This is a genomic window from Paenibacillus sp. J2TS4 (assembly GCF_018403245.1).
In the GTDB taxonomy this organism is placed as follows: domain Bacteria; phylum Bacillota; class Bacilli; order Paenibacillales; family NBRC-103111; genus Paenibacillus_L.
In genome coordinates, this window is the sequence record NZ_BOSH01000024.1 from 1 (window position 1) to 45851 (window position 45851).

General features: G+C 42.4%; 45 protein-coding genes and 1 pseudogene. 17 read left to right on the forward strand and 29 right to left on the reverse strand.

Annotated elements, in window-relative coordinates:
- Positions 1–109: 109 nt before the first annotated feature.
- From KJS69_RS28115 to KJS69_RS28135, 6 genes and pseudogenes are all read right to left on the reverse strand, one after another.
- Complete coding sequence (locus KJS69_RS28115; RefSeq protein ID WP_213587392.1) at positions 110–517, reverse strand: SRPBCC family protein; 408 nt, start codon at positions 515–517, stop codon at positions 110–112.
- A gap of 125 nt (positions 518–642) precedes the next feature.
- Positions 643–768, reverse strand: a pseudogene (locus tag KJS69_RS29870) (NUDIX hydrolase); the annotation flags it as partial.
- A gap of 159 nt (positions 769–927) precedes the next feature.
- A complete protein-coding gene (locus KJS69_RS28120) occupies positions 928–1704 on the reverse strand; it encodes a type II CAAX endopeptidase family protein (protein WP_249730745.1) in 777 nt (258 codons plus the stop codon).
- A gap of 137 nt (positions 1705–1841) precedes the next feature.
- On the reverse strand, positions 1842–2654 hold the full coding sequence (locus KJS69_RS28125) for a MerR family transcriptional regulator (RefSeq protein WP_213587396.1): 813 nt from the start codon (positions 2652–2654) through the stop codon (positions 1842–1844).
- A gap of 33 nt (positions 2655–2687) precedes the next feature.
- Complete coding sequence (locus tag KJS69_RS28130; protein WP_306434438.1) at positions 2688–3110, reverse strand: CPBP family intramembrane glutamic endopeptidase; 423 nt, start codon at positions 3108–3110, stop codon at positions 2688–2690.
- Between the two features lie 269 nt (positions 3111–3379).
- Entirely contained in the window at positions 3380–4195 is an 816-nt protein-coding gene (locus KJS69_RS28135) for a protein kinase family protein (protein WP_213587398.1), read from the reverse strand.
- Between the two features lie 255 nt (positions 4196–4450).
- On the opposite strand from KJS69_RS28135, the gene KJS69_RS28140 reads away from it, so the two are divergent.
- Both KJS69_RS28140 and KJS69_RS28145 read left to right on the forward strand, forming a co-directional pair.
- A complete protein-coding gene (locus KJS69_RS28140; RefSeq protein ID WP_249730742.1) occupies positions 4451–5485 on the forward strand; it encodes an ROK family protein in 1035 nt (344 codons plus the stop codon).
- A 26-nt stretch (positions 5486–5511) separates the two neighbouring features.
- The gene (locus KJS69_RS28145) at positions 5512–6732 is read left to right on the forward strand and encodes an MFS transporter (RefSeq protein WP_213587400.1); all 1221 of its coding nucleotides are present in this window, start codon (positions 5512–5514) and stop codon (positions 6730–6732) included.
- 366 nt (positions 6733–7098) lie between these two features.
- On the opposite strand, the gene KJS69_RS28150 is transcribed toward KJS69_RS28145, so the two are convergent.
- The 3 genes from KJS69_RS28150 to KJS69_RS28160 form a co-directional block, all read right to left on the reverse strand.
- Positions 7099–7359 carry an NUDIX hydrolase gene (locus KJS69_RS28150; protein ID WP_249730743.1) on the reverse strand — a complete coding sequence of 87 codons (261 nt, stop codon included), beginning with the start codon at positions 7357–7359 and terminating at the stop codon, positions 7099–7101.
- Positions 7360–7435: 76 nt separating this feature from the next.
- A complete protein-coding gene (locus tag KJS69_RS28155; RefSeq protein ID WP_213587404.1) occupies positions 7436–8758 on the reverse strand; it encodes a sensor histidine kinase in 1323 nt (440 codons plus the stop codon).
- 1 nt (position 8759) lies between these two features.
- Positions 8760–9446: a response regulator transcription factor gene (locus KJS69_RS28160; protein WP_213587406.1), complete on the reverse strand. Its 687-nt coding sequence runs from the start codon at positions 9444–9446 to the stop codon at positions 8760–8762.
- Between the two features lie 263 nt (positions 9447–9709).
- Here KJS69_RS28160 and KJS69_RS28165 point away from each other — a divergent pair, with 263 nt between their 5' ends.
- Positions 9710–10714: a DJ-1/PfpI family protein gene (locus tag KJS69_RS28165; RefSeq protein ID WP_213587408.1), complete on the forward strand. Its 1005-nt coding sequence runs from the start codon at positions 9710–9712 to the stop codon at positions 10712–10714.
- A 189-nt stretch (positions 10715–10903) separates the two neighbouring features.
- Positions 10904–11368, forward strand: a complete 465-nt coding sequence (locus KJS69_RS28170) for a DUF2306 domain-containing protein (protein WP_249730747.1) — start codon at positions 10904–10906, stop codon at positions 11366–11368.
- Between the two features lie 647 nt (positions 11369–12015).
- On the opposite strand, the gene KJS69_RS28175 is transcribed toward KJS69_RS28170, so the two are convergent.
- On the reverse strand, positions 12016–12264 hold the full coding sequence (locus KJS69_RS28175; RefSeq protein ID WP_213587412.1) for a hypothetical protein: 249 nt from the start codon (positions 12262–12264) through the stop codon (positions 12016–12018).
- 581 nt (positions 12265–12845) lie between these two features.
- The gene (locus tag KJS69_RS30130) at positions 12846–13868 is read right to left on the reverse strand and encodes a nucleoside-triphosphatase (RefSeq protein WP_213587414.1); all 1023 of its coding nucleotides are present in this window, start codon (positions 13866–13868) and stop codon (positions 12846–12848) included.
- 1414 nt (positions 13869–15282) lie between these two features.
- Between KJS69_RS30130 and KJS69_RS28185 the strand changes: the two genes are divergently transcribed.
- A complete protein-coding gene (locus tag KJS69_RS28185) occupies positions 15283–15525 on the forward strand; it encodes a hypothetical protein (protein WP_213587416.1) in 243 nt (80 codons plus the stop codon).
- A gap of 25 nt (positions 15526–15550) precedes the next feature.
- Complete coding sequence (locus tag KJS69_RS28190; protein WP_213587423.1) at positions 15551–16153, forward strand: TetR/AcrR family transcriptional regulator; 603 nt, start codon at positions 15551–15553, stop codon at positions 16151–16153.
- Positions 16154–16332: 179 nt separating this feature from the next.
- Here KJS69_RS28190 and KJS69_RS28195 read toward each other — a convergent pair whose 3' ends face one another.
- Positions 16333–16548: a hypothetical protein gene (locus KJS69_RS28195; protein ID WP_213587425.1), complete on the reverse strand. Its 216-nt coding sequence runs from the start codon at positions 16546–16548 to the stop codon at positions 16333–16335.
- 450 nt (positions 16549–16998) lie between these two features.
- Here KJS69_RS28195 and KJS69_RS28200 point away from each other — a divergent pair, with 450 nt between their 5' ends.
- Positions 16999–17523 carry a dihydrofolate reductase family protein gene (locus tag KJS69_RS28200; protein ID WP_213587427.1) on the forward strand — a complete coding sequence of 175 codons (525 nt, stop codon included), beginning with the start codon at positions 16999–17001 and terminating at the stop codon, positions 17521–17523.
- A gap of 146 nt (positions 17524–17669) precedes the next feature.
- Here the strand turns inward: KJS69_RS28200 and KJS69_RS28205 are convergent, their stop codons facing one another.
- Entirely contained in the window at positions 17670–19097 is a 1428-nt protein-coding gene (locus KJS69_RS28205) for an MDR family MFS transporter (protein WP_213587429.1), read from the reverse strand.
- 165 nt (positions 19098–19262) lie between these two features.
- On the opposite strand from KJS69_RS28205, the gene KJS69_RS28210 reads away from it, so the two are divergent.
- Positions 19263–19826 carry a TetR/AcrR family transcriptional regulator gene (locus KJS69_RS28210; RefSeq protein ID WP_213587431.1) on the forward strand — a complete coding sequence of 188 codons (564 nt, stop codon included), beginning with the start codon at positions 19263–19265 and terminating at the stop codon, positions 19824–19826.
- 213 nt (positions 19827–20039) lie between these two features.
- On the opposite strand, the gene KJS69_RS28215 is transcribed toward KJS69_RS28210, so the two are convergent.
- From KJS69_RS28215 to KJS69_RS28225, 3 genes are all read right to left on the reverse strand, one after another.
- Complete coding sequence (locus KJS69_RS28215; protein ID WP_213587433.1) at positions 20040–20615, reverse strand: GNAT family N-acetyltransferase; 576 nt, start codon at positions 20613–20615, stop codon at positions 20040–20042.
- Positions 20616–20728: 113 nt separating this feature from the next.
- Positions 20729–21748: a leucine-rich repeat domain-containing protein gene (locus KJS69_RS28220; RefSeq protein ID WP_213587435.1), complete on the reverse strand. Its 1020-nt coding sequence runs from the start codon at positions 21746–21748 to the stop codon at positions 20729–20731.
- Positions 21749–21760: 12 nt separating this feature from the next.
- Positions 21761–22378, reverse strand: coding sequence for a hypothetical protein (locus tag KJS69_RS28225; protein ID WP_213587437.1), 618 nt, complete (start codon positions 22376–22378; stop codon positions 21761–21763).
- Positions 22379–22785: 407 nt separating this feature from the next.
- On the opposite strand from KJS69_RS28225, the gene KJS69_RS28230 reads away from it, so the two are divergent.
- From KJS69_RS28230 to KJS69_RS28250, 5 genes are all read left to right on the forward strand, one after another.
- Positions 22786–23661: a MurR/RpiR family transcriptional regulator gene (locus KJS69_RS28230; protein WP_213587439.1), complete on the forward strand. Its 876-nt coding sequence runs from the start codon at positions 22786–22788 to the stop codon at positions 23659–23661.
- 161 nt (positions 23662–23822) lie between these two features.
- Positions 23823–24716, forward strand: coding sequence for an N-acetylmuramic acid 6-phosphate etherase (gene murQ / locus KJS69_RS28235; protein WP_213587446.1), 894 nt, complete (start codon positions 23823–23825; stop codon positions 24714–24716).
- A gap of 89 nt (positions 24717–24805) precedes the next feature.
- Positions 24806–25834 (forward strand): ABC transporter substrate-binding protein, encoded by a 1029-nt coding sequence (locus tag KJS69_RS28240; protein WP_213587448.1) that lies wholly within the window; start codon positions 24806–24808, stop codon positions 25832–25834.
- A gap of 88 nt (positions 25835–25922) precedes the next feature.
- Positions 25923–27020 (forward strand): ABC transporter ATP-binding protein, encoded by a 1098-nt coding sequence (locus tag KJS69_RS28245; protein WP_213587449.1) that lies wholly within the window; start codon positions 25923–25925, stop codon positions 27018–27020.
- Positions 27017–28675 carry an ABC transporter permease gene (locus KJS69_RS28250; protein WP_213587451.1) on the forward strand — a complete coding sequence of 553 codons (1659 nt, stop codon included), beginning with the start codon at positions 27017–27019 and terminating at the stop codon, positions 28673–28675. The genes KJS69_RS28245 and KJS69_RS28250 overlap by 4 nt, the downstream gene beginning before the upstream one ends.
- Before the next feature lie 415 nt (positions 28676–29090).
- Here KJS69_RS28250 and KJS69_RS28255 read toward each other — a convergent pair whose 3' ends face one another.
- The 4 genes from KJS69_RS28255 to KJS69_RS28270 all read right to left on the reverse strand — a co-directional run bounded on the left by KJS69_RS28255 (position 29091) and on the right by KJS69_RS28270 (position 30718).
- Positions 29091–29387: a hypothetical protein gene (locus KJS69_RS28255; RefSeq protein WP_213587453.1), complete on the reverse strand. Its 297-nt coding sequence runs from the start codon at positions 29385–29387 to the stop codon at positions 29091–29093.
- A gap of 204 nt (positions 29388–29591) precedes the next feature.
- Positions 29592–29987: a VOC family protein gene (locus tag KJS69_RS28260; protein ID WP_213587455.1), complete on the reverse strand. Its 396-nt coding sequence runs from the start codon at positions 29985–29987 to the stop codon at positions 29592–29594.
- Positions 29988–30031: 44 nt separating this feature from the next.
- Entirely contained in the window at positions 30032–30361 is a 330-nt protein-coding gene (locus tag KJS69_RS30385; RefSeq protein WP_374706751.1) for a helix-turn-helix domain-containing protein, read from the reverse strand.
- A 153-nt stretch (positions 30362–30514) separates the two neighbouring features.
- Entirely contained in the window at positions 30515–30718 is a 204-nt protein-coding gene (locus KJS69_RS28270; RefSeq protein WP_213587459.1) for a hypothetical protein, read from the reverse strand.
- 143 nt (positions 30719–30861) lie between these two features.
- Between KJS69_RS28270 and KJS69_RS28275 the strand changes: the two genes are divergently transcribed.
- Positions 30862–31452: a TetR/AcrR family transcriptional regulator gene (locus tag KJS69_RS28275; RefSeq protein WP_213587461.1), complete on the forward strand. Its 591-nt coding sequence runs from the start codon at positions 30862–30864 to the stop codon at positions 31450–31452.
- A 665-nt stretch (positions 31453–32117) separates the two neighbouring features.
- Here KJS69_RS28275 and KJS69_RS28280 read toward each other — a convergent pair.
- The 7 genes from KJS69_RS28280 to KJS69_RS30395 all read right to left on the reverse strand — a co-directional run bounded on the left by KJS69_RS28280 (position 32118) and on the right by KJS69_RS30395 (position 38825).
- Complete coding sequence (locus KJS69_RS28280; protein WP_213587463.1) at positions 32118–33899, reverse strand: RNA polymerase sigma factor; 1782 nt, start codon at positions 33897–33899, stop codon at positions 32118–32120.
- Positions 33900–34408: 509 nt separating this feature from the next.
- Entirely contained in the window at positions 34409–34630 is a 222-nt protein-coding gene (locus tag KJS69_RS30390) for a VOC family protein (RefSeq protein WP_213587485.1), read from the reverse strand.
- A gap of 133 nt (positions 34631–34763) precedes the next feature.
- Positions 34764–35339 (reverse strand): GNAT family N-acetyltransferase, encoded by a 576-nt coding sequence (locus tag KJS69_RS28290; RefSeq protein WP_213587465.1) that lies wholly within the window; start codon positions 35337–35339, stop codon positions 34764–34766.
- An 89-nt stretch (positions 35340–35428) separates the two neighbouring features.
- Complete coding sequence (locus tag KJS69_RS28295; protein WP_213587467.1) at positions 35429–36406, reverse strand: phosphotransferase enzyme family protein; 978 nt, start codon at positions 36404–36406, stop codon at positions 35429–35431.
- Positions 36407–36610: 204 nt separating this feature from the next.
- Positions 36611–37267, reverse strand: coding sequence for an isochorismatase family protein (locus KJS69_RS28300; RefSeq protein ID WP_213587469.1), 657 nt, complete (start codon positions 37265–37267; stop codon positions 36611–36613).
- Positions 37268–37375: 108 nt separating this feature from the next.
- The gene (locus KJS69_RS28305; protein WP_213587471.1) at positions 37376–38353 is read right to left on the reverse strand and encodes a phosphotransferase enzyme family protein; all 978 of its coding nucleotides are present in this window, start codon (positions 38351–38353) and stop codon (positions 37376–37378) included.
- Positions 38354–38537: 184 nt separating this feature from the next.
- A complete protein-coding gene (locus KJS69_RS30395; protein ID WP_213587487.1) occupies positions 38538–38825 on the reverse strand; it encodes a GNAT family N-acetyltransferase in 288 nt (95 codons plus the stop codon).
- A gap of 1054 nt (positions 38826–39879) precedes the next feature.
- On the opposite strand from KJS69_RS30395, the gene KJS69_RS28315 reads away from it, so the two are divergent.
- A complete protein-coding gene (locus tag KJS69_RS28315; protein WP_213587473.1) occupies positions 39880–40485 on the forward strand; it encodes a DUF2087 domain-containing protein in 606 nt (201 codons plus the stop codon).
- Positions 40486–40547: 62 nt separating this feature from the next.
- On the forward strand, positions 40548–41195 hold the full coding sequence (locus KJS69_RS28320; protein WP_213587475.1) for a histidine phosphatase family protein: 648 nt from the start codon (positions 40548–40550) through the stop codon (positions 41193–41195).
- Between the two features lie 682 nt (positions 41196–41877).
- Here KJS69_RS28320 and KJS69_RS28325 read toward each other — a convergent pair.
- Positions 41878–42768: a GNAT family N-acetyltransferase gene (locus KJS69_RS28325; protein ID WP_213587477.1), complete on the reverse strand. Its 891-nt coding sequence runs from the start codon at positions 42766–42768 to the stop codon at positions 41878–41880.
- An 817-nt stretch (positions 42769–43585) separates the two neighbouring features.
- On the opposite strand from KJS69_RS28325, the gene KJS69_RS28330 reads away from it, so the two are divergent.
- The gene (locus KJS69_RS28330) at positions 43586–44902 is read left to right on the forward strand and encodes an IS110 family RNA-guided transposase (protein ID WP_249730744.1); all 1317 of its coding nucleotides are present in this window, start codon (positions 43586–43588) and stop codon (positions 44900–44902) included.
- Between the two features lie 250 nt (positions 44903–45152).
- Here the strand turns inward: KJS69_RS28330 and KJS69_RS28340 are convergent, their stop codons facing one another.
- The gene (locus KJS69_RS28340; RefSeq protein ID WP_213587479.1) at positions 45153–45578 is read right to left on the reverse strand and encodes an NUDIX hydrolase; all 426 of its coding nucleotides are present in this window, start codon (positions 45576–45578) and stop codon (positions 45153–45155) included.
- Positions 45579–45851: the final 273 nt, after the last annotated feature.

The window sequence follows — 45851 nt, forward strand, 5'->3', positions numbered from 1 at the left end:
AAATTCGCAAAAACGTGCACGCATTCATGGATAAGATCAAGGGAGATCCCCTAAAGATCATTGACCGTCTTTGCATCAGGATGGAATCAGGCGAGCTTCAGGAAATTATTTAGTTCAACTTATATAGAATCGCCTGCCAGCCTGCTTCTTGCATCTCAATGGAATTGGTGGTTTCTGCTTCAAAAGCTTCAATGACCTTAGTGTCGTTTTCTTGACTAATAAAAGTGATCGCAACTTTTCTTCCATCTTCCATAGTGTAAGAAATAAACTCGTTTAATCTAACTTCATCATAAACTCCACCAAAATCAAATCCAAAGCTGCCGTCCTTAGCTTCCATTCTTGTTAGGAATCTCCCGCCAACCCTTAAATCATTTTCGGCATTCGGCGCGTGCCAGTCATCAGAAGCATTACACCATTTGGTTATATGCTGTGGCTCTGTCCAATATTCCCACACTTCTCCAACGGATGCATGAACTGTAGTTTCTACCGTTATTGTTACGTTATTACTTGTTCCCATTTTAATTACCACCTCACTATAAAAAATTTAAATTTTTTGTTAATTATATACGGTAAAAACATCCTCTTCAATACACACCATTTACAATAAAAACTTAATCTTTCCGATATATCCTTACTATGCAATTAATCAAAATTCAACATAAATGGATGCTGTTCTTCATTTAAACAAAGCTCAATTCTTTCCCTAAAATTTCTAAAGGTTACCATCTCTAATGCTTCTTCAATGGGAAAAAATCCTACTTCTAAAGACTAGCCACCTCATCGTCCTCCCATTCTAGAATCCATATAACTATATTACCACTATTTCCCTGATGGTGATAGTTTCGTCCATGATCTTAGTACAAAACGGCTCGGTCCCGCCAATCCTGTAAGCTTCGCAAACAATATGATACGGTTCTCCGGCCCCATTCATTTACCTGTATATAAGCACTTTTTATAGTTGACCAAAACCAAAACCACTGCCACTATAAAATAGAATAGAGCAGTAACTATCAGAATCTGTAGTAGCCTATCTCCAATTTGAATAGCCATAAAATAATTGAACAGCTGGTGGACCATAATGGGGATCAAGAGATTATGATTCAAGTTATAAAATACGGTTATCATTACTTGTACTGAAACGATGGAAATCAAGAAGAAAAAACTATACAGTATCAATGCCATTCCTGAATACCCTGACATAAGCCATAACGGGGCATGCCAGAATCCCCAAGTCACTCCAACGATCATGGCTGATTTTAATGGACTGAAGCTTTTTTGCAATTCAATTAATACAAATCCGCTCCACCCTAGTTCTTCCCCAAGCGGTCCTAAAAATAAATTATAGAAAAATACTATAAGCAGTGTAGTCCATGAAGCCGTTAATTGTTCGTATATGGGCACATTCCATACCGTTTGTGTAATGAAAAGACTTCCTGCCAAAATAAAAAATTGAAGCAGAAAAACGCACAATACCGTGGATAGGCTTATCCTTTCACGAAATTGGCTTTTTATAAAGTCCCACAGATTTCCTTGCGGATAGATTTTACGAAACATCGCTACGAAAACAAATGTAGCCGTCCATGCGGATAACACTTTTAATATTTCCACTGTCGGTTGAGACTTTAAAACAAATAGGACCAGCCCTATAACCAGAAGAAAAACATAAAACATCCCATATGTCCATAGAATATATCTTCTTATCATTCCATTCAATTTAATCGCCCGCCTATAATTTGTTTTCAAATGAATAAAAACCAACAGAACAATTGGTACCTGTTCCATTGGTTTAAAAATATAAACTATGGGGTTACCCCCAGGTCAATAGATCCCTGGAAAGTAATTTACTTTTCTTCAACTGGAATAAATAATTCCAAGAATACCCGCTCCTTGTTGTCCAGATAAGTAATCAGACGAGTATTAGCAAAAGCAACCCCCTTAGGCTTTAGTCCCTGTTCCTTTCCCCAAACTAAAGTAGGTTCAAAAACTTTATATTTAATATCATCATTTCCATTTTGATACCTGCCATCCTCAACAATCGTATAAATGCATTTAGAATACTCCAAATAACATCTGTTTTTTTCCTTATGTTTCGTTTCAGGCTTTTCGACAATATACATCTTGGAATCCAGAAACCCGTTTTCGTCAAAAGTAAATGTTCTCATGATTTTACTTAGAATATCTTCCTTCAACAAATCCATATTTTCCAAGATGGCCGGATACTCCAGAAAAGCATTAAAATCAGAAATCTCCCCTATGACTTCGTATGTTGGGAGCTCCCTGATGGAATATTGGTTTAAGTTCTTTTTGACTTCTTCACAAAATGCTTTGGTTTCTTTTATTTTTTGAAGCATATATGTTTTAATCCGTATGGTTTCTTCTAATTCTTTGGCTTTTTTCTCTAATAAAGTTCCCAGCTCATCGATTTCGCTTCCTACCTGTAATTTCTTAACTTCCTTCATCGATAAATTTCTCTTTTTATAAAAATCGGCCACCATTAATGTGTAAATATCATAAAAATCATACTGCCTGTAATTATTTGCTTCTTCCTGTTTTGGTTTTACAATACCCTTTTCCTCATAATATCTCAGCGCATCTCTTGTTACTCCTAAGATTTCCGATAATTGGCTTGTTCTATATGTTTTGCTATCCCCCATTTCAAGTCAACCTCCTAATGAATGTGTCACACTTCACGATATTTTTCTTCTACTAAAATAAACACTTAGTGCATTAAACTCGATATGTAAGATTATAGGTAATAATATCGACTTTGTTTGATCAGCAATGATTCCAAAAAAGATACCTCCAGAGAATGCAAACATCATAAACCTGATACTCATTCGTGACAATTTATAATACTGAAGATGGCAGATTGCAAATAGGAAAGCGGTAATCAGTACAGTATACTTAACGGGTAAGCCCACGATGGTTAGTGGTAAAACAGAGGTCGTGCTATTGCTTAAAATGGGGAGCATCAAACCTCGAAAAACTGCTTCTTCAATTAAAGGGTATGAAATAACAAAATGAATCGTATCGTGCCTTCCCATTGGGTTATATCCCGACGATCGAGCGATTAGTAAATTAACCAATGCAACAATGAGAAATAACGCCATTACTGACCATAGGCTATCTGGAATATTGTATATATAATTATGCTTTGAAAATATAGATACTACAATTACGATGATTCCCCAAAAATAGATGGTGTATTTCTTTAGATCAATCCTTGTTATTATCTCTACCCCTTTTTGAACGAATATGAAAGAAAATGTAAGCAAAAGAGATACCCCGAGTGCGATAAACAAATATCTTCACACCTTTTAAATATTTTTACATTAGAACTATCCATTAGCCAAGGGGATCCAACCTATCAGGAGCGCACCTAAGCCTTATTCCATGCTTGATAATATTCATCAATTGTTTGATAGCGATCGCCTTTGTCAGCATTGACAGCTTTTAGAGCTGTAAAATATTGCTTCTCTGTACCTTGCCATTTTTCAAATGAACGATCCATTCCGCCTCCAAACAGTTGAAATGCGGTAGCCCCCATTAAAAAAACATTTGACCTTTCATCAATCTCTGCACCTAGTTGAAATTCTTCAGGCGACATGTACCTGCTTGAGCCCCACATTCGTCCCATCGTATTTACTACGGGCTTTTTTCGATAAAATTCAATGTCGCAGATCATAGTCCGTTTTCTACTAAAGTCGTACATTATACATCCATCGTAAAAATCAATAGCGATATAACCACGCTTGTTTGCATGTATGTGAAATAATAATATGTCCTTGTAAATATCCAATTTTTCTTCGAGCGGCAAAGATATGAATTTACCCAAAGAATTATATTGTTTGCCCATACATTCGCCTTCAAACCACTCAAAGACAGTAAGATATCCCCCTTTTATCTCCTTATGTTCAATCATATCAATGAGCTTGGGATGACGTAAATCTTCGTAGACAGATACGGTTGTTTGAAGTCGACTTATTGCTTCATCAATACTTACATTGCTTTCTAAAGTTGCTGCGCCCGCCATTTTCAAGAACAGCTTTTGATTTTCGTTTTGAACTCCAAAGCACAAATAGCCGGAATCCTGTTTATCGAACACAGTAAAGACCTTACCGTATTCGGATAAAAAATAAAAATCAAAATCTTCTTTCAATTCAAATGATACCCCATCGATTAGTTTAGTTATCATTCTACTTCCCCACATTTGATATTTTTTTGTCCTGCCCGGCAGTTCAATTCTGTTCCGTTTATATTTTCTGATACATAACATATTCGTAGTCTAGTACCAAGATCCCTTTTAGGGGGGGGGGGGCCATCTTCATCTCAGGAAGCCTTTGGACAATCAGTTTGTTTTGCCGCGTTAACCCCGTGAATTGCGCGTTGTCCAGCTCCTTTATGTATGTTAGAATAGCTACTTATTAAAGAACTTTAATAAGTTGTGGTGATGAATATACTAAAGCAGCCTTTTGTTAATCCGAAAATGATGGGCGAAATGATTCGTCAACAGATTCGTGCGGCGCTCTACCGCGATATTGAATCGACCAAGGCTGAGCTTGCGCAGAGCACGGGCATCAGCTTCCCTACCATCAGTAAAGCGCTCGATGAAATGAATGATTCCGGAGAGGTACTGTTAATGGGGTTGGGCTTATCCAGCGGCGGCAGACGACCAAAAACCTATAAGTTGAATCCCGACTATATGACAGGGCTTGCCGTATGTCTGGAGAAAGATTTCTCCTTCTACTTGATACTTAACTACGAGGGGGACATCATCGGCCGGGAGACACTTTCCGGCGTGCTGCAAGCCGGTCCGGAGCTCTTGACCGAACAAATCGGGACATTTCTGGCGCGGTTCCCCTCCATGCATGTTCTTACGTTGGGCATCCCCGGCGCGGTGAATAACGGCCGCGTGTCCCACATGCCAGGTTACGAGAGGTTTAAGGATTTCAACTTCGGAGCCTTTTACGAAGAGCGGTTTTCCCTCCGGGTCCAAGTCGAAAATGACATGAACACCACGGTTATCGGTTATTACGACCGCATAGGCAGCGATGATTCGCTCTCTCTTGTGTACTTGTACTTAGGCAAGAACGGACCGGGTGCCGGTATTATTGTAAATGGGCACGTTGTGAGAGGCGGAACCTTTTTCTCGGGTGAGGTTTCCTACGTGCCGCTGTCCGATACGCAGAACTTCATGCAAATGCTTGATGCTGCTTTTGCCATACAGGACAGCAATGAGAGCCGTTCGAAGCTTATGGAAGCTATAAGTCGTCTTGTCGCTGTCTTCACAGCCACTATCAATCCGCATATCATCATTTTCTGCAGCTCGGAAATAACCAAACTTGATCTGGTGCAAATCCGAAATAGGAGCGCTTCGTTCGTTCCGGAAGAGAATCTGCCGAATCTTGTTGTTAGCGACTGGGAGCAGGATTATTTTCACGGACTGCATCAATTAACAGTAAGTAGTATGCTGGCAGCGGATTGAGGACTGGCCGGCTTAGGAGGACATACATGAATCATTCATTAGACCGCAAACAAATTCATTTATGGCGTATCGCCATTTATTTCATTTTTGCACTGCCCGGGTTCACTATAGCATCATGGGTATCGCGTACGCCAGCGATTCGGGATACACTAGGGGCAACAACGGCGCAAATGGGCTGGATTATTTTTGGAATGGCCGTAGGCTCCATCATCGGTCTATTGATCGCCAGTCATCTTATTGCTCATAAGGGCGGACGCTTCGTCATGGTAGCTGGCCTGATGGTCAGCTGCGTTGGACTTGTAGTCATAGGTCTGGGCGGCTCATGGCTGGCTAACGGCATCACGGTGTTCTTGGGGTTGGCGGTCTTCGGATTCGGGAACGGAATATGTGATGTGGCGATGAACGTGGAGGGAACGGCGGTTGAGAGAGCCGCTCATAAGTCGCTCCTAACCGGTTTTCATGCCGCCTTCAGCGTAGGCACACTGCTTGGCGCAATGGCCGGATCGGCTGCGATTAAGATCGGTCTATCGGTCTCTTTCCACATGGCGCTTGCCGTGGCGGTTATCATCCTGTCTATTTTATGCCTATACCGTCTCGTACCTGCAGGCACCGGGAAGGAGACTGTCGGCGATTCGATGGCTCCGCCAATGAGCGCCAAAGAACGCATGTCCGTATGGAAAGAGCGGCGTACGGTTCTGATCGGGATCATTGTATTTGGAATGGCTTTTGCGGAAGGCTCTGCCAATGACTGGCTGCCGCTTATTATGGTGGACGGCTACAAGGCTACCCCTGCCATGGGATCATTCGCTTTCGGCCTATTTGTGGCCGCGATGACAATTGGCCGGGCGGCAGGCGGCAGGCTGCTCGACCGGTTCGGCAGGGTTGTCGTTCTGCGGGCATCCGCGCTTTTAGCGATTGCGGGACTGCTTATCGTTATATTGGGGCAGAGTTACGCAGTCGCCATTGTCGGAATTGTGCTTTGGGGACTTGGCGCGGCAGTCGGCTTTCCGGTGGGGTTGTCCGCTGCGGGAGACGATCCACGCGGAGTTGCGGCCAGGGTAAGCGCAGTAGCGACGGTTGGTTACCTCGCATCCCTTGTCGGGCCGCCTTTTTTGGGGATTATAGGAGAATCGGTCGGCCTGCTTCGTGCCCTGTTTGTCGTGCTTATCGCGGTAACCGTCGCCGGCTTGCTGTCACAAGCAGCGAAGCCCACGGAATCGGATGCGTCCGATTCCATGATGATGTAGCCCGAAAATGGTTGATCATTTACATTATTTCATATAATGAGTCCTATCCACTTCTTGAGTTAGCTGGTTCGGTTCCTCCTGCACCTCGCCTCGAGCCGCCTGGCCGGAGGAATGGGGATTTCAAAAGACGAATAATCGGTTTCTATTTTTTAAACCGGTTGCATGACAAACTGGAACGGCAAGTTAAAAAGAGCCTCCTTTAACGGTAACGGGATGGCTCTTACTTACATTGGCAAGTAATCAAACTCTGTTCCTAACAAAAAAACTATTTCTCAATTTTGCCCTCTTCTTGAAGGCTGTAAAGAAGGAGAAGCTCTTCACGGTCAACAGTTACTTGTATACACTGAAGGATCGGTTTAATAATCATTATTGTTCAGGTTCCCATCCAACTTGTTTTGTTGTATTCATATAAACACCTGTTATATCAATTGGCTTAATAACGATACCCGTCTCCTCAAGAAACTCTCGGCAAATTGCTTTATCCAGGGGTTCCCCCAATTCAACATTTCCACCTGGCATTTCCCATGTATCTGAGCGCCAATGTGTTCTAAGCAACAATACCTCACCACTCTCATTGGTGACTAGAGCTGAAACCGAAATACATTGTTTAGGAACTTGATACTCCAATCTAACCCCCTCCTTCATCTCTTACCTTTATACGCTTCCATCGATAGGAAAATTCCTTTAAACTTCCCTACCCTTTTTAGAATCCATTAGCAGAGAGCATCCAGCCTTTCAGGAGCGCACCCCCGTCTGAATGGTTGCCTGCAACAAGGTCACCTCCGTGTCGCCTGATGATTTTGTGGGAAATAGTCAATCCTAGACCGACACCTCCGGTTGAACGATTTCTCGATGCTTCCCCACGATATAGGGGTTCAAATACTCGTTGAAGCTCCTCCGGGGAGAAGCCTTCCCCTGTATCCTGAACAGTAAAGGTCACTTGGCCGCCCTCCTTAAAGCATTGGACAAAAATTTTACCATAGCAAGGTGTATGCCTGACCGCATTATCCAATAGGTTGTTCATGGCCCGCTCCAATAAGTGAGAATCGCCCACGACTACGCAATCTTCCCCAAAATGCTCGACGATAATAGAGATATGCTTTTGCCGGGCTAGAGGATTCAGGCTGTCTATAGACTTCTGTAATACAACTGGAAGATCAACCTTGCTTTCTTTGAGTTCCATCTCTAAATATTCTGTCTTCGCAAATGTAAAAAGTTCCTCTGCCAAGCGGTCCAATTGGGCCGACTTTTCCTTACAAACCGCCACATACTTTGCGATTTTATCCGGTGAATGGGCAATGCCTTGCTCCAGACCATCCAAATAGCCTCGTAAAGCGAATAAGGGTGTCCGTAAATCATGGGCAACCGCAGCAATGACAAATCGACGTTCTTCTTCCAATTCCACTTGTTTCTGAATGGATTCTTGGAGACCCTCTACCATCCCTTTAAATCCGTCACGTACTTCAGTAATTTCTGTGATCCGGAACAAAGGTAAGTGGACGTCCAAATCTCCCTCTGCGATTTGTCGAACCCCCAGACTCATTTGCTCAAGAGGTTTGAGAATGAACCTTCGCATGGCATATCCGACAATAATAAAGGCCAGCAGTAGTCCAACGAATGCCGCAATCATCTGAATCACCCTAGAATTCGGCTGGTAAATGATTACCCTTCCGAGTACGCGTCCGTCCTGAAGGACCGAAAACTGTTCCGTTCGAAGCAATGAACGATTCCGTTCAAGGGTGAATCGAAAAATTTCCTGATTGGAGTCGGATAAAATAGCCACGCCCATGCTGGTTTCCTGTAACTGTCCTTTCAATTGGTTTTGCCAAACAGGGTTGGCCCAGTTTTCCGTATTGGTCTCTATGAGGTGGATCGTCTCGGCTAAGTCTCTTTTTTGAGAATCATTCATGTCGAAGCTGAGCGTTTTTGTTTCAATGAAGTGTGCGGTTACGTAAAATAACCATGGCAACAGGAGGATAAAAAACAAGCTGAGAATGGTAAACGTACGAATGCGAATAGTCCTCATATCATTCTCCTTTGAAGCGGTAGCCTATACCCCATACGTTGACTATATATTGGGGATGGTCCGGGTCGGGTTCCATTTTCTCACGAAGTCTACTAATGTGAACTCGAACGGTATGTTTGTCGCCAACTCCATCCCAGAATTTGTCTAGTAATTGGTCGTAAGAAAAAACATATTGTGGATGTTCGGCAAATAATCGCAGCAATTCATATTCTTTCGGCGTAAGTGAGATGCTTTGCCCTGCCAAAAATACTTCTCTCGTGGATAAATCCAGAGTGAGGCGTCCATAATCCAAGACCCTCCTATGGAATTCCTTCTGAGAACCGGAGCGTCGTAAAACAGCCTTCACCCTGGCCACAATCTCACCCGGCGAAGCGGTTTTAACTATATAATCATCTCCCCCAAGGGCGAGACCACGAATCTTGTCTACATCATCGCTGCGAGCACTTAAGAAAAGGATAGGTACGTTGCTTTCCGTACGAATCTCCCGACATAACTCGAAACCGTTTTTTCCCGGCAACATGAGGTCCAGAACGATGCAATGAATGGTACCTTGCTTAAACACAGCCAGTGCCTGAGTGGCATCATAAGCAGTTTCTACACGAAAACCGTCATTCTCCAAGAAGTCCCTCAATAGTTCGGCAATGCTTGTGTCATCGTCGACGACTAGAACCGTCTGTAATTCCTTCATGAAAATCCCACCTTTTCCTCCGATGACTCTCCCCGGATACTAACTATCCATCCAAGTCCATGTTTAGTTTATCATTTTTTCAATAAGGAATACGCAAAGTTCAAGTTTCAGGATGGATTGTGATGGTTTTGTGATGGTTTTGGACCATCGTTTGAGACACTTAAAGGTTATTCTTTCATTGTGAAACGATCGGCGAATATCCGCTGCGAATCGAGTGCAATGTTTCGCCACACTCTTTAACTGCTTGAAGGGAGAGAATAGCTATGAATGTTCAAATTGTTTTGTTTGATGGATTTGATTTATTAGATGCCATTGCACCCTATGAAGTATTTACTGCTGCTGCCATGTACTCCAATGAGGAGATAACCGTTGAGCTGGTATCCGCCGAAGGTGCACGAATGGTAACAAGCGGAGTCAATCCGTTAAAGCTTCAAGCAAGTAGTAAACTTGATTTATCCCGTAAAGGGATCATTCTTGTTCCGGGAGCCTCTGGCCCTGTTAATGATAATGGCCCCGATTCCATCCCGGTAAAATTAAAAAAAGCCTCTGAGACTGAACTAAGTAATCTACTTCAAGAAGCCATTAAGAAATCTGATCTCTTACTGTCCACAGTTTGTGGCGGTTCGCTCATTTTAGCAATGAATGGTTTATTAGAGGGCCGTCATGCCGTTACGCATCATATGGGAATGGACCTTTTGAGTGCTGCTAACGCTATTCCAGTCAATGCCCGTATTGTAGATGATGGCGATCTCGTCACGGGTGGCGGCGTTACTTCAGGGCTCGATGTTGCCCTTTACTTGGTTGAACGAGAATTAGGCCCGCGTATAGCACTCGCTGTGGAGCAATTATTTGAGTATGAACGCAGGGGGACGGTTTGGAAAGCTGAAGGAAGTGCACCTAAAGAAAGCCAACAAAAAAATCCAATTGAAGCGACAAGGGAGCCTTCCTCTGTCCAAGCTAATAAGAACGTTAATGTTCAAGGGAAATGGGATACCACCATTTCCACTCCTATTGGAAAGCTTTCCGTTATATTAGATATAACTTCTGAAGATGGACAAATAGCAGGAATGGCACAGCAAGGAGAAGAGATTGTCCCCTTGGACAATCCTATACTAGAAGGGAATCAATTAAAGTGGTCCATGAAAGTTACTAAGCCCATGCGTCTTACGTTAAAATTTATCGTGTCTATAGATGGGAACAAGATGTATGGTGAAGCAAAAGCTGGAGTCCTTCCCTCATCCAAATTAACTGGACATCGTATTTCTTAAGATGAAGCTTCCTTAGCATTCAACGGAGGAATGGACCTAATGAAAAAGACCATTGGAATAATCCTTTTAATCATCCCGATCCTGTGGGTATTTCATACATTTTCCAAAAATTTTATGGTTGATCCTGCTTTCGAAAAATTTATTTCCAATAAGGATCTAATTCTAACAGATACATCCCTATGGATATTCATGATTCGTATTCATATTTTGCTGGCTATTATTTCGCTTCTAACGGGCCCCTTAGGAGTCATTAAAAGAATACGGGCTAAATCAACCAAGTTCCACCGTTGGAATGGCCGATTATACGTCTTGTCTATCCTTTTAAATTTCATTCCCGGAGTCTATGTCTCTTTCTTTGCCACCGGGGGATGGCCAAGCACAATAGGGTTTCTTATCCTAAATACATTATGGCTTGGAACCACTATCCTTGGTTACTGGTATATCAAGAGACGAAAAGTCATCTTGCATAGTCAATGGATCACCCGAAGTTTCTTTCTTTCCTTTGCCAATATGACGATTTATATCATTGTAGCCATTGCTCATAACGCAATGAATTTTTCCTATGGAAATGCCTACACGATAGCGGTGTGGCTATGTTGGATTCTTAATCTGCTTATAGCCGAATTCCTAATTAGACAAAAAATATTTGAATAACAATCGGGCCCAACATTGAATCAGTGCTTGAATTTCTTTACCGCCATTCTAACTGGATTTTAGGGCAGGCAAGTTTTTCGGGACAGCCTGACTTAGTGGAGTGATGATCGGTTTTCCTCCCTTATTTGATTGGACGAACCTAAATTGCTGCGATACTACATCAATTATGAAGCGGATGGAGATGTTCGAAAGAAAAGCCTGCGAAAATACATGAATTCTCTTTCCAAATGGCTGAATCCCTGCTTCAACAAGCAAAAAGATGTACTATTGCAGGCTTTAATCCAACTACTCAAGTGTTCTCTCAAAAAGATGCACTTCTGCAGTCTTTTGCATAGCTGCACTCTGCCAATCTTATAGCCTGAAAAGCCTGAAATGAATAATGATTCCCTAAAATCGTTTCATCGGACAGACTCCGAGTCGGCTAGCGACGATCTGTCAATGGCTGCCTGACAAAGTCAAGGACTGATTATCGTTTTGAGCCAAAAATCGACTACGTAATTTTCGTTGGAGATTTACAACGGGGTTCCGTTCTATTTGTATATATACATTTCACATGAGATAAGAGGCTTAAAGGTCGTCGAAGTAATCGGCGACCCTGCTGTTGATTTAACTATCGTTCCCGTTAGCAGAAAGCCTTAGATCTTTAATTATTGCAAGAAAGCTATGGCCTTATCAATGATTGAATCCACCGCTTCAACAGTATCGACTACTAGCTCGCCATCGAACGGTTTAGTGCTTAAATCAGTATAGTATTTTTTCAACTCGTCAAAATCAGTGATCATTTGGTTTGGAAGGGGATCAATCTTTCTAATATTGAGACGATCAGCCCAAGTTTTCTCATCACTACAAATACAAAGAATAGATTTAAAACTATATTTCTGGTTTTCTAACCACATTATAAAATTTCTCATCTCCTCTTCTTTGTTGAAAGAGAAATCTAGAATAAATCGCATATGGGTAAATGCATTGGTCTGTAGTAATCGAAATAAGATACCATACGATATTTTATTTCTTTGTTCGTGATCCCCAGTATAACTGGCAACAACGTCATAAAAATCATCTTTCCGAATAATGGGAATATTCAGTTTGGCACTAAGTTGATCAGATTTTTCCCGACTCCTGGGCGTCCTCTTAATAGAATAACCTCGGCCATTGTAATTCCTCCTCATAATTCTGTTGTATGTTCAGCCATGACATGAACATGCCTAAATATGGAAATCGGGCAACTACGCTATCCAGCCTATAGTTCCATTCCGATAAATGATATCCCTTTGTTTTGTTCCCTGATGAGGTCGATCGATGCCCGAAACAACATGACAAAATGGACATTCGTATCCGTCGGGCTTATGTGAATATGCTTTCATCATCCCCGTTCAATCCCCTCTCATATTTACTCAGTTAGATCGAAAGATTGCCTGGTAGCTCTTAATGAGGCTGCACTGTTTATCTAACGGCAGATGCACCTTCTGCGAATATTCTACAATGTACTTGAATCTATAGCATTCAAAATATCCTTTACCAAAAATGCTGATATAACTTCACGATTGAATTCATTTAAACTTATTATCTTTACTTCCTTTAAATATTTAATTTTGTCGATTTCAGGATGACTGTCTAAAGGGATCGTCCCAACAACAATATGATTATCGGAAACAATCTCCTGTACTATTTTTTGAAAAGAGGCAGATAGCATCTGCATAAATCCAATTTCATCGATTATAATTATTTTCTTTGTACTCAAGCTATCCTGTAATATTTTAATAGCAAAATGTTCGAACTTTTCTACATCAACACCGTACCTTCCAATTCGAGTTTTGCTGGGATTTTCTACATTCGCGATTTCTACACTTTCTCCACTAACAACGGACACACATCTGAAACCTATTCGATCATTTGAATTGATTATTTCCTCCGTATAGAAACCACCACATATATCTGTTCCAATTTCATTTATGAGTTTTTTTATCAACGTCGTCTTGCCCATTCGAGGCTTTCCCGTAAGTAAAAATACGTTTTTGGAATGGTTAGGTTCTCCGTCTAACCTCGACAACAGCTTATAATTCGGCGCGTTCAAATCCCATGTCTCATATGGGACTGAATTTACTGCATGTAGCGCATCCAGTATGCGCGACTTTAGTTGAGGTCTTTTTATGTATTCGTCAATGTTTGTTTCGTCCATCTCTAAATATCTGGCCTCTAGAATCTCTTCTGGCTGAATTCTTATTTCACCACTAACATATTCCGCGTTAAAAACGACAGACAAAACGTGAATCCGTTCATTGTAGTAAACTCCGGACACTCCTAGGGGACGTATAAAAATTCCTGTTTCCTCCAGAAATTCTCGACACACCGCTATATCTAACGGCTCGCCGGCCTCAACAAATCCTCCGGGTATTTCCCAAGTGTCCGAACGCAAATGGGTTCGAACCATTAAAACATGCCCATTCTCATTCTTAACAACTGCTGAAACAGCAATCATATGCTTTGGCTGATCATACATTGTTAAACACCCACCAATTTGATTTGTATAATTCGATGTCCGACTGAAGGACATAGTATCCGAAACCAACTACCTATTCCTCATCATACCACGACATGGAAAATAGTGGTCGATTTTCTAGTCGGGAAGAACTAAAAACCCCTGAAACCCAAGGTCTCAGAGGCTCTGCAATTCCTTTATTCCACAAGCTCACCAACATTCCCCCACAATACCTCTCGGAACTTTCCCACAACAAAATTTTTCTCCGTCACTATTGAAAATAGGGCTCCTTACTGTATTCCTCAACCCTTCTGGCATAGTTTTTGCTAAAGGGATAGAGTATCGTGTGATATCGTATGACTCCTCATCACCAATTGAAACAAAACGTACTTTGTCGTCCTCCAAATTTATAGGGCGAATTTTTAAGGAAATGTAGTCATAGCCTTTGGTGAAAGTAAACCATTCCTGTATTCCATCATCCAATATTCTTTTATAGCCACCTTCGAACTTAAAGCTTTCAGGAATATCTTTTGGTATCAGTTCAGAGAACTCAGCTTCATTGAAGAAGTTACTATTATCGTAAGATATCTGTTCACCAACCTGTTTCTTCCTATCGATTACGTTAGACTCTACTAGATATTTGTTTTTGGCTACCTATCATTCTCTGGGAAGGTTGTTAAGGACAATTATTGTTAAACAATCCTGTCCGTTAGCTTAACAAGAAATTCAAACGTGGTATTATGATTGTATACGAGGGGCTCATAAAGCTGATGGAATAGATAAGATTATTTTCATAACAAACAAAATCACCAATTCCCTTTACGGTTTTGGTGAATTTTTATTGCATGCGCTGCCTATCTCTTAGCATCGATCGCTTTAAATATGTTTCGGCGTACGAACTCTATACATTCTGTCCGATTCACTGTACCGCCTAAGACCGTTACAATCCAGTTCACGTACTCTGTCACCACATAACGCCCTCATGAACCTTGTTCAATTCGAAAAACTCCCATTCGCAATCGGACAGCTCAGGTCTCACAATAAAAGCGATCATTTCCGAAGGGACCGAGCCGCGCTGGGCCAATCGTCGCTTTGGCAGGCTACTGTTGAGGCATTGCCTTTGGCGGTACTCTCGGTCACTTTTTTGTCGTCGTAGAAGATACGGCAGGTAATGAAAGTAGCTGAAGCGGATGCTGTGGCTGAAATTTCCGCGGACTTGAAGTTGAATGGTTTACTATGGTCAACCGAGAGCTCAAGAGTGTAGGGAAGCGTTATGTCGGCTTCTTCTCGTGAGTCCGTGCCGTTTCGCGTTTTCAGTTCCAGGGAGACACTGTCCGCAGTGGGTGCGTCGCTTTCGATGACGTACCTCACGATGCCGCTCTTGGCCGCGGGTGTGTAGTCGTTGCCGTTGCATCCGAGCAGAGAGGAGGCCATCGTGACAGCGATGGCCCACCCTGCTGCACGCCAAATCGAATGCCTTGGTTTACTTGTGCTGACTGAGGTTCTCATAAAATCTATCCTTTCAGGAAAAAAGTCATGCCGAATCAGGGTTTTGCAACAATCATCCAAGCAACAAAATTCAATAAAGCCCCCAAATAATACACATGTATTATTTGAACTGAAAAAAGTATATCATCCGCATTCAAATAATACAAGTGTATTATTTCGTTGTGTGTAAAGAAAACCTTTGCTACAATGAAGACATGACAAAAATTGTAGATCACGATCAAAGAAGATTAATCATTGCTGAGGCTGCTTTGCGTGTCATCAGACAGGTGGGCATGAAGGGAGCGACCGTTAGAAATATTGCCCGGGAGTCGGGCTTGTCACTTGGTGCTTTGCGCCATTATTTCTCGACTCAGGATGAGCTGCTTGATTTTTCCATGAGATTGGTGAAGGAGCGGGCAACAGCTCGTATTAATGATCTTGTCTCCTTAGACATGCCGCTGGTTCAAAAGGTGCTGTGGATTTTGCTGGAACTATTACCCACAGATGACGACAAGCTGGCAGAAATGGAGGTGTGGTTTGCATTCACAGCTCACTATAGAAACAGTGGCACCGCATTTGACGTGCAGCACGATGGCATACTGGACCTTGTTGGGCGTCTGCTTCGTAGCTTGAAGGAGTCAGGAGTGCTGAGGCCTGAACTTGATTGTGCAATGGAAACAGAACGGTTATACGCTTTTATTGATGGCATAGCGCTGCACGCATTTCTGGATACGAAGAGGGTAGATTATGAACGAATCGTAGATTTGGTGACTTATCATATGAAATCTATCTGTATAGAAGAATCGTTTCTTTTTTAAAAGTTATGTTAAACAATATTGTTGTGTATTCCAGATAGAATTGGTTGTGCTTCACGTCTTTCCTCATTTTATTGCCACTTATGCGGATTCAGCTACATTGTCCTTTACACTAAGTTGTTACAGAGTACGACATCGGGATATTTAATTCATCAAGACCATTAGAGAGAGAAAGTCCCCACTTATTTGATAGTGGAACTTCGATCGACTACCGTTACTTGTTCAACTAGGTCATGACGCGGTTTTTGAACCAGCTTGCTTACTTCCTCCGCCGATTTCTGGCCGCTCAAATACGATTTGACCTCTTCCTTGATGATGGAATCGACTTTCTTATCGATGGAAGCACTAACTTTAGCCCCCTCTAAAATAGTTTTTGCATATTGGACTTGTTCTTCCACTAATTTGGCATCCTGGATCAATCCTTGTCCGGCATTTCCTACTGAAACGACTCCGGACTGCTGAATCCCCGTTCCCCTCTGTGCGTATTTTGCTTCGCTTCTGATCTACCTTAAAGCTTGTGCGAACCCTAATCTCCATGTAGGATACAGCGGTTCCCATTGCTGGAATAATGATTTTTACTGCTTGTTCGAAAATCGATTTGGGCAGTGTTTGTTTCCCCTGATAGTACCCCTTTGATAAGTTGTAAATATCCCCAAAATCCGCTCCATTTTAAAATGTTTTCTTACGCATCTTTTATTATGAATTGTTAATAATATTATTTATTTTCGTCCATTTCTTGTTTATAGTGTCGGGTCAGATATATTAAGGAAATATATGACATTAGATGTCATATTTAAATGCTATGCTTGATAAGCAGTGAATTTAACATTCGCAAAGGAGAGAAGGAAATGAAGCGACCCATTGTATTATACATTGCAGCATCGTTGGATGGGTATATTGCGCGGGAGAATGGAGAGATTGATTGGCTCTATGAAGTAGAAGGAGAGGGAGACAACGGCTATAGCGAATTTTATGAGACGATTGATACGGTATTAATGGGCAACAAAACATACGAGCATACCTTTGAACTAGCTGATCAGTTTCCCTATCCGGATAAGAAGTGCTATGTGTTCTCACGTTCCGAACGGCAGCCCAACCCGCATGTGACCTTTGTCACCGGGGATGTACCGGAGTTCATTGAGAAACTGAAAAAGCAGGAAGGCTCCAAAATCTGGATTGTCGGTGGAGCCGAAATTCTTGACGTACTCTTGAAAAACAAACTCGTCGATGAGTTTATCATTACGATGATCCCAACGATTTTAGGTAGTGGGATTCCGCTGTTCAAAAAAGAGAATCCGGAATTGAAGCTTTTCCTGGCCGAGACCAAACGTTACGGACAAATGGTTCAACTGCATTATACAGTGAAATCCTAAAGCTTCTAACAAATTGAATATTTGAGCTGATGCGTTATCTGGGCGTGAGTTTAGTATTGCCGCTCTCACGTCCTTTACTTTGAGAAAGAGAAAAGGACTGCCCCGCTTGTTGCAACAGGGCAGTCCTGGAAAAGCACCGCAAGAGGTCAACCCGCTTGCGTTACTTTTTTGTTTTTTCTTAGGAAAAGAGATACAACCATCGCAATGATCGAAATGATCAAGCCAAGCATGAACGTGTCACTGTAGCCGGCAACAGATGCCGTTAATTGTTCAGTTACATCATCAGGACTAGTTGACTGTGCCAAATGACTACTGGAGCGTGCGGTCATGGTCGCGATGAACAATGCTGAGCCAATCGCACCGGCAACTTGCTGCAGCGTACTGAAAATAGCAGATCCATGCGCATAGTATTCAGGCGTAATCTGATTCAGTCCATAGGTTTGGACCGGGACCAGAATGAGCGCCACACCTAGCATTAATAGACAATGCGTTAAGATAATCTGCAAGCTCGTCGACTCTAATGTGAATCCGGTAAAGAGATACATCGCAATGCATAAGATCAATATACCTGGAATAATAATGACTCTGGCGCCAAATCGATCAAATAGTTTTCCTGTAACAGGAGACATTAGTCCATTAACGACACCCCCAGGCAACATTATAAGTCCTGATTGAAATGCTGTCACCAACAGCACGCTTTGCAGAAACAAAGGTAATAATGTGATTGTTGCGAACATCGACATCATAACAATAATTAATAGTATAATCGAGAGCGAGAACAACGGAAATCGGAAGGTGCGCAATTCCAAAATCGGATTTGAAATACGCAGTTGCCGGACTGCGAATAAAATCAAGGCCAGGCTGCCAATGATAATGGACCAATAAACTTGCGGATCTGACCAGCCTTCATTTCCTGAAGCGCTGAATCCATATACAACACCGCCAAAACCTAAGGTCGATAAAATAATGGACAGCACATCAACTTTGGGTTTTGTGATCGTGGTTACATTTACAAGATAGCAATACCCGATGAAGATGGAAATGATAGTAATGGGAATAATAGTATAGAACAGCCAGCGCCAATCCATTGCATCAATAATAATGCCTGAAAGGGTAGGCCCGATAGCGGGGGCAAATGTAAATATTAAGAAGAGCAACCCCATAACCGAACCTCGTTTTTCCGCAGGGTAAATATTTAACAACGTATTCATCAGCAGCGGGATAATTAGTCCCGTACCAATGGCTTGAATCACTCGGCCGACTAATAACAACATAAAAGCGGGGGCCGTTGCAGCGACGATCGTACCTATTAAAAAGGTAATCATTGCGGTTAAAAAAAGCTGTCTAGTAGTAAGCCATTGTTGAATTAAAGCCGTTATGGGAATGAGTGTGCCGACAACGAGCAGGTAAGCCGCAGTTAGCCACTGTATTGTGGTGGCGCCGACCTGGAACTCCTTCATCAGCACAGGCAAGGCATTGCCTAGCAGCGTTTCGTTTAATGTCGCCACGAATGCTCCCATCATAAGGGCGACCATAATTGGCATTCGCTTCACTTTCTGTAAATCCAAATCCATGTAAGTGCCTTCCTTTCGTGTAATATAGGATGAGTTATGAAGTCGATTCCAATTATAGTGATCATTTGGGCTGCAAAATATATTTAATACACCTACTTTGTACAGTTAGGAAACAGTATCAAATAAATGTCTGAGAACTTGAGCGGAATAGAGGGGGCAATTGGGATGGATTTGAGAAAACGCCGCTCCATACAATTTTTATGGAAAGCCTTGTTTGATCTAATGACAGTAGAAAAGATGGGGGTTTCCAAAATAACTGTAGATCAAATTTGTGAAAAAGCAATGGTTCATCGTTCCACGTTTTATAAGCATTTTGATGACAAATTCAGATTGCTGGAGTATGGGCTGAATCAGCTGATGGAGCCATATTGGGATATCCCATTAGAGAAAAGGATCTTAAGGCCCTTTTTTTGGTCCAATGATTTTTTTGAAGGCTCCGAGTCCAATAAGTTAGTTCGTTCGCAGCAAAGTGATGAACTATTCTTTGATTGCATGACGGCTTACTCCATGCGGTTATTGAAAAAAGACGCCTTAAAGTTCATCCAGCATTCCAAAACGATCGACATCCCTCATGACTTGTTAGCAGAATTTCATGTAGCTGCAATGGTTGCTTTAAGTACATGGTGGCATAAAAACCCCAATCTGGCGGGCTTAGCACAGATGGATCAATATTTTCAAAGATTGGTGAATGCAAATATTTTTGATTGTGAAGAAGAGAGAGAAAAATAGAATGCCCTGGTGAAGAGGTCTTTTCAACTCCCCGGAATATTTATGCATACTCTATTATTCATACCAAAATAAAATGCTGTCGCGTTAGAATTTTAAATTAAAAAAAGCTCAATCCCAGAGTTATGATCAAGCTCCCGATTATGCACAAAAGGCCGTCGAAGTAATCTGCGGCCTAGTTGTCAGTGATTCAACTATCGTACCCTTAGTTTAATTTCAAATCTCGTTTTGCTTCTCAATAAACTCATCCTTAGTTAACCCAAACAAAATAAAATCTAAATATTGACCATTTATATATACCACCTGTCGACGTACACCTTCTTGAATGCAGCCAAGCTTTTGCATCATCCTGGCAGAACCTTCATTTCCTTCAAGAACACAGTCATTGAACTTATTGAGTCTACGTTCCAAGAAAGCATATTTTAAGAGGATTTTCATAGCCCTCGTACCGCAACCCTTGCCACGATGCTCTTTATCTATCACTATCCCTATACTAAACGTCCCGTTTCTCTCGTCGATACTGTTTAAATTGATACCGCCTATACTTTCTCCGTTCAAATTTTCAATGGTAAACATTATTCGTCCATTAGTTGAAGAAAAATCAGCGTTTTCCTCTGCGAACTTTTTAGCCCCTGAGATTGTAGGCGGTAATTCAATAGCACATTCTAAAAGACGACGTGCAGGGGTATCAAATCCGCTTATGTAACAACTCTCCCAATCTTCGGCCTCGATTGCACGCAATCTGACTTTATCATCTTGCCAATAATAATTGCTGTAATCTATATCTCGCATAATATCCTCCAAAGATAAATTGTGTAGTTCCTCACCATTTATGAACCAAATATTTACTTTTACGAGGAATTATAATGTAATCGGCGGCCTGGTTCGGTGATGGGAGGGAGGGTCTAGCTCCATTTTTGAAAACCCAGCTTTAATAAGGATTCTTGTATTTCTTGGTCTACTTTGCTTTTGGAAGTCGCAAATTCCACAGTAGATAAAGCACTTGGAAGTTTTTGACGGATAAAGGAATCAAAATCGATGGCCGTTTTGAAAATGCGAAGCTTGCGCAGCGAAGGCAATTGCTCCATTCCCGTCAACCGAGCCAAGCCTTTGCAATTCGAAATAGATAGCTCCTCCAGCGCCTTCATCTCCCGGTCAAAGCCGATTTCATGCAATTGGATTTGATCCTCGATCACAAGCCTCGTTAGCGCTCGGAAGTTCGTAATATGGGTCAGGTCATGAAAACCGCGGACTCTACAGATCTCCAAGTCATCGATTTCATTCTCTTCGATCTCCTGAATATGCTCTCGACCTCCAAGCAAAATGCGAAGGTGCTTCAGCTTCTTCAGTCGGTTAATAAAATGTAACGGTAATTTGCTGATGGAATGCAGCGCCAGATAATTCAAGCCCTCCAGATAGCCTATCGCATCCAGGTTTTTCACCTTGCCCCCGACATGCAATTGTTCCAGATGAGGGAACTCTTTAAAATATTGCAGGTTGAGGATCTTTTTCTCCGATATAATTGATAAATCTCTTAGAGACCGCAGCGAGTCTATTCCCAAAATGTCCGAATTCTCCAGCTCGTATATGCCTAGGTTCAAACTGTACAAGTGTTCCAGCGTCACCAAGGCTTCGGTGTTATGCGCCCGGGCGAGACAATTGAGATGCAGCATTTTGACATGGGGAATCCGCAAGAGAGTATGGCCATCAAACGAGAGGGAATAGTGGCCGTAGAAACGTACTCCGAAATTTTCATCCAAACGCGCGCAAAGCTCATCCACTTCCTCCAAGATGGAGCCATAAAACTGCGGGTGAGAGAACTGGACAATCACTTGGTTGCCTCCGTGCAAGTCCTGCTCAATCTGAACCCGGTCCAGCGCAACAGGATTGTTGATCAGAATCTTCCTTTTCCATATTTTGCGCATTCGTAAACCCTCCTATTTGCCATGGATCACAAGTCCATATTTATTGAAGATCCACGATTGGCCCATATCTTGAATCGCATCGCGGCTTATACGAACAGATGGCTTCTGCTCTTTCATCGCCTCCGGGTCAAGCGCCGAGAAGCGAAGCGGCTTTGTTCTTTTTTTAATATAACCCGTTACTTGTTCGAAAAACGCATACGTCAACGGCCTATGATCCCGAATATCCTCGTAAATGTAGTACTTCCCTTTTTCATCTTCCAAATCGACTTGAAATCCTTTAGGAAAGGAAAGCAAAATACACGGCAGTTCATCCTCTGCCCATTGTCCGTAATAGGGGAAATCAACGCCTTCATTTCTCACGAAAAATCCCGAGTTTTCATGATCAGACGTAATGGAAATAGAATAAACAAAGAAGGGGTGAGCATCCTTCCTTTTTTCCGCCGCCGCAAAATACCGATAATAGGCTTGATAGGCCTCATAAACCTGAATCTGATCATGCTCTGTCCGGGCGTAATTCGTAAGGTGAAATTGCGGTTTCCTATCTTCAAAAAGCTCCAAAAAGCTTTTAAACTCTTCCGGCGTTATGAAGAATCGAAGTTTATAAAATCCGCTGTTCTTTAATCTATCCATTTCTTTTCTCCCCGACATGATGAATGATTAACATGCGTTGATATTTACGCAGGCGTTAACTTAACGTTACTTATAATATAGTTTAGCTTATCAGGGCTATCGGCGGAATAGTTGAATAAGCCTAAAGCTTAAAGCGATTTTAGTATGGTGATCGTATGCGGGATCATCCTTAGTTAAAGCTGTTTACTGCTTTTACGCGAATCTGAGATGGTAAAATATTTTTCTTTGGGAAAATAAAGTTAAAATTATCGCACAATGTTTCAATTTATCCGTGAATCCCGTTTTGAAAAAACCATTATATGAAACAAAGTTTTATAATCGCCAGATTTAATTGACACCGCGGTTCGCGTTGCTATAATAAAGGCTACTACTAGTCCTAACCCGTCGCGAGTAAGGAAGGAAAACAAATGAAGAGCGTGCTTATCCGGCTAAGGGAGTACCATAATCAAGCCAGTACAACAGAAAGAACCATTACCGACTACATTTTAAAGCATCCTAAAGAAACTTCAGAGATGACCGTGTACAAGCTTGCTGACACCACTTTTTCCTCCCCTTCTTCGATCGTCAGACTGTGCAAGAAGAATGGTTTCAGAGGGTATAAAGAATTTACCAAAGCGTTAATTTACGAACTAGCGATCCGAAAAAACAGCCAGTCGGTGGAAAAGAAAGAAATTACCCGCGCCGATACAATCGAAGAGATAGTGGAGAAAATAACGTACAAAAACATCGTCTCCTTGGAAGATACTAAATCACTTCTTGATTATAAAGTCATTGAGAAGTGTATAGATCTGTTACGGGTTAGTAGAAATATATGTTTATTCGGCTTGGGATCATCCTTACTAGTGGCCAAGGATGCACATCACAAATTTGTTCGTCTAAACAAGCGCAGCACAGTGAATGATGATTGGCATATTCAACTCTTGACAGCTAAGCATATGTCTCCTGATGATTTAGGAGTTATTATCTCCTATTCAGGGGAAACCGTAGAGATGATTGAATGCGCCAAAGCTATCAAAGATTCGGGAGCGAAGATTATATCGATCACGAGGTATGGATCATCACCCATAGCGGAATTGTCGGATTACACTATATTCGTAGCTGCCAACGAAGCGATTGTTCGCAGTGGTGCGATGTCTTCCAGAATATCCCAGCTAAACATCATCGATATTCTTTACACGGGATATGTTAATACACAGTTTGAAAAATCTTTGGAGAAGATCTCCAAGACCCATATTCAAAAGCTTGAATCTTCAGCCGAAAATGCTTTTGATGCAGATGAATAAAGGTTGCCAACAAAACGAATACATAGTCTCATTTTATTGAAAACGCTTGCAAATACTAGTTTATAGCCTATTAAACAGCAACTAAAATAAGGGGGGAGTATTCGCTATTTATCGCACTATTCACATCGATTTACTAAATATTAAGTGGAGAGGATATACAGATGATTAACCTGGAGAGTATGTCAACAGAACAGCAAAATGAGAAAACGATGAATTTAGATTCAATGTCCATCTACGACGCATTGGTTGCAATGAATGAAGAGGATGCGAAGGTAGCGGAAGCGGTGCGCTCAGAGCTTCCGCAAATTGAAAAAGCGATTGAAGCGACGATTGAAGCCTTTCAACGCGGCGGCAGGTTAATTTACATAGGAGCAGGGACCAGCGGTCGGTTAGGATTATTAGATGCAGTAGAGTGTCCCCCCACCTTTGGAACTCCACCGGAACAAGTTGTTGCTTTGTTGGCCGGAGGGCTTACTGCCTTCATGAAGGCAGTCGAAGACGCGGAAGATAGTACCACTCTTGGAATTGAAGATTTGCAGAGTATTCAATTAACGTCCAAAGATGTGGTCATCGGCATAGCCGCCAGCGGAAGAACCCCTTACGTAGTATCAGCCTTGAAGTATGCTTCGAGCCTAGGCTGCACTACGGCGGCCATTGCTTGCAATAAGCATTCCATAGTCGGCAAGGCGGCGGATATTGCCATTGAAGTCGTCACTGGAGCAGAGGCCCTTACAGGATCTACCCGCTTAAAAGCCGGAACGGCACAAAAAATGGTCTTGAATATGATCTCCACTTTGTCAATGGTTGGCACAGGAAAAGTATACAAAAACCTGATGGTGGACGTTCAGCTCACCAATGAAAAATTACAAACCCGTGCTGAAAATATAATTATGAATGCAACAGGCGTGGATAGGGAGAAGGCCAGCCAAGTCCTACTAGAGGCCAACGGCAGCGTAAAGCTTGCCATCGTCATGATCCTTCTAGGCTATGACGCGGATCGTGCTGCAGAGAAACTTAATGCGGTCGGAGGGCGGGTTAGAAAAGTTCTGGAGTAAATTTAGGAGGTGAGGATAAACACTTGTGCAATCTTTATAAAATGTATTTATTATTCATTAACCATTAATTTATAGTGGGAGGGTCAATATTGAGAAAACTTGCATTAGCTGTCTTAGCCGTTGTTCTAGGTTCCTTTGCATTGGCTGGCTGTTCCAGCTCTTCCGATCCGGGTCAGAAAACCGACAGCAAACATTTAATGGTATACACGCCTGCGAGTGAAGAGTTAATTAACTTGATTGTACCTGCCTTTGAGGAAGAAACAGGAATCCAGGTGGAAATCGTCGCCGCATCTACAGGTGAATTATTAACGCGGATTAAAGGGGAAGCGGAGAATCCGATCGCCGATGTCATGTGGGGCGGATCCCCTTCGTTAATAATGCCTCTTAAGGAATATTTTGAAGAATACGTTTCAGTAAATGACCAGTATTTATCGCCAGAGTTTAAAAATAAAGAAGGTTTCGTTACACGCTACAGCTCGACCAGTCCTGTGCTGTTAATCAATACAGACCTGATTGGCGATATCGAAGTGAATGGCTATGCAGATTTATTAAAGCCCGAGCTGAAAGGTAAAATCGCTCATGGTGATTCGGCCACATCCAGTTCATCCTTTAACCATCTGGAAAACATGTTGTTCGCCATGGGTAAAGACAAGGATCCTTTTTCTCAGGAAGCGTGGGACTATGTGGAAGCGTTTGTTAACAATTTGGATGGAAAAGTCGTCAGCAGCTCCGGAAACGTTCACAAAGGGGTTGCGGATGGAGAGTATTATGTAGGACTGACCTATGAAGAACCAGCCGTCACCTATCTACAAGACGGTGCCCCTGTTAAAGTGGTCTACATGGAAGAAGGAACCATCTTTAAAGAATCAGGCAATTATATTGTTAAAAACGCCAAAAACCTGGAAAACGCAAAACTGTTTTCAGATTTCTTACTTTCAGAACAGGTGCAGAACTTGCTGGGGCTGGAGACGATGAATCGACCCGTCCGTGCTGATGCCGAGCTTGCCAGCTTCAAGACACCCATTTCCGAAATAAAAACGATAGAGTATGATGTGCTGTGGGGATTGGAAAATAAAGATGCGATTGTTGAGAAATACATGGATGTCGTAACTAAATAGTTTAAAGATAAATCGAATGGAGAAAGGAAGGGGGCAGGCTTCCTCTTCCTTTTTTCCGTACAGCACGATGTTTACGAGGAGGCCAAACATGAGTGTATCTATTACAATTACGAACGCGGTCAAACGATTTGGGGATCGAACGGTCATTCCGGACTTAAATGTACAAGTTAAAGAAGGGGAATTTTTCACACTCCTTGGTTCATCCGGCTGCGGGAAAACAACGCTGCTCAGGATGATCGCGGGGTTTAATAGCATTGAAGAAGGAACGATTCAATTTAATGATAAGGTCATCAACAACATTCCGCCGCACAAAAGAAACATAGGGATGGTTTTTCAAAACTATGCCATCTTCCCGCATATGACGACTGCCAATAATGTGGCGTTCGGTTTGAAAAATCAGAAAAGGAAGAAATCCGAGATTGAAGAAAAAGTAAATGAAATTTTGAAAATCGTGAAAATCCATGATTTAAAAGATCGTGTTCCCAGCAAAATGTCCGGCGGACAACAACAACGCATCGCCCTGGCCAGAGCTATTGTTATTCAACCTGACGTATTGTTAATGGACGAACCGTTGTCCAATTTGGATGCCAAGTTAAGAGTGGAGATGCGTTCTGCCATCAAGGATATCCAGAACCGCTTCAAGATTACGACAGTTTATGTGACGCATGATCAAGAAGAAGCTCTAGCGATATCAGACCGCATCGCCATCATGAGAGATGGAATGATTCAACAAATCGGAACGCCTGTGGAGATTTATAAGCATCCGTATAATGTGTACGTAGCCACTTTTATCGGGCAATCGAATATGATTGGTGCTCGGACGGCGACCATGGAAGGAAGGAGAGGAATTGAGTTTGAAAACGGATATAAATTAATCGTGGATAACATGATTGACCAAGTAGAGGATGGCAAAGAGGTTCAACTGCTTGTCCGCCCCAATGAGTTCAAGCTGGATCAACATGGGGGGCTGGAAGGAAAAGTGGTAGAAAGTACTTTCCTGGGGATGAATATCCAATACAAAGTAGAGTTATATAACAAGCAGATCGTCGAAGTGTTAGTTAACGATCTGGCCACGGACATTGTGCCTAACCAGGCTAAAGTGAACCTCAGCATCCACTCGCCCACCTATAATGTATTTGATAAATATAGCGAAACATCGTTAATGAAGGGAGTGAAACAAGGGTGAATAATCCGAAACGGGTGAGATGGGATATATGGTTTGTCATTACCCTCAGCACCTTCGCCTTGTTTATACTATTCTTCGTGTTTCCTGTATATAAAATTTTTATTAATAGTATCTATGATGCGGAAACCAAGCGGTTTACACTGGCAGCCTTTGAAAAGTTTTTTGCCCGGCAATACTATACTTCCACGATATGGAATAGTCTGAAGGTAACGTTGCTGGTTACGCTTTTGGCAGCGGCCTTAGGAACGGTATTAGCCTACATTATGCGAACGGTTAAGATTAAAGGAAAAGGCATGGTTGAAATCATCATTATTATTACCGTGCTGTCGCCTCCATTTATCGGGGCTTATTCTTGGATCCTGTTGCTCGGAAGAAGCGGTGTCATCACAAAGTTTATCAACCGCTTATTCGACATTGAATTTAATGGCATTTATGGCTTCTATGGCATTCTATTAGTACTCACTTTAAAGTTGTTCCCTCTGATCTACCTGTTTGTATCCGGAGCTTTGAAAAATATGGACAACTCCCTGAATGAAGCTGCGGAAAATTTGGGGAGTGTAGGCCTTCATAAAATAGTCAAGGTCGTCATCCCCCTGATTCTTCCTACTTTGCTGGCCGCCTCCCTTCTGGTTTTTATGAGAGCGCTGGCTGACTTTGGAACACCGATGCTGATTGGTGAAGGGTATAGAACGTTGCCTGTCTTAATTTATACCTCTTTTGTCGCCGAGATGGGCGGGGATGCTGCATTTGCTGCAGCGATCAGTGTGGTTGTAGTTATTATGACGACCCTTATTTTTCTACTGCAAAAATATATATCTAACCGGAGCACAGTTGAAATGAGTGCTTTACGCCCGATGGAGCCGGAGCCGGCAAAAGGTGCGAAAAACATTATTTCTCATCTGGTCGTTTATTTGGTTGTGCTTCTCGCGGCGATCCCTCAGGCGGTAGTCATTTTCACCTCCTTCTTGAAAACGAATGGCAGAATTTTCACGTCGGGATTTTCGTTCGACAGCTATATTCATGCCTTTTCCAAAATGGGCAGCGCAATAACCAATACGTATTTGTTTTCTTTTACAGCCATCTTAATTATTCTAGTCATTGGGACTCTAATCGCTTATATTTCTGTCCGCAAGAAAAATGTAATTACGGAAACATTGGATACATTGACCATGATCCCTTATATTATTCCGGGCTCCGTATTAGGGATTGCCTTGCTGGCCGCTTTTAATAAGAAGCCTTTGTTACTGAGCGGCAGTGCCTTTATCATTATTGCCGTATATGTCATTCGCCGTCTGCCCTACACGATTCGATCCAGTTCCGCGATCCTGCGGCAGATTAACCCGAGCGTAGAGGAAGCTGCGCAAAGTTTGGGCGCCTCTCCGTTTAAAACTTTCCGTAAAGTGACATTGCCCATGATGGTTCCCGGAATTGTATCCGGAGCGCTAATGAGTTGGATGACCGTTATTAGCGAACTGAGCGCCTCGATTATTCTATATGTGGGCACTACGAGAACATTGACGATTTCTATTTATACTGAAGTCATTCGAGGCAATTATGGAGTAGCCGCCGCTCTCTCTGCCATTCTGTCCGCGACTACAGTTATCGCCTTGTTATTGTTCTTCAAAATCACGGGTAAAAAGGAAATTCAATTGTAGTTCAAACCAACAACAGCAACTTATTGCCGAATATAGCAAGGATGGAATTCTTCCCATCCCTGCTATACTTATACCTGGGTTTGGGTACTTGTATGATACGCCTTTTTCGATTCGAATCGATTCGCCAGATACTCTGATGCGTATTTTGGAATCGAGAGAATACTCTTGTACTGGAACCGGGAGAGAGCGCAAGGGATTGAAGGGAAAAAATACCTCTTAAATCGAACCTTTTTCACGAAATAGGCATTGAAGGGCAAAAGTACCCTTTAAATGGGGGAAATCCTCGTTTTTTTAAAATCGTGGAAAATAGAGCGCACTTTAGCACCTTAATCTCAAAAACGGCTAGATTGGCATAATTGAGGTGTACAATTGCACCTTGTATTGTTTTCCTCACCTAATTCCAGGCCACTTGCCATTATATATCTATCAATTCTTTCGCACGGTTCATTTCCACATTCAGCGCGTCTGTATCTGACTGCTTTGAGCAAGCAAACCGGTCAAGGGCAAGCTGGAGCCAACGTTCGGACTCCCCATACCTCTCCATCTCCCATAACAAATCACCGTAACAGACCGCAACTCTAATATAAGTGGTGCTATCCCCGGCGGCATCCGCAGCTTCCATCGCCTGCTTTAGACTAAGCTCTCCTGACTCCAACCTGCCGCGGTCCAAATAGTGTAACGCTTTATGCAGTTCAGTTTGCGCTTTGTTCATGGGCGGCACCTCCGTGTTTCATTTATCAACATAATTATACTACGTGATTAGAAAACATTTCCCACTTCCTCCACTGCATTCCCCATACTGCTCCACAACATTTTTACTGTTACTTATGGTACGGTTCTCCGTATCATCTATGGTAAAGTAACATAACAATGGGGCTGTCCCAAAAGTGACTTTTGGGACAGCCCCCTATCTGATTTAGAATCCATTGTGTTGAACAAGATCCAGCCGATTCCCGTAGAGATCTTCAAATACGACCTCGACTCCCCAAGGTACCTCTTTCGGTTCACCGAAAAATTTTATACCGTTTCTCTTCATTTTTTCATAATCGCGATAGCAATCATCCGTTTGAACGACCAAGAAAACGTGGTTAGCTGCTTGGGTTCCGACCCTTGCAACCTTTTCAGCCGTATCCGCTTCAACAAAAACAATCGCTGTTTCAGATTCTTTTGACGGAGCGACTGAGACCCATCGCATTCCACTCCCAAATGCATTGTCCGTTAATAATACAAACCCCGCCTTGTTCGTATAAAAATCAATTGCATCATCATAGTTTTTTACCAAAATCGTGACATGTCCAATTTTTTTCTGCATATTATCACTCCTTATTTCTTTGGTTCTCTATAAGAATAGCACCGTTATTTGGACGCTGTATTGTATAACTCCGACAAATGGTCTCTGCTCCGCATATAGGATAACGGGGTTGTTCCAGTAAGTCGTTTGAACATGTGATGAAAATGGGATTGATCGTAAAATCCGCCCTGTATGGAATAACTTGCCATGTCGGCATCTGTTAGTCTCATTTCGCGAAGAACATGCTGTATTCTGCATATCCCCGCAAACTTCTTAGGTGCTAACCCTGTAAAGTATTTAAAATGCCTTTCCAGCGATCGTTCGCTAAGATTTATATGTGGGGAACCAAAATTGATGACCAAATGGTAACTACGTCTGGAACTGAACCAGAACATTGCTATTTTCTAGCGTTGCGAGCTTTCATGATTCAATTTTGTACTGATCGATAAATAAGGTGAGAAGATAGCAATGTAATGGATCCTTTTATAGGCGATATTAAATACCGTGCGGTGGTGGGAGATTCGACCCCTGAGGAGCCTCCGTCTAGATTAATCCTTGCCGGTCAGAACTCGTCTGCCGAATTGCAATCGGGCTTCCAGTTCGATCTTTTGCTTACAGTCTTCACAGCAATGCATCCCCTTCTTGTTTCGCTTCACACGATCATACGCAGCAGTGCCTCCAACGACCGCAAACTCCTTCTTGCATAAATAGCAAATCGTGCGCAGCCGATATTCGCTAAAATCGTTCTCCATCGAATCCCTCCCGGTCCGAAGTGCTTACCGCCATTGACGGAAGAAGCTTGGTACGGTATAACCAAATTAAGAAACTTTAAATAACACACTGTATTAAAATTATTATAGTTCAGTGTATTAAATAAAACAAGGGGCGAGTCACATTGCCGAAAATCGTGGATCATGAACAGAAGAGGAAGCTCATTGCCGAAACCGCGTGGAGTATTATCGAATCGAAAGGAATCGAACAAGCGTCCATCCGCGCCGTCGCCACCGCCGCGGGACTGTCGCCGGGCGCCTTGCGGCATTATTTTTCTACACAGGACGAGCTTTTGTTGTTTATCGTGGACTATTATTTAGTAAGAGAGTATTCTCGTGCGGAAAGTCTCGCGATTAGCCCCCATCCGATGAAAGCGGCGAAGGAGGTGCTGCTTGAACTGCTCCCCATGGATAAGGACAAGCGAACCGCGGTCGGCGTCTGGTGGGTGTTCGCGATTCGTTCGCTGACCAGCGCGGCGCTTCAACGGAAGAAAGACGAGTTGATGGACGGTCTCCACGACTTGACCAAGGCGGTCCTCGAGTTATTGGCGAAAGGGGAGCTTCTTCCGCCATCGGTGGATGTGGAGCTCGAATCCTTCCGGCTTGCCGCGGTCGTCGAAGGCTTGACGGTTCTAGCATTGTTGCGGCCGGAGCTCTATACGTCTGCGAACATCGAACGAATTATTGCCTATCATCTGCGGGAACTAAGCGGCTGACGGGCTCCCGAAGCGCAAAAGAAGAGGAGGGCCAAGGCCGTCGAATTAAGCGGCGGCCTGATTGTCGGTGATTCAACTATCGTTTCCCGTTAGTTTAATAAAGAAAGGCATTAGTCGGTACTCCAGACTTCAATAAAGTTTCCATCTGGGTCATAGAAGGAAAAGGATATTAACATGGAAAGCCGTGATGGGCTGCAACGCTTGTTGAAAGATGCAGAAAAAATCTGTTTTCATGAAGTTCTGGTCTGGAAATCAATCGGTTAGCCCGAAATTCATTGACCTTCTTAATACCATCGAGCAGTTAAAAAGGTTGAATATTAAGCTATAGCTTCTTGAGATAAAATACGTTCCAAAACCATATCTCCGAAGGTTTGGATGTCTCTTAAATAATTATAACTTGCTGGATTTCGCTCGGTTTGATTCAACATTCGTACTGCCACTACGTTATATTCAGGTATAACTAACAGAGCATTCCCGTAGATCCCAAGGGATTGAATTGCATAGGATTCGTTAACCCAAACGAGGTTCTCATTGTTTTCTTTTCTCCATCCTGCCATCCTGCGCGGATGGCCTTACCTGGAATTTGTAGCTGAAGAACGAACGATGCACAGTTCAACATATTAACATCTAGAGGGTGCGGTTTCCTCCCCCTAATAACGCTACTGCTATGCAAGTGCCGCGTTCATCTGTTCAAGCAGTGAAACAGCCTGCTCTTCCAGCCCCTTTACAGATTGCAATACATTAACGGCACGTTCACGGTTCACAACCGAGTTTGGATCGCCACCCGATGGAAAAGGGAACAACAAGGCAAGCTCTTGCAGTTGTTCCGCCATTTGTCGGAATAGCTGCGCAGCCTCAGCACTGAGAGCACGGATGAGTTCGTCCGATTCGTCGTCTCCTTGCCACTCTGCGTTAATTTCACTAAGGAAATCTGCAGCAAATCGGCGGGCGTCCTGCACAACTGCAATGTTGTAGGCATTTCCATTCGGCTCAATCTTGCCGCCTCGGAAAGCATTAATCCATACATCATAGGCGCGCAATCCGCGTTCTCCACGATCGGTCGGAGCCTCTTTTCCATCGTAGTGATCGAGAATCATCGATAACGCATCCCGAAGCATGGAACGTTGGTCTTTCTCAGTCCGTTCCTCCAGAGACAGTATGAACAAATCCTCCAGCGTCCCTCGTCCGAGATGATCGTATGGAAGCTTGTCATCCTGCATGCATTCCATTGCCGTCAACATCCGCTGTTCATCATCATAGCCATAGATGACTCCGAATTCCGGAATGAACAAATCCCAGGACAGAACCGGAATGCCTCTGTCGATGGAACGGTGAATCAGTTCCAGGGCGGCGGGCAATTCTTCTTGCGGCGGCCTCTTCTCTTTTGCAGCTGACGTAAGCAATGCCGAGTCAATCAAGTTGGTATTATCTCCGGGTACATCACGCTTGTTTTGCGTCTCCACGATGCGGCAGCTCCATCCCATGTTTTGCAAGCCGCGAGGCAAAACATCCCGGAACGGGTACATCGTCGGTCCCGCAATATGGACATCGTCATGGCAAATAGTGATGCGAAAAGCTTGACCAGTAAGGCCCATTACCATCGGTAAGGATAGCTTCTGATCGGTAAAGCCCAGCATGCGGTAGAGGGCCCAGCCTACCGACGTCCATGTACCAGGTACATGGAATGTAGATGTTTTCGATAATAGGTTTGTTTTCAACGCTCCCAAATCCTTTCGGTCCATCATGTATTGGTCGACTATGATACGGATTCGCTCTCGTGCAACTTTTTTCCGGGAACGGGACAAGATTTGATAGACGTTGGTGGCAGATAAGCTGAACAACTTTGCTATTTCCTGCGGTGATAAATGATCGAAAAAATGAGACTCAAAAATTTGCCTCTCTCGCTTGGTTAAGCAACTGAGCAGGTTTGTGATCATTTCATGCAGTTGTCGGCGCATTAAATGCTCTTCTGGATTGGCAGTGGTGTTTGCATTTTCGGCCAACGAACGCGAAACGCGATGAAGAATATCGTCCAAATTCGACCAAACGACGTCTGTAGGGCCCCCATCTTCCCCGGTACGTTGCAGCGCCGAGAAAGACCTCTCCCTCACAACCGGGTTACTACTCAAGCGGGAATACGCTTGATTACGGACGATCCTGTGAAGCCAAGGCAGAAACCGCGCAACATCGACCAACGTCCCCAGGTGCAAAAAAGCACGGATCAAAGCGTCCTGTACGATATCTTCTGCTAGGAAAGGCTCCCGAGTTAATGTTTGCGCGTACCCGAACATTTGCCGCCGATGACGTCGGATCAACTCTCCGAACGCCTCCCGGTCGCCAGTCTGCGCTCGTTGCACCAGTACGCTGTCTTCCAGCATGTCAAGGTCATGCTCCGTTTCCCCATTTGTTAGCTCTGCACCTTTTTCCCAAATGACACCGTCCCCCATGAATAACACCCCGCAAATATATCGACCTAAAATACTGACTCGAAAGAGAAGAGATTTCTGACAAATCGGATTCTTTTTTTGCAAAAATTTTTTTGAGTAATCATATATTAATTCGTTTCACCTAGGCCAAACCAGCTTTAAGCAAACTTTTAGGCATCTATCATATTCGTGAGACTAGTGCTTAGCCTCTTTTCGAGGGGCTCTTTTCTTGTTCAGGAGGTTTATAGATATGAGAACGGGTCTATCGGCGAAAAAATTTAAGACACCATCATTATAGGTGTCGGTCAAGCTTTGCTGAACCATCTATTTTATATTTCCAATAATTTACTATATGCCAGTTCATAGTCATTATTGACTTGAGTTTCATTTTTGTAGTCAGCCAAAAATCATCAATCCCCTGTACGATTCCGGTGATTTTTATTGTACGATCTGTTATCCTTATCTTGAATTTTTGACCACAAGAATAACTGCCTGCGAATGGGAGCAGTTTATTGAACTATCGTTCCCCGTTAGAGTTGAACAATCATTTGGGGACTCGACTTATAAATGCTTAACACATTGTTAACCGAACTCGGATGGTCAAATTCTAAACTCTCTGGTATAGATAACATGATGGTCATTCCGTTTAAATCGAAAAATGCCATTGTATCCGTACAAAATTGAAGATTTAAACCCAGCGTATCACGATAGAAGGCAATAGCGCTTTCGAGATTATGAACGGTAATCGAAATTGAGCAAGTTTCTCAATGAGTACAGGCATTTATTTTACCTCCATATGAAATGATTTGGGTAAATCTATTTAAGCATCTCTTTCCATAGGATTTGGTGCATGCAATTCGTAATCCTACACGTTAAAGTTTAATTTCAAATCTCGTTTTGCTTCTCAATAAATTCATCCTTAGTTAACCCAAACAAAATAAAATCTAAATATTGACCGTTTATATATACCACCTGTCGACGTACACCTTCTTGAATGCAGCCAAGCTTTTGCATCATCCTGGCAGAACCTTCATTTCCTTCAAGAACATAGTCATTGAACTTATTGAGTCTACGTTCCAAGAAAGCATATTTTAAGAGGATTTTCATAGCCCTTGTACCGTAACCCTTGCCACGATGCTCTTTATCTATCACTATCCCTATACTAAACGTCCCATTTCTCTCGTCGATACTGTTTAGATTGATACCGCCTATACTTTCTCCGTTCAAAATTTCAATCGTAAACATTATTCGTCCATTAGTTGAAGAAAAGTCAGCGTTTTCCTCTGCGAACTTTTTAGCCCCTGAAATTGTAGGCGGTAATTCAATAGCACATTCTAAAAGACGACGTGCAGGGGTATCAAATCCGCTTATGTAACAACTCTCCCAATCTTCGGCCTCGATTGCACGCAATCTAACTTTATCATCTTGCCAATAATAATTGCTGTAATCTATATCTCGCATAATATCCTCCAAAGATAATTGTGTAGTTTCTCGCGGGCTCGGCATTTTCTGGCGATTCAACTATCGTACCGATAGCGGAATAAACAATTTTACATTCGTGAAAAGTCCATATCAATATATGGTGTGTTATTCAGTAAGTTAAAATAATAGAAGCGTCGAGCTTGTTCATCCCATTCACTCCAATCAGGAGCATTAAAATCTCTGCTTCTATATAGCGCGGATAAAACTCTAGCTTGTCTCAAATCGATGAATAAAGGTATTTTCTTTAACCATACTTGACTTACCGTATTTTCTTTACAATAGCCGTTTAAGAAGTTGGAAAAAAAGCGCTTTGTAATCTCCTTCCTTACCTCTCCATCCACAACCCACGGGATAGGGATTTCGTAAAATAATGGTGTAGCAATATCAGACACAAACCAGCTATTTTCCGCCTCGTCAAAGTCGATAATATGGGCCTTATCCCCATCATTTAGATAATTACCGCAACTGACATCCCCATGAATAAGGCCGTATGTATCTTTATCCTTGGAAAGAGCGCTAACTTCCCCAATTAAACGGTCGAAACTGTTATATAATTCTGACGGACAATAGTTTTTAAATGAAGCTAATAAAGCATTGTCATTCCATTCATAGCGTAAATGTTGGGGGGTATAGTGAAGTGAAAGCTTATGTATTTTTCCAACCAATTGACCTATATTCTCATAAAAAGTATTGCTCTCCTCGGCAATTTTTGCATTTCTGCCAGGGGCTTTCTCAAAGGCTGTCACAACAAAAGCATCGTCAATTGTATGAACAAGATCACCGGTTAAAGACGGAATCGGTCTAGTAACTTTTACACCAGACTCCGCCAAAAACATGATAAAATCTAATTCCGCTTTCGTTAATGTTTCATTCCGATGTGTGATATGGGCAATTCTTAGAATAACTTCACGGTCTCCGACCAAGCCAGAATAAACGAAGTTTTGAAACCCATTTAAATCGATCATTGAGTCTCCGCGTATACCATAACGTTCCGCGGCTTGTCTCAATATATCTCGAGTGAATAACTGTTTAATCTGGTTATCCATATTATTCCTCACACCCTAAAGGTAATGTGACCTTATTCTAATCGAAATCAATTGATTGCGGTCAATAAAAAACGTCTTTAATTAAATTGTCCTGCCAGTTAGCATTGCAACTAAAGGGCAATCCCTTTTATCGGGCTTTCATATCATACAAAAAAGCCGTCGAAGTCATCGGCGGCCTTCTGCTGATTTTATTATCGTTTGCCATTATGCTAATGAAGCTTTCATCAAGTCAATCGAAGTCGAAGTATAACCAATGTCGGTTTCATAAATTCTTAAAAATACAAACCTCAACCATCCGCCTTCAGGATTTTCAGGATCGACCGTATCTGGAAACTCTTTTGAATCGGTACAATCTCTCAACATTACAACACGATAATTATTATGCCGAGCACCCATACAGGTATGGAATAAACATGATTTGATATGGAAACCGACAGCGATTATCGTATCTATATTCCATGTCTTTAAATAATAATCGAGCACTGTTCCGTTAAATCCATCTTTATGTGATTTTGGAATAACAGCTTCATTTTCGAGCGGCTGGATCAGGCTATTGAATTTAGGTGTTAGTGGCTTCCAACTATTCTCTAGGTAGTCTAATCCGTGAATTCGTGTTGTTACATCTTTCAATCCTCCTACACCATGAACAGCATTGAATAAATACACAATCTTCATTCCCGATTCCCTGGCGATTTTAAGCGCTGAATGGATCTGGTTCCCTACAATTTGATTAACCGCTGATGATTCATCACAATCCACTAAAAGAAAAGCTGTTGTTTCCGCGTCGATTTCAATACTTAATTCTGGATCGGCATTGTATTTTCTTACGGGTAATTTAAATTCTGTAAGAGAGTTTCTCATCCCCAACCTCCACATTCTTTTTATAGAACGCATATCATCCAAAAATCATGGATCCATTTCTCCCTAAGCATGCCATGAAGTCTTAATTCAGAATTGCTTTCGAGCGAATCAAATATTGTAAAAAACCGTTTTGCCATTTAGGAGGGGCTTGCAAAGGTGTTCAATCAAACCTGGCATATGTTCACGTATCCACACATGCTTATCATTTCTACTTACCAGAAATGCGTAGTATCCACATATCGCCAAAAACATGAAGCTCTCAAGCTGTTCAATGTCTATTTTTCTTGAATTGATTTTCGTGTAGCCGGAAAGTAGAGCATCTCGCAATTCTCCTTTAGTAAATAGGGCACCCATAGCGACGTCCATTGTGTAATATCCAAACCCCGATAATCCGAGGTCGATGAATGAAATTCCCCTTGATGTGCGGATTAAGTTGCTATAGTGAATGTCGGCATGGATGAATCCCCATGTCTCGAAACTTTTGCTCAACCCTATCATACGATCGGTTACCAGCGAAAATACATTTTCAAGAATTTGAAATTCCTCGGTGGCGATAATCCCCATTTTTTCGCCTGAACGCAATTGAGTCAACATGGTATTTACCCACGCTATCCCATATTCGGGTCTTATAAAACTTGAACCTGGTTTAAAACTCCGCGAAAACTGATGTAAGGATGCAATACGCTTCCCCAAGGTACTAACTATTTCCTCACTGGTGAAATCTCTCTTGGACAGGGTATCCCCGACAATCCATTTCAAGACGGAACAATGCACTTCTTCGCCTTCAATGACAACGCTTGTCACTAGTTCACCGTTTAGATTCGGAACAGGGATTTGAACAGGGAATTCGGAATGAGATGACCAAGCTAACAAATATTCTAGTTCCGATTGAATCGCCTCACGCATGTTTTGTACTCCCTGCATGTTTTTTGTTATTGGTTTATGCATTCGCAACAAGTAAGTATCTTCAGATCCCTTTTCTGTTACCTTGTATGTAATGTTTTCATTATGACGAATAAATTCCACGATAGGGTCGATAAAAGAATATTTCAGTATAACTTCCTTAAAACACTTCGTATAATCCATGGAATATCAATCCCCCTGAGTTTATTGAACAGCCTATTCTGACACTGACAAACTTATCGGGAATAGTTGTTATTATATAAGCCACAAAACCACCCTCCAGCCTAAAAAACTAAGGAGCAGTTACCGCGGAGATCTGCTCCTTGCTTTGTTCAACTATCTGCTAGCCGTTAATTCAACGTGTAATCTATGAAATATCCTCATGCGGCGGTCTGCTCAATCGGGTGTCCGGTTTATAATATTTTGTTACCCAATGGTATAAAGACTTTTCTTTAAAACCAAGACGCTCATACAATTTTTTCGCAGGATTGCCTTTGACAACTCCGAGCTTCACCATTTTTTCGCCGCGGCGGATCATTTCATTGACAAGAAATGAAACAAAAGCTCTGCCGTATCCACGTCCTTGAAGATCCGGGCGGACGACTACATGTTCAAGGACAATAATCCGATCGGAGACTCCTTCCCTTTTGATAATCGGTCCTTAATAAAAATAAGGGAAATTCTGGATAAAGTATAGACTTATAAATTTCTTTCATTTATAATAATATTATGAGTGGCAAGGACACCTAGGTTGTATTAACTTATGCCAAAAATCACTTTACATATTAAAAACGCGACTTGAGTGGTCGCGTTTTTGTTGTATTTTTAGTACTCATCATATTCAAGAATGTAAAATTCATCCCCAAGTTGTTAATCGGTTATTATCCTGGAGTTTGTAGCTGAAAAAACGAACAATGAGCAGTCTTCATACTAACAGCTAATATGATCCCCGCTATCAAAGCGTCTAAAAGTTTTTCAACCATTTGCTCCCGGGTCCAGAACAGCGTTCTGCTAAAATGAACCACCCATTCTTCATGTGGAATATATTCGCCAACGGCATTCCCGGACCTACTTGTCTTCTTCGTCGCATTTGTAATCAGTATATTAGTGTAGGAATATTTTGTAAACATGAAGGTGAACTGTTATTCCTCTCATGAAATCTTTCGCCGTCACTTGTGATACGGTTCTCCGCTCCTCACTCACTGGTAAAGCAGCTTGAGCCAATCCATCGTCTTCTGAAAACAAGAAGACGATTTTTTTAATGCTCTTACGGTCAGATTCCATATGGATTTCCTTAATCAACGCTCGAAGTAATGCCTTTTTTTCTTCGTTAGTCGCTTCTTCAAACAAGTTGTCAAAGTTAGTCAGGGCTTCAATGATGATTTCCTTATTAAGGATTACTGTGCTTCAAATTTTCTCCATATCTCGCTCAATGTATAAAATGGTTTGTTTCGTTTCGCTAATTTGAGCTTCAAGAGTATCAGCTAAACGGTTCATAGCCTTCGGCTTTAATCCTTCCGGCATAATAATCATCATCGTACGCAAATTGAAGAAACGGCTGATTTGATTTGCGTACTGACATTGCTCTTTATATGTGGTGGGGGTTCCCTAGACTAAAGAGTTGCTTTTCACACTAAATTAGAATATTATCGAATTAGATATTCATTAAATTAGATATTCATTAAATTAAATTTGGTGGTGAAAAAACCATGCAATTGGATAAGGTGGTCAACTATCACAAAGCACTTGCAGATCCAACAAGAGTCAAGATTTTAATATTGCTTGCTGAAGGAGAACTTAATGGTCAGGTTTTAGCAGAAAAACTCGGTGTCTCCCCTGCTACGATTACACATCACGCTACAAAATTACGTGAGGCGAGCTTGATTAATGAGAGAAGGGATAAAAATACTATCTTTTTTTCTTTAAATCACTATTTCATAAAAAGTAATGCTACTGCTTCTGTGGATTTAATCTACAAAAACACGAAATTATTAGGGGGTGTAGAAGGTATGGACGATAAGAACAAGCGACTTAAAGAATCAGTTATTAAGAACTTCTTCACATCGGAAGGAAAACTTAGGCATCTGCCAGTACAACTTAAGAAAAAGTTAATCGTATTAGAAAACCTTATTTCCCGGTTAGATAAAGGACGTAAATACACTGAAAAGGAAATCAATGAGTTCATTATGAATTTTCATGATGATTTCGCTACAATACGCAGAGAATTTATTATGCACCAATTCATGTTCAGAGAAAACCAAATCTACGAGTTAAACCCACCTGAAATGTGGGCAAGGTGGGATGTATTAACGTAAACTTAAATGGTATTTGAGGGGTGTTACAGTCACTCATGATAAAAATTGTGGAGGTCAGGTAAATGAGTACGACTTTCTTTCTTGTAAGGCATGCTATAAAAGCAAAGGCAATTGGGGATGTCCCAATAACCAGTATTGGTGTGCAACAAGCACAATTGACAGCTAGATATTTTCATGATTTTCCAATAACGGCGATATTCTCAAGTCCACTTCGAAGAGCGAAAGAAACCGCCGACTACATTGCATTAGAGACGAAATCAACAATTAATGTAAATAGTCGTTTACGAGAACGTGCTAATTGGGGGGACCTTCCGGGACAAACTTTCGATGAGTTTGTTGCAATGTGGGAGCGGTGTACATGTGAACCCGAGTATAAACCACCCGTAGGAGATTCAGCAAAGCAAGTAGGTGTACGTTTATCTTCTTTATTAACAGAATTAGCAAAGAAACACCCGGTTCATAGTAATATAGTAATTGTTACGCATGGAGGATTAATAACTGATTTTCTGGTTAATACATTGCCCAAGAACCAATTGGATGTTTGGCATCCAAATTTCGTTGCAGTACAAAGCAAGTTGGTTCCCGAGTGTTCAATAACAACACTAATTTATGAGAGCGGAAAGTTTAAAATTACCGACTTTGCATCAGTTGAACATTTAAAACACCATACGGCGAACGTGAATGATACTAAAACTTATAAATCCATCTGACAAGTTTCTGGGGAGAGGCGGAGGATAATATACTATGACTGGATTTTCCCTTATTGCGAAAAAAATAGTGTAGTATTTTCACCAGTAGATTGGTTTGAGTTAGATGTTTGGAGCGATTTTGACCCGTTTCTCAAATTCGAAGACTCACAGAGGGTGGAATTTCAGAACAAATTGGCGGTATGGTTTGAACAACCAAAATAAGTATGGAATGCTACTCCTATTCCTTTCAATTCTAAGCAATATGACGACATTACAATACCCTTTAAGACAATAGATTACCCTCCGGGTACTTATTCTACGACTCATCATTGGAATTAGAACTGTTCTTGTTCTAATGATGAGTACAACAACCGAAGGGCGGTATTAAATCACTTCGTAGGAAACAAACAATGACGGGGTGAATTACCTTGTAAGTAATGTTTTCATTATGGCGAATAAATTCCACGATGGGGTCGATAAAAGAATATTGCAGTAAGACTTCCTTAAAACACTTCGTATAATCCATGGAATATCACCCCCAAATTATTGAACTATTCTGACACTGGCAAACTGACTTGGAATAATTGTTATTATAGAAGCCACCATCCCATCCTCTAGCTAAAAATAATAAGGAGCAGTTACCGCGGCGATCTGCTCCTGGTTTTATTCAACTACCTGCTCGCTGTTAGTTCAACGAATAATCTTATGAAATATCCTCATGTGGCGGTCTGCTCAATCGAGTGTCCGGTCTATAATATTTTGTAAGCCAATGGTTTAATGATTTTTCTTTGAAACCAAGACTCTCATACAATTTTTTTGCTGGATTGCCTTGGACAACCCCGAGCTTCACAATTTTTTCACCGCGGCGCAGAATTTCATTCACAAGAAATGAGACAAAAGCTCTGCCGTATCCACGCAATTGAAGATCCGGGCGAACGGATACATGACTTAGTTCACAACCGTCAATAATTCCGACTGCCACTATTTCACCGTCGATAAGCATCACGAATCTATTGTTCCTGTCTTCCGCAAATCTTTTCCGCTCCGTTTCGTTAGGAGGATAATAGTAAGACGGAAGAATACCCACGCTTTCATGCATCTGGTAAAAAGCTATTTCCCAAATGTTATGACATATTACATAATCATCATCTTCGTATGGCCTGACAGATATATGACTTTCAGGAAGAGGTTCTCCTTCACGCTCCATGATGTAAGATGAATAACTTATATAATAACCATTCTTATATAAAAATTGCAGCGAGGAACGGTCGCCGCCTAAACATGCACCCGCCGAACGTTCTACTGCCTCGTTTTGGGAAAGCATTTGATCTGCCTTTCTAATAAGTGCGGTTCCAATACCCCTTCTTCTGTACTCCTTGCTAACAAATATTGTTGTCTCCGCTTTTCTTTTAAAACCATCAATGGAGAGAAAAGCTGCGGTTACGCCGTTGTACCGAGCAACAAATAGACCGCCAGAGAACATTCTTTCGCTTTTTTGAAACATTTCGTCAAACGGCTCATTTCCACACAACAAGGCTCTGATCGCGGCTTTATCCCTTTCGGGTTTGTAGGGTTCTATTATCAGATTTTCCACTGGCATACTCCCTTTTGTTCTGATTTTGAGTTTATCCATCTTATTTTCAAGGACAATAATCTGATCTGAGACTCCTTCCCTTTAGATAATCGGTCCTTATAAAAATACGGGAAATTCTGGATAAAGTATAGACTTATAATTTTCTGTCGTTTATAATAATATTATGGATGGCAAGGACACCTAGGTTGTATTAACTTATGCAAAAAATCACTTTACATATTAAAAACGCGACTTGAGTGGTCGCGTTTTTGTTGTATTTGTACCTGTCTATTTTGTAAAATTCGTCAGCATTTCGACTAATTAAAAGCCGCCTAGTTAGGTCAATGATGGAATGGTCGTCTGTCAGCTTCACACTTTCCCCTCCTTGTATGCTAAGAGCAGTTACCGATTCTTTAGTGAATTGGAAATTGCTCTTTTGATTTTATAGCTCTTTGAAAACTAAATAGTATAACCTCCGGGAGGGCGTAGCCCAAGCGAAGCACGGGAGCCCGGCAGGACGAAATAATTTAGGTGTTTACGATCTTGGAATGTCTTTGGGAAAATGCCAATAGGTGCTACCGACGGGAATGTTCCTCTACCTCCTGTTGAACTGAGTTTTCGGTTTCTTCCACTAGAGAGTGTTCCCTTGGCCTCTTCCGTCTTTTCCTACACGCTGACTGTATCCCGCGCGTCGCCATCCCTTTCGCATAGCAGAGGAAGGTACGTGCACCGATGGGCCGCGGTGTATACCTATAGCTCGCAAGGCTGTTAGCGGAGAGAATCCCAAGGACATCCCAGGACCGTAGATACCGAGTTCAGTACGAAAGGAGGTGATTCCATGCCACATATCTTATTTGTCGGGATCGACGTAAGCAGTAAGAACAACGTTGTCTGTTGCCTTCCAGAAGGCGACAGCGCCAAATCACTAAGTCGCTTTACCGTGAGTAATGACGAGCCTGGTGTCAGGAACCTGCAGGAACGGATCTTGTCACTTATGCAAAAGCACGAGCTGACGCACATACGCTTTGGTCTCGAAGCGACCGGCTGTTATTCTAGCCATCTCGCACGATACCTCGAGTGCGTGCTCTGTTTCGCGCCCTATGAGCACAGTGTCTACGTCTTTAACCCTAGTCTCATCAAAGCATTTAAGAAGACACACTTTCTTGATGCCCCAAAAAACGATAGGGTAGACGCCTGGTTCATCGCCGCTAAGCTCCGATCCGGTCATCTACCCCGTGCCTTCACGTGGAGCGAATCCCTCGCAGCTTTGCAGCGCCTCACGAGAACTCGTTACCACGTCGTACAGACTTTGACACGGGAGACGAATTTCCTGCTGACCAATTTATTTTTGAAGTTCAGCAGCTATTCGACCGGGCCTTTCAGCAAGACGACATCGGCAACCAGCTTGGCGGTTATTCAGGAGTTTACCAGCGTCGAAGACATCGTGAACATGTCCGTCGATGATCTGATGGCCTTTGTCGTCGATTACGGCAAAAACCGCTTTGAGAATCCGCAGGAAGTCGCACAGGCTTTGCAGAAGGCCGCACGTTCTTCCTACCGCTTGCCCAAGGCGATGTCTGATGCCGTGAACCTAGCGATGGCCTCCAACATCCGGATCATTCGCTCACTACAGGAACAAGCGAATTCGCTGAAGAAAGCCATTGAAGAGCATCTGGCTACAATTCCACAGACGCTCACATCCGTACCGGGAATCGCTACGATTTTCGCTGCAGGCCTTATCTCTGAAATTGGCGACATTCAGCGGTTTCCGAACCAAATGGCGCTTGCGAAGTACGCGGGCCTCGCTTGGACGGAAAACCAATCCGGTGACTTTAAAGGCGTTGAATCTCGGCTTATTAAGTCCGGCAATCGCTACTTGAAGTACTACTTCACTGAAGCCGCAAAGAGTGTCCAGGTGCACGACACGGTATTTGCACAGTACTACAGCCTCAAGAAAGCGGAGCCGGCCAAATACGCCGAAAAACGTGCACTTGCGCTTACAGCTCGTAAATTGGTGCGGTTGGTCGATTATCTGCTGCGAACCAACCGACTCTACGAACCTCAGGAGGTGATCCGACAAAAAAGGTACATTTACGATTTGGAGTGGGGGCTGGCAACCAAGCATCCACAAGCGCCTTCAGCTCTACGGAGCTGAAGAACAACGGCGTCTCCTTGAAGCTTTCCAGAATGCGAATGCCGCCGTCATAGCCTGATTCCGCGACGACCGGCACGCCGCTGGCGCATAATGCGTCGATATACCGGTACACGGTTCGGACGCTGATCTCCAAGCTGCCCGCGATCTGCGCAGCAGTAAGCTTCCTTCCGGATCAGCATCCAAAGCATGGACAGCATGTTATCCCATTTCGCCACCGGGAGCACCCTCTTTTCCTCGCGGAAATGAAACCCTAGCAATCCTTAAGCGGAATGGAAAATTCAACATAAAAAGGATGAAGTTCTTCATTCAAGCAAAACTCAATTCTTTGCTTGAAATTTCCCCAGTTTACCATCTCTAATGCTGTTTCGATTGGAAAAAATCCTACTTCTAAAGACTCAGGGGTAGTGGTTAATTCTCCTCCGACGGGTCTGCCTAAAAATAAAGTGTTACAAATACTAGCACTTACATTTTGAAAAATACCACAAAACTTGGTCACTTCTATATCTATACCGCTCTCTTCCTTTGTTTCCCTTATCGCTGCATCTTTCAATGATTCGCCTTCTTCAACCTGCCCTCCTGGCATTTCCCATCCTCGTCTAGGTCCTTTTATCAATAATATTTCGTTACGCTCATTAACTACAATGGTTGCCGCAGAAACTATATGTTTTGGAGCCACTTCATCGTCCTCCCCTTTTTAAATTAACAAAACCGGTTTTCCATAATTCCCCATTACTATATACTGCCCGTGAGCTTAAAAACGGTTTAAGCAATTTTTGGTAATATATCATATTCGTGATCTAGAGCCAAGACCCTTTTCCGAGGGTGTTATTGTGCTGTGATAATGTCATCCCATAACTGTTCTGAGATAATGTCACTATGGGACAGGAGAAGATTACATTGAGCAGAGCAGAACTGAAGAAGATCTATGTGGTGGAGAAAATTATCGATG

Coding starts and splice junctions, on each gene's coding strand:
- KJS69_RS28115 (WP_213587392.1), bottom strand. CDS start 517: ATGGGAACAAGTAATAACGTAACAATAACGGTAGAAACTACAGTTCAT.
- KJS69_RS28120 (WP_249730745.1), bottom strand. CDS start 1,704: ATGATAAGAAGATATATTCTATGGACATATGGGATGTTTTATGTTTTT.
- KJS69_RS28125 (WP_213587396.1), bottom strand. CDS start 2,654: ATGGGGGATAGCAAAACATATAGAACAAGCCAATTATCGGAAATCTTA.
- KJS69_RS28130 (WP_306434438.1), bottom strand. CDS start 3,110: ATGGCGTTATTTCTCATTGTTGCATTGGTTAATTTACTAATCGCTCGA.
- KJS69_RS28135 (WP_213587398.1), bottom strand. CDS start 4,195: ATGATAACTAAACTAATCGATGGGGTATCATTTGAATTGAAAGAAGAT.
- KJS69_RS28140 (WP_249730742.1), top strand. CDS start 4,451: ATGAATATACTAAAGCAGCCTTTTGTTAATCCGAAAATGATGGGCGAA.
- KJS69_RS28145 (WP_213587400.1), top strand. CDS start 5,512: ATGAATCATTCATTAGACCGCAAACAAATTCATTTATGGCGTATCGCC.
- KJS69_RS28155 (WP_213587404.1), bottom strand. CDS start 8,758: ATGAGGACTATTCGCATTCGTACGTTTACCATTCTCAGCTTGTTTTTT.
- KJS69_RS28160 (WP_213587406.1), bottom strand. CDS start 9,446: ATGAAGGAATTACAGACGGTTCTAGTCGTCGACGATGACACAAGCATT.
- KJS69_RS28165 (WP_213587408.1), top strand. CDS start 9,710: ATGAATGTTCAAATTGTTTTGTTTGATGGATTTGATTTATTAGATGCC.
- KJS69_RS28170 (WP_249730747.1), top strand. CDS start 10,904: ATGATTCGTATTCATATTTTGCTGGCTATTATTTCGCTTCTAACGGGC.
- KJS69_RS28175 (WP_213587412.1), bottom strand. CDS start 12,264: ATGTGGTTAGAAAACCAGAAATATAGTTTTAAATCTATTCTTTGTATT.
- KJS69_RS30130 (WP_213587414.1), bottom strand. CDS start 13,868: ATGTATGATCAGCCAAAGCATATGATTGCTGTTTCAGCAGTTGTTAAG.
- KJS69_RS28190 (WP_213587423.1), top strand. CDS start 15,551: ATGACAAAAATTGTAGATCACGATCAAAGAAGATTAATCATTGCTGAG.
- KJS69_RS28200 (WP_213587427.1), top strand. CDS start 16,999: ATGAAGCGACCCATTGTATTATACATTGCAGCATCGTTGGATGGGTAT.
- KJS69_RS28205 (WP_213587429.1), bottom strand. CDS start 19,097: ATGGATTTGGATTTACAGAAAGTGAAGCGAATGCCAATTATGGTCGCC.
- KJS69_RS28210 (WP_213587431.1), top strand. CDS start 19,263: ATGGATTTGAGAAAACGCCGCTCCATACAATTTTTATGGAAAGCCTTG.
- KJS69_RS28215 (WP_213587433.1), bottom strand. CDS start 20,615: ATGCGAGATATAGATTACAGCAATTATTATTGGCAAGATGATAAAGTC.
- KJS69_RS28220 (WP_213587435.1), bottom strand. CDS start 21,748: ATGCGCAAAATATGGAAAAGGAAGATTCTGATCAACAATCCTGTTGCG.
- KJS69_RS28225 (WP_213587437.1), bottom strand. CDS start 22,378: ATGGATAGATTAAAGAACAGCGGATTTTATAAACTTCGATTCTTCATA.
- KJS69_RS28230 (WP_213587439.1), top strand. CDS start 22,786: ATGAAGAGCGTGCTTATCCGGCTAAGGGAGTACCATAATCAAGCCAGT.
- murQ (WP_213587446.1), top strand. CDS start 23,823: ATGATTAACCTGGAGAGTATGTCAACAGAACAGCAAAATGAGAAAACG.
- KJS69_RS28245 (WP_213587449.1), top strand. CDS start 25,923: ATGAGTGTATCTATTACAATTACGAACGCGGTCAAACGATTTGGGGAT.
- KJS69_RS28255 (WP_213587453.1), bottom strand. CDS start 29,387: ATGAACAAAGCGCAAACTGAACTGCATAAAGCGTTACACTATTTGGAC.
- KJS69_RS28260 (WP_213587455.1), bottom strand. CDS start 29,987: ATGCAGAAAAAAATTGGACATGTCACGATTTTGGTAAAAAACTATGAT.
- KJS69_RS30385 (WP_374706751.1), bottom strand. CDS start 30,361: ATGTTCTGGTTCAGTTCCAGACGTAGTTACCATTTGGTCATCAATTTT.
- KJS69_RS28270 (WP_213587459.1), bottom strand. CDS start 30,718: ATGGAGAACGATTTTAGCGAATATCGGCTGCGCACGATTTGCTATTTA.
- KJS69_RS28280 (WP_213587463.1), bottom strand. CDS start 33,899: ATGGGGGACGGTGTCATTTGGGAAAAAGGTGCAGAGCTAACAAATGGG.
- KJS69_RS28290 (WP_213587465.1), bottom strand. CDS start 35,339: ATGCGAGATATAGATTACAGCAATTATTATTGGCAAGATGATAAAGTT.
- KJS69_RS28295 (WP_213587467.1), bottom strand. CDS start 36,406: ATGGATAACCAGATTAAACAGTTATTCACTCGAGATATATTGAGACAA.
- KJS69_RS28300 (WP_213587469.1), bottom strand. CDS start 37,267: ATGAGAAACTCTCTTACAGAATTTAAATTACCCGTAAGAAAATACAAT.
- KJS69_RS28305 (WP_213587471.1), bottom strand. CDS start 38,353: ATGGATTATACGAAGTGTTTTAAGGAAGTTATACTGAAATATTCTTTT.
- KJS69_RS28315 (WP_213587473.1), top strand. CDS start 39,880: ATGCAATTGGATAAGGTGGTCAACTATCACAAAGCACTTGCAGATCCA.
- KJS69_RS28320 (WP_213587475.1), top strand. CDS start 40,548: ATGAGTACGACTTTCTTTCTTGTAAGGCATGCTATAAAAGCAAAGGCA.
- KJS69_RS28330 (WP_249730744.1), top strand. CDS start 43,586: ATGCCACATATCTTATTTGTCGGGATCGACGTAAGCAGTAAGAACAAC.